Annotated in this window: 46 protein-coding genes and 7 pseudogenes; 27 read left to right on the top strand and 26 right to left on the bottom strand. The window is 66.0% G+C overall.

The features are described 5' to 3' along the window. Together ACFE87_RS16980 and ACFE87_RS16975 are read left to right on the top strand one after the other, a co-directional pair. Window positions 1-817 (top strand): hypothetical protein (locus ACFE87_RS16980; RefSeq protein ID WP_375460828.1); only part of this gene is annotated, 817 nt, incomplete at its 5' end. Between the two features lie 21 nt (window positions 818-838). After that, the gene (locus ACFE87_RS16975; RefSeq protein ID WP_375460827.1) at window positions 839-1,444 is read left to right on the top strand and encodes an RES family NAD+ phosphorylase; all 606 of its coding nucleotides are present in this window, start codon (window positions 839-841) and stop codon (window positions 1,442-1,444) included. Window positions 1,445-1,458: 14 nt separating this feature from the next. Here the strand turns inward: ACFE87_RS16975 and ACFE87_RS16970 are convergent, their stop codons facing one another. Further along, window positions 1,459-1,698 (bottom strand): hypothetical protein, encoded by a 240-nt coding sequence (locus tag ACFE87_RS16970; protein WP_375460826.1) that lies wholly within the window; start codon window positions 1,696-1,698, stop codon window positions 1,459-1,461. A 285-nt stretch (window positions 1,699-1,983) separates the two neighbouring features. Further along, the gene (locus ACFE87_RS16965) at window positions 1,984-2,373 is read right to left on the bottom strand and encodes a site-specific integrase (RefSeq protein ID WP_375460825.1); all 390 of its coding nucleotides are present in this window, start codon (window positions 2,371-2,373) and stop codon (window positions 1,984-1,986) included. Window positions 2,374-3,208: 835 nt separating this feature from the next. On the opposite strand from ACFE87_RS16965, the gene ACFE87_RS16960 reads away from it, so the two are divergent. Both ACFE87_RS16960 and ACFE87_RS16955 read left to right on the top strand, forming a co-directional pair. Further along, on the top strand, window positions 3,209-4,357 hold the full coding sequence (locus ACFE87_RS16960; RefSeq protein WP_375460824.1) for a glycosyltransferase family 4 protein: 1,149 nt from the start codon (window positions 3,209-3,211) through the stop codon (window positions 4,355-4,357). A gap of 43 nt (window positions 4,358-4,400) precedes the next feature. Then, the gene (locus ACFE87_RS16955) at window positions 4,401-5,528 is read left to right on the top strand and encodes a glycosyltransferase family 4 protein (protein ID WP_375460823.1); all 1,128 of its coding nucleotides are present in this window, start codon (window positions 4,401-4,403) and stop codon (window positions 5,526-5,528) included. Window positions 5,529-5,538: 10 nt separating this feature from the next. On the opposite strand, the gene ACFE87_RS16950 is transcribed toward ACFE87_RS16955, so the two are convergent. Next, window positions 5,539-6,732, bottom strand: a complete 1,194-nt coding sequence (locus tag ACFE87_RS16950) for a glycosyltransferase family 4 protein (protein ID WP_375460822.1) — start codon at window positions 6,730-6,732, stop codon at window positions 5,539-5,541. After that, window positions 6,729-7,952: a glycosyltransferase gene (locus ACFE87_RS16945; protein ID WP_375460821.1), complete on the bottom strand. Its 1,224-nt coding sequence runs from the start codon at window positions 7,950-7,952 to the stop codon at window positions 6,729-6,731. The genes ACFE87_RS16950 and ACFE87_RS16945 overlap by 4 nt, the downstream gene beginning before the upstream one ends. A 516-nt stretch (window positions 7,953-8,468) precedes the next feature. Here ACFE87_RS16945 and ACFE87_RS16940 point away from each other — a divergent pair. Then, on the top strand, window positions 8,469-9,089 hold the full coding sequence (locus ACFE87_RS16940; protein WP_375460820.1) for a hypothetical protein: 621 nt from the start codon (window positions 8,469-8,471) through the stop codon (window positions 9,087-9,089). 49 nt (window positions 9,090-9,138) lie between these two features. On the opposite strand, the gene ACFE87_RS16935 is transcribed toward ACFE87_RS16940, so the two are convergent. Both ACFE87_RS16935 and ACFE87_RS16930 read right to left on the bottom strand, forming a co-directional pair. Next, window positions 9,139-9,969 (bottom strand): glycosyltransferase family 92 protein, encoded by an 831-nt coding sequence (locus ACFE87_RS16935; RefSeq protein WP_375460819.1) that lies wholly within the window; start codon window positions 9,967-9,969, stop codon window positions 9,139-9,141. A 205-nt stretch (window positions 9,970-10,174) separates the two neighbouring features. Next, window positions 10,175-10,942, bottom strand: a complete 768-nt coding sequence (locus tag ACFE87_RS16930) for a glycosyltransferase (RefSeq protein ID WP_375460818.1) — start codon at window positions 10,940-10,942, stop codon at window positions 10,175-10,177. Between the two features lie 74 nt (window positions 10,943-11,016). On the opposite strand from ACFE87_RS16930, the gene ACFE87_RS16925 reads away from it, so the two are divergent. Continuing rightward, window positions 11,017-12,009 carry a glycosyltransferase family 2 protein gene (locus ACFE87_RS16925; RefSeq protein ID WP_375460817.1) on the top strand — a complete coding sequence of 331 codons (993 nt, stop codon included), beginning with the start codon at window positions 11,017-11,019 and terminating at the stop codon, window positions 12,007-12,009. A 26-nt stretch (window positions 12,010-12,035) separates the two neighbouring features. On the opposite strand, the gene ACFE87_RS16920 is transcribed toward ACFE87_RS16925, so the two are convergent. After that, window positions 12,036-12,758 carry a glycosyltransferase gene (locus ACFE87_RS16920; protein ID WP_375460816.1) on the bottom strand — a complete coding sequence of 241 codons (723 nt, stop codon included), beginning with the start codon at window positions 12,756-12,758 and terminating at the stop codon, window positions 12,036-12,038. A 655-nt stretch (window positions 12,759-13,413) separates the two neighbouring features. Here ACFE87_RS16920 and ACFE87_RS16915 point away from each other — a divergent pair. Beyond that, the gene (locus ACFE87_RS16915; protein ID WP_375460815.1) at window positions 13,414-15,243 is read left to right on the top strand and encodes an ABC transporter ATP-binding protein; all 1,830 of its coding nucleotides are present in this window, start codon (window positions 13,414-13,416) and stop codon (window positions 15,241-15,243) included. A gap of 218 nt (window positions 15,244-15,461) precedes the next feature. Here ACFE87_RS16915 and ACFE87_RS16910 read toward each other — a convergent pair. Continuing rightward, window positions 15,462-15,800: pseudogene (locus ACFE87_RS16910) on the bottom strand (DUF6118 family protein); the annotation flags it as partial. 275 nt (window positions 15,801-16,075) lie between these two features. Here ACFE87_RS16910 and ACFE87_RS16905 point away from each other — a divergent pair. Beyond that, window positions 16,076-16,159 (top strand): annotated as a pseudogene (locus ACFE87_RS16905) (transposase); the annotation flags it as partial. A 4-nt stretch (window positions 16,160-16,163) separates the two neighbouring features. Further along, complete coding sequence (locus ACFE87_RS16900; RefSeq protein ID WP_375460834.1) at window positions 16,164-16,331, top strand: helix-turn-helix domain-containing protein; 168 nt, start codon at window positions 16,164-16,166, stop codon at window positions 16,329-16,331. A 248-nt stretch (window positions 16,332-16,579) separates the two neighbouring features. On the opposite strand, the gene ACFE87_RS16895 is transcribed toward ACFE87_RS16900, so the two are convergent. The 4 genes and pseudogenes from ACFE87_RS16895 to ACFE87_RS16880 form a co-directional block, all read right to left on the bottom strand. Then, complete coding sequence (locus tag ACFE87_RS16895) at window positions 16,580-17,224, bottom strand: LysR substrate-binding domain-containing protein (protein ID WP_375460814.1); 645 nt, start codon at window positions 17,222-17,224, stop codon at window positions 16,580-16,582. 392 nt (window positions 17,225-17,616) lie between these two features. After that, window positions 17,617-18,000, bottom strand: coding sequence for a rhodanese-like domain-containing protein (locus ACFE87_RS16890; protein WP_375460813.1), 384 nt, complete (start codon window positions 17,998-18,000; stop codon window positions 17,617-17,619). Between the two features lie 16 nt (window positions 18,001-18,016). Then, window positions 18,017-18,916: an MBL fold metallo-hydrolase gene (locus ACFE87_RS16885; RefSeq protein WP_375460812.1), complete on the bottom strand. Its 900-nt coding sequence runs from the start codon at window positions 18,914-18,916 to the stop codon at window positions 18,017-18,019. A gap of 15 nt (window positions 18,917-18,931) precedes the next feature. Next, window positions 18,932-19,602 (bottom strand): annotated as a pseudogene (locus ACFE87_RS16880) (sulfite exporter TauE/SafE family protein); the annotation flags it as partial. 143 nt (window positions 19,603-19,745) lie between these two features. Between ACFE87_RS16880 and ACFE87_RS16875 the strand changes: the two are divergent. Then, window positions 19,746-20,255, top strand: a pseudogene (locus tag ACFE87_RS16875) (tyrosine-type recombinase/integrase); the annotation flags it as partial. Between the two features lie 222 nt (window positions 20,256-20,477). Here ACFE87_RS16875 and ACFE87_RS16870 read toward each other — a convergent pair. The 8 genes from ACFE87_RS16870 to ACFE87_RS16835 all read right to left on the bottom strand — a co-directional run bounded on the left by ACFE87_RS16870 (window position 20,478) and on the right by ACFE87_RS16835 (window position 29,436). After that, entirely contained in the window at window positions 20,478-23,327 is a 2,850-nt protein-coding gene (locus ACFE87_RS16870; protein WP_375460811.1) for an EAL domain-containing protein, read from the bottom strand. 6 nt (window positions 23,328-23,333) lie between these two features. Beyond that, window positions 23,334-24,131, bottom strand: coding sequence for a PstS family phosphate ABC transporter substrate-binding protein (locus ACFE87_RS16865; RefSeq protein ID WP_375460810.1), 798 nt, complete (start codon window positions 24,129-24,131; stop codon window positions 23,334-23,336). 135 nt (window positions 24,132-24,266) lie between these two features. Further along, window positions 24,267-25,247, bottom strand: a complete 981-nt coding sequence (locus ACFE87_RS16860; protein ID WP_375460809.1) for a 2Fe-2S iron-sulfur cluster-binding protein — start codon at window positions 25,245-25,247, stop codon at window positions 24,267-24,269. Window positions 25,248-25,265: 18 nt separating this feature from the next. Next, window positions 25,266-27,026 carry an ethylbenzene dehydrogenase-related protein gene (locus ACFE87_RS16855; RefSeq protein ID WP_375460808.1) on the bottom strand — a complete coding sequence of 587 codons (1,761 nt, stop codon included), beginning with the start codon at window positions 27,024-27,026 and terminating at the stop codon, window positions 25,266-25,268. 280 nt (window positions 27,027-27,306) lie between these two features. After that, on the bottom strand, window positions 27,307-27,978 hold the full coding sequence (locus ACFE87_RS16850) for an RES family NAD+ phosphorylase (protein WP_375460807.1): 672 nt from the start codon (window positions 27,976-27,978) through the stop codon (window positions 27,307-27,309). Then, window positions 27,975-28,496, bottom strand: coding sequence for an antitoxin Xre-like helix-turn-helix domain-containing protein (locus tag ACFE87_RS16845; RefSeq protein WP_375460806.1), 522 nt, complete (start codon window positions 28,494-28,496; stop codon window positions 27,975-27,977). The genes ACFE87_RS16850 and ACFE87_RS16845 overlap by 4 nt, the downstream gene beginning before the upstream one ends. A 125-nt stretch (window positions 28,497-28,621) precedes the next feature. Next, window positions 28,622-28,888, bottom strand: coding sequence for a hypothetical protein (locus ACFE87_RS16840; RefSeq protein WP_375460805.1), 267 nt, complete (start codon window positions 28,886-28,888; stop codon window positions 28,622-28,624). Continuing rightward, window positions 28,858-29,436, bottom strand: a complete 579-nt coding sequence (locus tag ACFE87_RS16835) for a hypothetical protein (RefSeq protein WP_375460804.1) — start codon at window positions 29,434-29,436, stop codon at window positions 28,858-28,860. The genes ACFE87_RS16840 and ACFE87_RS16835 overlap by 31 nt, the downstream gene beginning before the upstream one ends. Window positions 29,437-29,596: 160 nt before the next feature. Here ACFE87_RS16835 and ACFE87_RS16830 point away from each other — a divergent pair, with 160 nt between their 5' ends. The 8 genes and pseudogenes from ACFE87_RS16830 (at window position 29,597) to ACFE87_RS16795 (ending at window position 36,396) form a co-directional block, all read left to right on the top strand. Then, the gene (locus ACFE87_RS16830; protein WP_375460803.1) at window positions 29,597-30,586 is read left to right on the top strand and encodes an ArdC family protein; all 990 of its coding nucleotides are present in this window, start codon (window positions 29,597-29,599) and stop codon (window positions 30,584-30,586) included. Continuing rightward, entirely contained in the window at window positions 30,583-30,996 is a 414-nt protein-coding gene (locus ACFE87_RS16825) for a hypothetical protein (protein ID WP_375460802.1), read from the top strand. The genes ACFE87_RS16830 and ACFE87_RS16825 overlap by 4 nt, the downstream gene beginning before the upstream one ends. An 83-nt stretch (window positions 30,997-31,079) precedes the next feature. Beyond that, on the top strand, window positions 31,080-33,161 hold the full coding sequence (locus ACFE87_RS16820; protein ID WP_375460801.1) for a ParB/RepB/Spo0J family partition protein: 2,082 nt from the start codon (window positions 31,080-31,082) through the stop codon (window positions 33,159-33,161). A gap of 159 nt (window positions 33,162-33,320) precedes the next feature. Continuing rightward, a complete protein-coding gene (locus ACFE87_RS16815; RefSeq protein ID WP_375460800.1) occupies window positions 33,321-33,614 on the top strand; it encodes a hypothetical protein in 294 nt (97 codons plus the stop codon). Next, window positions 33,599-33,892, top strand: coding sequence for a DUF6927 domain-containing protein (locus ACFE87_RS16810; RefSeq protein ID WP_375460833.1), 294 nt, complete (start codon window positions 33,599-33,601; stop codon window positions 33,890-33,892). Before ACFE87_RS16815 ends, ACFE87_RS16810 begins: the two co-directional genes overlap by 16 nt. Before the next feature lie 192 nt (window positions 33,893-34,084). Continuing rightward, window positions 34,085-34,828, top strand: coding sequence for a hypothetical protein (locus ACFE87_RS16805; protein ID WP_375460799.1), 744 nt, complete (start codon window positions 34,085-34,087; stop codon window positions 34,826-34,828). Then, a pseudogene (locus ACFE87_RS16800) lies at window positions 34,779-35,693 on the top strand (FAD-dependent oxidoreductase); the annotation flags it as partial. The gene ACFE87_RS16805 and the pseudogene ACFE87_RS16800, both read left to right, overlap by 50 nt. Window positions 35,694-35,718: 25 nt before the next feature. Continuing rightward, window positions 35,719-36,396, top strand: a complete 678-nt coding sequence (locus tag ACFE87_RS16795; protein ID WP_375460798.1) for a dienelactone hydrolase family protein — start codon at window positions 35,719-35,721, stop codon at window positions 36,394-36,396. A gap of 92 nt (window positions 36,397-36,488) precedes the next feature. On the opposite strand, the gene ACFE87_RS16790 is transcribed toward ACFE87_RS16795, so the two are convergent. Then, window positions 36,489-37,322: a helix-turn-helix domain-containing protein gene (locus ACFE87_RS16790; RefSeq protein ID WP_375460797.1), complete on the bottom strand. Its 834-nt coding sequence runs from the start codon at window positions 37,320-37,322 to the stop codon at window positions 36,489-36,491. Between the two features lie 355 nt (window positions 37,323-37,677). Here ACFE87_RS16790 and ACFE87_RS16785 point away from each other — a divergent pair, with 355 nt between their 5' ends. Together ACFE87_RS16785 and ACFE87_RS16780 are read left to right on the top strand one after the other, a co-directional pair. Beyond that, window positions 37,678-38,067, top strand: a complete 390-nt coding sequence (locus tag ACFE87_RS16785; RefSeq protein ID WP_375460832.1) for a nuclear transport factor 2 family protein — start codon at window positions 37,678-37,680, stop codon at window positions 38,065-38,067. Window positions 38,068-38,541: 474 nt separating this feature from the next. Then, window positions 38,542-40,125, top strand: a complete 1,584-nt coding sequence (locus ACFE87_RS16780) for a Na+/H+ antiporter (RefSeq protein ID WP_375460796.1) — start codon at window positions 38,542-38,544, stop codon at window positions 40,123-40,125. A gap of 65 nt (window positions 40,126-40,190) precedes the next feature. Here ACFE87_RS16780 and ACFE87_RS16775 read toward each other — a convergent pair whose 3' ends face one another. Beyond that, window positions 40,191-40,982, bottom strand: coding sequence for an alginate export family protein (locus tag ACFE87_RS16775; protein WP_375460831.1), 792 nt, complete (start codon window positions 40,980-40,982; stop codon window positions 40,191-40,193). Between the two features lie 212 nt (window positions 40,983-41,194). Between ACFE87_RS16775 and ACFE87_RS16770 the strand changes: the two genes are divergently transcribed. From ACFE87_RS16770 to ACFE87_RS16760, 3 genes and pseudogenes are all read left to right on the top strand, one after another. Continuing rightward, a complete protein-coding gene (locus ACFE87_RS16770; RefSeq protein ID WP_375460795.1) occupies window positions 41,195-41,611 on the top strand; it encodes a DUF1761 domain-containing protein in 417 nt (138 codons plus the stop codon). Between the two features lie 82 nt (window positions 41,612-41,693). Further along, window positions 41,694-42,433, top strand: a pseudogene (locus ACFE87_RS16765) (helix-turn-helix transcriptional regulator). Further along, complete coding sequence (locus tag ACFE87_RS16760) at window positions 42,420-43,055, top strand: YdeI family protein (RefSeq protein ID WP_375460794.1); 636 nt, start codon at window positions 42,420-42,422, stop codon at window positions 43,053-43,055. The pseudogene ACFE87_RS16765 and the gene ACFE87_RS16760 overlap by 14 nt, the downstream one beginning before the upstream one ends. 221 nt (window positions 43,056-43,276) lie before the next feature. On the opposite strand, the pseudogene ACFE87_RS16755 reads toward ACFE87_RS16760, so the two are convergent. Beyond that, window positions 43,277-43,411: pseudogene (locus ACFE87_RS16755) on the bottom strand (integrase); the annotation flags it as partial. A gap of 64 nt (window positions 43,412-43,475) precedes the next feature. Here ACFE87_RS16755 and ACFE87_RS16750 point away from each other — a divergent pair. Both ACFE87_RS16750 and ACFE87_RS16745 read left to right on the top strand, forming a co-directional pair. Continuing rightward, the gene (locus ACFE87_RS16750; RefSeq protein WP_375460793.1) at window positions 43,476-44,201 is read left to right on the top strand and encodes a thiamine pyrophosphate-dependent enzyme; all 726 of its coding nucleotides are present in this window, start codon (window positions 43,476-43,478) and stop codon (window positions 44,199-44,201) included. A 237-nt stretch (window positions 44,202-44,438) separates the two neighbouring features. Next, window positions 44,439-44,840 (top strand): DUF2391 family protein, encoded by a 402-nt coding sequence (locus ACFE87_RS16745; RefSeq protein ID WP_375460792.1) that lies wholly within the window; start codon window positions 44,439-44,441, stop codon window positions 44,838-44,840. A 38-nt stretch (window positions 44,841-44,878) separates the two neighbouring features. Here ACFE87_RS16745 and ACFE87_RS16740 read toward each other — a convergent pair whose 3' ends face one another. Further along, complete coding sequence (locus ACFE87_RS16740) at window positions 44,879-45,100, bottom strand: hypothetical protein (protein ID WP_375460791.1); 222 nt, start codon at window positions 45,098-45,100, stop codon at window positions 44,879-44,881. Between the two features lie 428 nt (window positions 45,101-45,528). Further along, window positions 45,529-48,051, bottom strand: coding sequence for a TIR domain-containing protein (locus ACFE87_RS16735; protein ID WP_375460790.1), 2,523 nt, complete (start codon window positions 48,049-48,051; stop codon window positions 45,529-45,531). Between the two features lie 346 nt (window positions 48,052-48,397). Here ACFE87_RS16735 and ACFE87_RS16730 point away from each other — a divergent pair, with 346 nt between their 5' ends. Together ACFE87_RS16730 and ACFE87_RS16725 are read left to right on the top strand one after the other, a co-directional pair. Beyond that, window positions 48,398-48,712, top strand: a complete 315-nt coding sequence (locus tag ACFE87_RS16730; RefSeq protein ID WP_375460830.1) for a YARHG domain-containing protein — start codon at window positions 48,398-48,400, stop codon at window positions 48,710-48,712. A 14-nt stretch (window positions 48,713-48,726) separates the two neighbouring features. After that, window positions 48,727-49,050: a hypothetical protein gene (locus ACFE87_RS16725; protein ID WP_375460789.1), complete on the top strand. Its 324-nt coding sequence runs from the start codon at window positions 48,727-48,729 to the stop codon at window positions 49,048-49,050. Between the two features lie 45 nt (window positions 49,051-49,095). Here ACFE87_RS16725 and ACFE87_RS16720 read toward each other — a convergent pair whose 3' ends face one another. Beyond that, complete coding sequence (locus ACFE87_RS16720) at window positions 49,096-49,455, bottom strand: substrate-binding domain-containing protein (RefSeq protein WP_375460829.1); 360 nt, start codon at window positions 49,453-49,455, stop codon at window positions 49,096-49,098. Window positions 49,456-50,365: the final 910 nt, after the last annotated feature.

Below are 50,365 nucleotides of genomic sequence, written 5' to 3'. Positions count from 1 at the left end.
TCGAACACCGCCGGAAAGGTCCAAGCGCGGTCACCGGACGAACTTGACGAAACTGCCTAACCTGACGATGTTAGCCGACGTCTGGAGGCGCGAGATGGCAGTCGTCAAGGGTAAGAGCCGGTCCGCGCGCGCCCGCGTCGTCGCGGGTGGGCGACATGTGATGCGCTTAGCCTCGACTGGCCAGTACGTCGGGGCTGGTGCCGGTGGTGCCGAGATAACCCTGGCTCCGAGTGTGTTCGGCGAGATCATTGGCCGGAAGGGGACCGCAAAGGGCCTGCTTACTGGCTTCGGCAAGGCTGTTCATCGTGCCGAGCAGTCGGGGAGGGCGGTTCGCCTGACGGTGCTCGTCGAGCCAGGGAAGCCGGTATCGAAGGTGGCTGTCGAGGACGCCGTCGATCAGCGCCCTCGGGACGAGCTCGATGAAGCTCTGACCGAGGCACGTCAGCGTGGAGCGAAGCGCGCTGCTGAGATCCTGCAGGCCCCGGACATGCTGAGCGCCGACCAGTTCGCGGCCGCGATCGGGGCGACCCGGGAGACGGTGCACCAGAAGCGCCGCCGCGGAGAGGTGCTCGGGATCGAAGGCGCGAAGCGCGGCGTCCGCTTTCCGGAATGGCAGATCGGCGCCGATGGTCGACTCTTGGCCGGGCTTCCGCGGCTCATTGAGGCGCTCGGCAAGCATCCCTGGGCCGTGCACCGCTTCCTGCTTCAGCATCATCCGGAGCTCGACGGCTCGAGCGCGCTCGAAGCGCTTCGTCGTGGCCGCGTCGACGAGGTGCTGGCGACGGCGCAGGGCGTGGGAGAGGGCGCGTTCGCGTGATCGCCGCCACAGGCTGAAGCCGTGCTTCCGCCGGCCGGCTTCGGGTCGCGTCCGCTCGACCTCCATGAGGTCGCGCCCGGCGAGATCTGGCGACGCCTCTACGGGACGCGCCACCCGGATCCGCTCGGGTTCGGTCGTGGCGCGAGCCGGTTCAGCGACGCGCGCACGGGCATCCTGGATGCCGATCGCTTCGGCGTCGTCTATCTCGGGAGCACGCTCAAGGTGTGCTTCCTCGAAGCGATCCTGCGTGACCGCGGCAATGGTAGGCTCGGCGACTGGCTCGTTGAGGCGGCCGAACTGGACGGCTGGAGCTGCGCCGAGATCGTGGTTGATACTCCCTTGAGGCTCGTCGATCTACGCGGCGACGGGCCTGCCCGGATGGGCATCCCGTCCGATGCCCTGAGAGCCTCGTCGCAAGGTCTCGGCCAGGCGTGGTCGGCCGCTGTGTGGGCGCACGATGAGCGGCCGGACGGGCTGATCTACTCGTCCCGCCTGAACGAGGACACGAACGTCGTCGTGTACGATCGTGCGCTCCCGAAGCTCAGGGCGACCGCCACGCCGAGGCTGCTTGAATGCCGCTCTGAACTCGCGGACGTGCTGCGAGACCTCGCGGTCGCGCTGATCTGACCCTGCGGCGTCGGTCAGTTCGATCGCTCTGGGCCCGGGACCGCGGTGGACACCACTTCGTCGATGATCTCGGCGGCGCCCGCTCCCTCGTACCTGGCGAATGCGACCGACCAGAACAGGAGCTCACCGGGGTTGCGCGCGACGAAGGCTTCGATCAGCCGCCAGCCGAGATGCCGCTGGGCCAGCTCGTTCGGCAGGGCCTCGAGCTTGGCCAGCTCGGCTTCGATGTGCAGACGGGGGTCACGGCAGGTCATGGGCTCTTGCCTGGATCGGTTCGGTCTGGGATGGTCGCAGCTGTCGAGTCGGATGGAAGATGAGCGGATCGTCGGCGAAGCAGTCATTGCCGGCGAGCATCAAGTCAGCAGGATTCTTGGGTCGCGGCGAAGCGTGCGAGGCAGCAGCGTTAGGGTTAACGTCTTACGTCACTCCTCGGCTAAGCCGTTGCACTCCTTTACACGGGCTCCGGTCTTAGTTCCATAAGATATATTCTGAGCGGCGGAACCTCCCTCTGGAGAAGCGCTTCAGTTCCATAATTAAGCTTATGCGAATGGGAGCTGTAGACGCCCGATAGAGATGTCGCCGCTCTCCCCGTTCCAGATGTCACTCTCCCGAGACGGGTGGCGCTGATCAAGGTAGCCGGCGACGTGGAACGGTGTGATCTCGGCAAGCGAGCGGACGCCGGCGGCCGCGCACCAAGTGAGGAACGTGCTCACGTCGCGGCCGTAGGCGCGGCGGGTGTTCGGGTTGCGGATGTGGGCGGTGAAAAACTCAAGGAAGCGCCAATGGGCGCGCTCACCGCTCGCGGCAACGAGCGCCGGCGCCACAGGCGCCGACCCCGAGGTGACGACCAAGGCCTCTTGAGCCCGAGCGATCGGCAGCGTGTCGGTTATCCGCCGCGATCCCTGCGCCACGCCGGCGCGATCGTCCATCAAGAGCAGCTCCGCCTTTATCGCAATGGCAAGCGCGATGGCGGCCTGCTCGCCGGCGTCGAGACGCGGGAGGCCTGCATCGCTCTCCGCCGCCGCCCGAGATGGTCAGCCAGGGCGGCGGTGCTCCTGCCCAGGTCTGGACGGCTTGCGGCGCACCCGGATGGAGCATCTCGGCTTGCACGGCAGCGGGGATGACGACGGCCTCGAACAGGCGTGGCAGAAGGTCAATCTCGCCGATCAGCACCAGATACTACAGCGGCCCGGTGTCCGCGACGACGATGCGCACGCGAATCAAAAGCCAAGCCGGTTCAGGGTATCCCGCTCCCGGCCTAGATCGGCCGCTGCGTAGGCGTGGAAGATGCCGTGCACCTTGAGGAAGCCGTCCAGCTCGTGGCGTGTAGAAAAGCCATGCAGCTGGCGCAGCTCGGCCTCGGTCAGTCGTCCGACCTGGTATTCGGCGAGGGCGAATGCCTCCAGAGCGCGCGGCGCGACAGATCGCCGGCTTCGCCCACCCGGGCTGCCAGATGGTCGGGAATGGGCAGCGTCACGTTCTCGACCGGAAACTACGCCGTGTGCGGGTCCGGCGCAATGTCTAACGCATCATAAAGATGTTACCATGGATTGCAAGGTCGGAACCAGCATGCCAGACGTAGATGTCGCATGGGGTTTTAATGGCGCACAGCACGGTGGGTAATCACGCGCGAGGACTCCGGCTTGGCACGGTGCCTCGGTAAACGAGAAAGGATCGAACGACAGACCATCGCCATTTGCCGCTTGCAGCACCACGCGCAAGCCGCCTAAGCTTCAACCCAGATGTGTGCCAGAGCCTCCGCTCGTGACCATTGCCCCTACCATGAAAGAACCGAGGGCGCGTCCTGACATCTCCCCGGTCTGTTTGGTTTACTGGGGAACGAAAGGTGGCGGATCGATTTTCACGCTGCGACTGGTCACGCATCTATTGGGGCAGCAACCTGATACGCCCGTTGTGGTGTCGATCCGTCGGGAGAATTGCGATTTACAGCAATTCCACGAACTGGCGAGTCATGTTGAGATCATTGAGCTAGGCGGGTCCGTTCAGCTCCTCCGAGCTCCCACGACGGCGTTGCGAGCCGTTTCAACGCACGCTCGACGCTTGAGGGCGCTGAGGCCCTCCGCCGTCGTGTTCACGATGAACTCACCATTATGCGTGCCGCTCGCGCTGCTTCTCCGTGCGGCTCGGGTCCGGATTGTTTACGTCGTCCACGACGCCGCGCCTCACCCGGGTGATTATTATCCGGCTCTGCAACGCCTGACACATACTGTATTGATGGCCTGCGCCAACGATGTCGTGGCTTTGTCACATTTCGTGCAGCAGGAGCTCCTTCGAAAACGACCATCCCATTCAGGCGAAATTCGGATGATTGCGATTGAGGCCCTCGAACCGGTACGAGAGGGCTCGCACCCTTCCATGCCGCCATCGCGGCCGCTCGCGCTGCTCTTCCTAGGGCGGCTGCTCGCCTACAAAGGGCTTCCATTCCTGCGCGAGGTCCTCGAGCCCATGCGAGGCCGGTCTGACTGGCACCTCACGATCGCCGGAGAGGGTCCCCTCGCTGGCTGGGTCTTGAACGCCTTTGCGGACTGGCCACAGGTTACGCTCGAACTCGGGTGGGTCGACGAGGCGCGGTTCGATGCCTTGATCGATGCGCATCACCTTCTGCTGTGTCCTTACACGGAGGCGAGCCAATCCGGCGTGGCTGCCCGTTCACTCGCACGTGGTCTGCCGACCATCGCGACGCCGGAGGGAGCACTACCGGAACAGATCCGCCGGCTCGATCCGGGCCTGGTCGCGGACGCGACCACACCGGAAGCCTTCCGCCGAGCGCTGACTCGCATCCTCGATGACCCTAATCGGATCGGGCGACTTTCGACGAAGAGCCTAGCGCTCACCCGCAGCTTGCGCGAGAGGGCGGGATGGATTGACATCGTGACCTCACGACCGCGTTGATGTGGGAGAGCGTCTGGCGCTTGCAGGACGAGACGGCCCGAAGATGAAAATCGCTCTCGTGACCGAGCGGTTCGACGCGAGCTTCGGTGGCCTGGAGCGCTGGACGATCGACTTTGCGTCTTTCCTGGCGAAGCGGGACCACGAGGTCCATGTGGTCGCCTTTGGGGGTGCGGAGAAGCCCGGGATCCGGCTGCATCGTGCCAACGCGGCAACCACGGAATGGGGCAAGGCTCGGGCGCTCGACCGAGCGATCGCGACGCTTGGGGCTGTGGTCGTCCATGACACCGGCCTTAGCTGCTCGGGCGACGTGTTTCAGCCCCAGACTGGATCGAGGCTCGCGAGCCTTGATCGAGAGATCGCCGCGCACAGCCGAGTACGGCGCTTGAAAGCGTCGATATCGCCCCAAACGCAGGGCCGGCGGCTGATGATGTCTGTCCTCGAGCGGAGGCAAATCGCTCACGCCCGCGCGATCATCGCGGTATCTGGACGGGTGCGTGATCTCATCACGGCTCGCTACGAGGTCAATCCAGCTTTGATCAGCATCGTCCGCAACGGGATCGATCCCGGCCGATTTTCCCGCGCACGGCTCGCGCCCTTGCGGGATGCGTCGCGGCGCCGCCTCGGGATCGCCGACGGCGAGACGCTATTCATTTCTGTCGCGCACAATCTGCGGTTGAAGGGTGTCGATATTTCGCTGCGAGCGTTAGCGGCACTTCGGGCGGATAACCGTTCGGCCCGGCTCGTCGTGGCAGGCGGCGTGCCCGAGCCGAGCCTGGCGGCGCTTGCCGCTAATCTCGGCATCGGCGAGCGCGTGACCTTCACCGGTTTCGATCCCGAGATCGAGCGCTTGTATGCGGCCGCCGACGTCTTCGTGCATCCGACCCGCTGGGACGCCTGCAGCGTCTCGACAATCGAGGCGCTGGCCTGCGGCCTGCCCGTGATCACAAGCGAGGCTGATGGCGCCTCGGAGCTCGTCCGGTCCGGCGAGACCGGATTCGTTCTCACGGATCCAGAGGACGACAAGGCTCTGAGCCGAACGATGGACACGCTCACCGATCCGCTTCATCGAGAACGCATCCTCGCGGCCCTGGTCCAAGCGGCCCCGCCTCTCGCCCAGGATTTCAGCGCGATCGAGGCGGTGCTGGCCGAGGTCTCCGCAGACAAGCGCTGATGTGCGCGGATCATCCGTCGAGCGTGCGCCGCCACAGCGTGATCAGATCGGCGACAGAGCGGTCCCACGAGAACGCGGCGGAGCGGAGGAGGCCCGCGGCGCGGCGCTCGCTCCACAGGGTTGGATCGTCTATCAGCCGCCGCAGACCGTCGCGGATCGCCTCGACGTCGAGCGGGTCCACCATCACGCCTGCGGACCCGGCGATTTCGGCCGTGGCGGTTGTTGAGGCGGCGAGCACCGGCGTGCCCGCCGCCATCGCCTCCACGACGGGAAGGCCGTAGCCCTCGTAGAGGCTGACCATCGGCATGAGCCGCGCTCGTGCAACCAGCGCCGCAAGGCTAGCATCGGGCACGAAGCCGAGCAGCCGCAGGTCGCCCGCACGCTGCGCGGCATCCGTCCTGGCGAGCACCGGACCCCAGCCGTCGCCACCCACGACGACAAGCGGATAGCGACGCCGGATGTCGGTCGGGAGGCCCGCATGCGCGGCGGCGAGGCGATCGAGGTTCTTGCGCGGTTCGAGCGTCGTGACCGCCAGAACGTAGCCGCGGTCGGCGAGGCCGTAGCGATCGAGAACGCCTTGCGCATCCTCGGCGCCCATCGGCCGGAACCGGGCCGATGCCGCGCCCGGTACGACCGCCACCGATTTGTCCCCGATCGGAAAATGCCGGCGCAGTTCCGCGGCGGTGAAGGCAGACACGCAGGCGAAGGCCTGCGCTTGCCGTAGCCACCGCGGCACGTTTCGCTCGAGCCAGCGCAGTCGCCCGGGCGGCATCAGGTCCGGTCGCTCGCGCCAGAACAGGTCGTGGACCGTCACGGTGCAAGGCCCGTCGAACGGGACGGGAATGAGGTTTGTTTCGTGGTAGATCACCGGACAGTCCGCAGAGCGTCCGAGCCGGTCGAGCCGCCGCCCAAGCGCGCGCATCCGGACGCGGTTGCGGAGGGCGCGCAAAGGGCCGACCTCGCCCAGGATCCCGCCGAGCGTGTCGCGGATACCCGAGCGCGGCGTCGGCGCTGCTTCGTCACCGGCCTCGGCCTGCGGGATCTCGGCCGTCGTCCGCACGGCGCCGCCTATCAGAAGGGCGAGATCCTCGATCGCGTGATGACCGGCGAGCCGCGTGGCGACCTCCAGGGTGTAGCGCCCGACTCCGCTTCGCGCACCGTGCAAGCCATCCGCGCCCAGGAGGACGCGGATCGGGCGCGTCATGCTCGCACCGGCCGTTCGAGCGCATCGAGAAACCTCGTGGTCGAATAGGCCCGAGCGATGGTTCTGGCGGCCTGCGCGCCCTTTCGCGTCACGCCATCCCGATCCGAGGCCGCCGCGCGCATCGCCGCCACCGCGGCGCCTGGATCCGGTTCGCCCCAGATCGCACCATCCAGGGCATAGCGTCCTGTGTCATCACGAACCGGCACCGGCCGCGCCTCGACCGGCCAGCCGTTCTCCCGCGTCACGAACTCCGCCGTGGCAGACCAATCCGTCGCGATCACCGGAACGCCCCGCTGCATGGCTTCGGCCGGCAGGAGACCAAACCCCTCCGACCGATGCAGCGACACCAGGACGTCGATGCGACGCCACCAGCTTTCAATGCCTTCGGGCCCGAGATTGCCGAGTTCCAGGTCGATCGGGGCTCCTGGCTGCGCGAGGAGTTCCTGCAGTCTGGCGAAGGCCTGCGGGGCGCTGCCGGGATCGCGCAGCTTCAGGAGGAGGCGCGCCGGACCCTCCACCGTGAAAGCTCCCCGGAACGCCGTGACGGTCGCGAAAGGGTTCTTGCGCGCGACCGTCGAACCGAGATCCATCGCAGCCCCGAACACGATGTCTCGGCGCGCCAGTTCCGTCCGCGGCGGCGCCGGGATTGCCCCAAGCGGCCACGGCACGTGCCGCACCGGTTCGTTGAATGTTGTTTCGAAGATCGTCTGGACGAAGCGGCTCGGGGCCGCGACGGCGTGGACGAAGCGCCGTTCGGCCAGCCAGATGGGCGGGAGCCGATCGATCTCCCAGGCCCATAGCCCTAAGCGCAGCTTGTCCCGCAGGAGTCCGCGACCGATCGCTGCGAGACTGTGGGCGATTGTGGGCGGCTGCGACATCAGGAGGACCGTTCCTGGGCCTAAGCGCGGCAGAGGCAGCACAGGCACCGGGATAGTCGCCGGCTGCATCAAAATCGGGCCGAGGTCGACGGCCGACACATCCCGCCCGGCCGCGATCAAGCCGGCGAGGACGAGGCGGGACGCTTGTCCCAATCCGGTCGGCGCGCTTAGGGGGCCGGCCACGATATAGGGTTCGCTTGGCGTCCTCGGCGTTGCAGCCGTCCAGCGGGCCGGCGTCGCGAGATGGCCCGTGATCGTCGCGTAAAGCTGGCGACGCAGTCCCGGGGGCAGCTTGCGCCAGACCGGATGGAGAAGTTTGAGGGCGGTGGCAGGGCTCGTCACGGCTGCGGTCCTAGTCGGCCACGAAGCGTGCGAAAACTGTCTGGCCCGATCAGCACGCCCCGACCCATCGTGTGAGTGAATCGTGGGCATTGGGCGGCCCAGGCCCGCGGGCGAATACAAATCGGGCATTGATGGCTCAACTCGGCGCGGGCGCATCGGCGACGCGAGCTTCTCGCCAGGATCCTCACGCGCTACGGCTGAGCTGATGGAAGCAATTGGATGGGAGGGTCGAAGACATGACCATGCGCGCAATCTCGCTGCCCGAGCCCGGCTAAGCAAGCCGTGAAGCGCATGCTGAAGCGGCTGCTGAGGTGGGATGATCGATCCGACCTGCAGAAATCTATCCTGCTCTACCGGCTTCGACACACCGTCGCTCTGCTGATCAGTCCCTTCCCGCTGCCGCTCCCTTGGCTGATGCGCTGGGCCGGAACCGACAAGCACCGCCCCCATGTTCCGGGTGACCATCGGTACGGTCCCGCCTATGCGGACGCGCTCCGCCGCTTCCGTTACCGTCGCGTGCGCTTCGTTGAGATCGGCATCGGCGGTACTGCCGACGAAATCGGCGGACGCTCGCTCCTGGCCTGGAGGGCCTACTTTCCTTTCGCCACCCTCGTGGCCTGCGACTTGAACGACAGGTCGGCGCTCGCGAGGCGGCGCACCCGCATAGTGCGGCTCGACCAGGGCGATCCGCGCGAACTTGCGGCCTTTGCCAAACAAGGTCCCTTCGACGTCGTTGTGGATGACGGCTCTCATCTTGGATCGCACCAGTGGATGACGTTCACCGCCCTGTTCGACACGTTAACGGAGGACGGCCTTTACGTCGTCGAGGACGTCCAAACCTCCTACTGGGACCGAATGGTGGGCGGTGTGATTTGGGGCGGCGCCAATCCGTCGAGCTCAGCTTTCGCGGGCACCTGCGTGGGACGATTTCTGGATCTCGCGAAGCACCTGAACTATGCCGAGTTTTTAGACGAGGCTGACGCCGATCCCGAACTTCGGCCGCTCGCCCGCCGAATCCGCCATATCACGTTCGAGCACAATCTCGTCATGATCGTGAAGGGCAGCAACGAAGTCCCATCCAACACTGTCGTCCGATCCGGCCCTCCTGGATCGAGCGAGACGGGAGGATCTGGATAGGAACCGCCGTATCGGTCTCCGGGTCGCTCGGGTGAACCTCCCGTGATCCTCAGGTGAGTAATCGGGCGGCTGTCAGCCCGATCGAGGCTGCGATGGGCGCGATGGCTCGATCCTCGACCTCGTTAAGCTTCGCCTCGAAGTCGAGGTGCCAATCGAGATCGCGGACCTTTTCGCTCGACGCGTCGCCGCGTTCGACCTTGATGCGCAAATCTTCAATCGATCGTGACCAATAGTGATTGTATCGAAGAGGCTCGAATATTGGAGATTGACGTCCTTCATTCAGAGTTCTGCAACTCAGATCGAGCGCTTCTCCCGTCCAGTAGCTGAAGGTATGCACGTTCGTTATGGCGCGGATAAACCGTGGATTAGCGACGGTTTTCGCGCTGCAGTACGTTGTCGCTGTAGCGCGTCTCGTGTAGGCTGATACGATTGGCTCGTCTGGTCTCGTCACATGGCCCGAAGAGCCGAAATAAAAACCATAGACCAGCACCGCCGGGGCCTGAGTCCATGCTCTCAAAGAGGGCCTCACGTCCATTGCGTCGGGACTGAACAGGAACTCATCGATATCGATAAACGCGATCCAACGCGCGTCGCGCCTGTGATTGCGAATACAATGACGATAGGCGGGAAGTTGCCCGACGGGGAGAGGCCAATCGTAAAGGGTGACCAAGCCGCGCGCGACCCATGGGCGAAGAACTGTTTCGTAATCATCGGTTGAGAAGTTGTTGTAAAGATAGAAATGAGAGGCGCCGACGTTCTCATGAAAAGTTAGCCACTCTTCAAGAAATGGCGCTTCCTCTCGGAAAATGGCGCAGATGGCGAGCTCGTAATGCGGCATTCGCAAAACTGCCCGGTCAATGCGGCGCGAGCGGGCCACCATGACGCCTCTCGCTAACGACCGCAACGATCTGCCGAGCAGACCAAGTTTAGCTGCCCTCAATCTTCGCAGAACTCGTCGTATCCCCGCCAAACTCTGCATTCCTGCAAGTTTTTTCACCTTCGAAAGCGAGGCGCTGCTGCTCCACTGGCCCAAATTCCTGCGCTCCCTCACGTTGTAATTCGGCGTCGGCCAAGTTTGTCCTATGCTAAAAGGCGAGCTGATAAACCTTACGAAGGCGCCTGACGAGTGGATCGAGGTAGTTGGCACGCGTCACGGCCCCTCCCGTCTCTCGGAGAACTTCCGGCTCGTTGTGCGTCAGCCTGGATATATACCAACAATGGAATACGCCGCCCGAGATCGTCGGCACCCGCGGGTTCCCGACAGAAAATTCTGGGGCGAACGCGATCTCATGACCTACCACGCCGAGCCCGGCCTCGAGAACGCGAATCGTCGCCTCTTCGCCCGTGTCCGTATCTTCCCCGCGCAGCTTGCGCAGCATGACCAGCTTGCCGAGATCCTTCTTAAAGAACGTCATGAAGTGCGGATGGACGTACCATCCGTGCGGATTGCCGCGATGCCTTTCCCGAGAAATCGCTCCTGCGAGACGGTGGTGATCGTCGAGCCGGTCGACGCTATCGACGAGCCAATCCGGGCTGACCGGATGCGCATCCGAGTCGAGGAGGACGATCCTCTCGAATTTTGCTGCGCGAGCTCCAGCTTCGGCGGCGTTCCCGTGGCGATGACCGCGCTGCCACCACCATTGCCGACGAGTCATGAGGCGCACGTCCGATTGCCTTTTCAGCCAATCGCGCGATCCGTCGCGAGAGCCCCGATCGACGACAACGATTTCGTAGCTGCGCGAACCGACGAGCGCACGAACCCGTTCGACGAGGAGCCGGATGAAGAGGTATCCGTCCGCCGAGACGGTGACGATGCTGACTGGGGGCAATTTGTGATCGTCGGGCTCAGCCATGCGTGGGGATCTCTCGCCGGGTCCGCCCAGGATGACCACGGATCGGCCGCGACGCAACGAACGGATCGGGTCGCATGAGTGCTCCGGCCGTGAGCGTGGTTATGCCGGTGCGCGACGGCGAGATGTATCTGGATGAAGCCGTCCGCAGCATCCTGCGGCAGAGCCTCCAGGATTTCGAGTTCCTGATCATTGACGACGGCTCGCGCGATGCGACCGCAAGCATGATCGCCCGCTACGCCGCTGGCGAGGACCGCATCCGGGTTATCACGACACCCCCGCTCGGGGTCGTTCCGGCGCTGAATCGCGGCCTGGCCGAAGCGAAGGGGCGCTACGTCGCGCGCATGGACGCCGACGACGTCGCGGCCTCCGAGCGGTTTGCACGACAATGTGCCGCGCTGGATTGTGACCCAGCGCTAGCGCTGATCGGTTGCGGCTGGCGCGTGATCGACCGGACCGGCTCGGTTCTTCGGCTGGTGCAGCCTCCAACCGAGGTCGTGGCGTTGCGGGCGGCGCTCGCGCAACGGAACTGCCTCGCCCACGCAAGTGTCATGATGCGCCGCGATGCGGCGCGAGCCTGCGGCGGCTATCGGGAGGCGTTTCGCCTGGCCGAGGATTACGATCTCTGGATGCGCCTAAGCGAGCGCCACGGCATCGCGGTGCTTCCCGACCATCTTCTCGATTATCGGCAGCATGCAGCGCAATCAAGCCTGTCCGACCTGGAACAACGGATCATGTCGGAACTCGGCGTGCACGCTGCGGCGGCGCGCCGTCGGGAGAATTCGCCAGACGATCTCGACGGCCCTGCTCCAATCGACCGCGCAGCGCTTGTCGCGCTCGGTCTGACGCCTGGCGAGATCCGCGACGGGATGCTCGCGCGCGCTCTCGGCGCGGCGGAAGACGCCGTCGTGGCCGGTCATCGCGAGGCGGCTCAGACGGCGATCCGCGTCGCGCGACGGCAGGAAGCGCTAGCTCCCCGCACCCGGTTACATTTGGCGTGGCTTACCTTCAGAACCGGCCCGCGTTCACACCAAGACACCAAGATCGATCTGTTCGGAACTGTAAGGTGAACTCTACCGCTGAGGGCTACCTCAAGCTAGACTAATGCGCCCTGACGGTCCGCTCGCCAGCCGGGTAGGCATTCGCGCGTGATGTACTCGCACAGCGCCGCGTGAGTGTGGTGGCGGAGCACGTGGGCACGCGCGCTGAGGCCCATGGCGTCGAGCCGCCTCGGGTCTCTCAGCGCGGACGTCACCGCACGGATCAGTCCGTCATTCTCGACACCGTAGTAGATCCCGTGCTCACCATCCAACAACGGCGCATGGCGGCGGATCGTGGGGAGATTCATCAGCGGTACTGAGCCGCACAAAGCCGCCTCATAGTGCCGAAAGCAATCCCAACCAAGCCCTTCCGGCGACCAAACCAGGCGCGCGCGGGCGCAGCGCTCCAAGAAGGCCGCCCGACACAGCCGCTCGCGCGCTATATCGACCCGGACGCCCGCCGAGGCAAGGCTCTCGAGTTGCGCGACTCCCGCACCCCGCACGGCCGGCGCGTGTTCCAGGCTGCCGGCGAAGAACACGTCTGTCGACTTTTCCGGTACGACGGCCGGTGCCTCTCGGATGACATCCGCGGGCAGTCCGAGCGAGATTGGCTGAAGCTTGGTGAGCTGAGAGGTGAGCCACGACCGCCTGAGGCTCGGGCGAAACGCTGTGACCGGGTTGGGCGGAAGCTCGCGCTTGAAGTAGCGCACGCACCCGCCGAGCAGAGCGAGGTCGCGGGCGTGGATGGCGCGCTCATCGTGCATGTCGAGCACAGCCACGGGGGTGCTCTCCGCGCGTGGCTGAAACTGACGTATCACGTCCCAGGCGAGCGCAGCCCATGCATCGGAGCGTCGCCGAGGCGACAGCAGTCGCACCAGTACACCGGGGCGCCACGGTTCCTCGATAGAGGTATGTGCGACCACAAGGTCGAAATGACCTGGCCGGAGCCAGACTCTGGATCGGAACCGAGCAGGAAGATCCCCTTCCACGGCGAAGCGTTCGGGCCCGGCATAGAAGAAATCGGTCGTTGCCGGCCAAGCCTGCTTGAACAAACAAGACATACCGACCTCGAGCACACGCGGCCGCGCTGCCTCAATCATCTCGGTTGAGCCCGGGCGAATCTTGATTCAACAACGGCGGCGACCTGAGACGAGTTCAACGGCGGAGTCGTGCTATGGCCACGGCGAAGCCCGCGACGTCAAGCTATCTTTCGGCACCCGAGAACTCTGTTCAAGGCTTCGGGCCGCGTCCCACCCCGCATCATCGCGAGAGTTCGCGACAAGCCTGCTCCGGCCCCGGTTGATCACCGGCGCGATGTTGCGCCTCGGAATAGGGCCTCCGTTACTCGGGTCGTCACCCGGCGTGACCTTCCGCGGCAGATCGTGCATTCGTCCCGGCCTCGGGCGGTGCGTCGCAGTCGCTTGGGAGGAGCACATGATGCACGCCGAGCAGCGCCAAGTCGATCCACCCGGAACATATGTAGGAGCGGTCGCCGCGTTCCGTCAGCTCCTCAGCTACACGGGCCTGGGCTGGAGGTTGCTCGCGCTCTTTGGGCTGCTCGGCCTCTTTGCGTCCGGGTTGGAGGGGCTCGGTATCGGCCTGCTTATCCCCCTCTTCAACCTGCTCACCTCGGGCGGAACCGGGGAGCACGAAGGCCGGCTCGCGAGATGGCTGGCGGAGAGCGCGCCCGGGGTCTCGTCAGGGCAGCGCGCCATCGCGATCGGCGGCTCGATCATCGCACTCGTGCTGTTGCGAGCCGGGATCACGTTCGCGAGTTCAGCCTTCGCATCGTGGCTGAGCACGAGGGTCAGCCACGACCTGCGTCGTCGACTCGTCGGCCGCATTCTGCGTGGCGATTTTGCCGACCTTACCGCGATCGGGCCGGCACGGCTCCTCGAGACCGTTTCTGCGGATGTTTGGCGCGCGACGGAACTCATCACCTCGATGCTCGCCATCGTCACGCAGGCTTGTACCGTCTTGATCTTTGCGCTGGTGCTAGCTTTTCTCTCGTGGAAGCTATCGCTCGCGACCCTTCTGGCGGTCGGCATTACTGCGCTGTCGACGAATCTGCTGACGGCACACAGCCGCCGTCTCGGAGATCTTATCACCGAAGGCCACGTGCGGCTCGCCGCGCAATGCCTTGAAATTGCGCACGGCCTGCGCATCGTGCGCGTGTTCGGACGAGAGGAGATCGAGCAGGCTCGATATGAGAGGGGCTCCGATGAAGTCCGGCGACGGACCTTCGCCTCCGAGATGTTGACCTCCGCCACCATCCCGCTTCTCGAAATCGTCTACATCCCGATTTTCGTCGGCGCTCTGCTGCTCGGACGCGCGCTCGACCTCGACGCCGCGGCGACGCTAGCGTTCTTGATCCTGCTCTATCGCATGCAAGGGCCGATCCGCGCGATCGGGGCGCACCGTCTCCGGATGGCGGGCTTCGCTGCGGCGGTTCGCAACGTTACGCACCTGCTTGCCTTGCCCGATGCGCATTCCGGCGTGTCGACGCGACCCTGCCCACCGCTGCGGCGTGGCATCGCGTTTCGGGACGTTTCCTTCCGCCATGGTAGCAGCGCCCGCCCGGCGCTCGACGGTATCGGCTTCGAGATCCGCCGCGGCAGCACAGTAGCCCTCGTCGGTCGTTCGGGGGCGGGCAAGAGCACGCTGGTCAACCTGCTGCTCGGCCTTTATCGGCCACAGCGCGGGGCGATCCTCGTGGACGGACAGGATCTCGTGACGCTCGATATATCCGAATGGCGCTCCCGCGTAGCGCTGGCCGGCCAAGGCGCGGACCTCGTATCCGGGACACTCGCCGAGAACATCGCATATGGGCGGACCGGGGCAGCGGACGAGGCGATCCGGCGGGCTGCGGAGGCCGCGGCTGCGAACGCCTTCATCGACGCCCTATCCGAAGGCTACGGCACGGAGATCGGCTTTCGCGGCGAGCGCCTGTCGGGCGGCCAGCAGCAGCGGCTCGGTCTCGCGCGCGCCCTTGCGAGGGAGCCGGACCTTCTCATCCTCGACGAGGCCACAAACGCGCTCGACGGCATCACCGGACTCACAGTTCGCGCCTCGCTCGCGCGTCTTCCCGGGGAGACGACCGTTTTAATCATCGCCCATCACCTCGCCAGCATCCGAATGGCCGATCGCGTGCTGGTCCTCGAAGAGGGTCGACTCGTGCAGGACGGAACGCCCGACGAATTGCTTGCGAACGAGGGCGCGTTTGCCCGATTGTACGGGCTCGGTCCGGAAGCGGAACCCGTCTGATCGGCGTGATGGCCCGGATCGAGGACTCACCCGTGATCGACCGTCCCCGGACGCTCCGCTCCGCCCGAAGACAGTCGCCTCATCCTTGACGTGTTGTCGTTGGTGCGCTGGCCCAGCCCGACCGTTGGCTTCGCACGGACCGAGGCGGTACTGCCCGCCTCGGCTGTAATTCTTGTCCTCCGCTTCATTGGCACAAGGGAGTCGGAGCGTGGACCCTCTCACCGCGCCGGCGGAACTGCCGGCGCGCGCACCGTGATAGCGCAACGTTGATCTTTGCCTGCCTTCGCGGCCGCCTCGTGGTAGCCCTTGAGATCGTCGCCTCCCGCCCGGGCGACGTTATAGCCCTCGACGAGGCCGTTCCACTTGGCCGGGTTCGCCCGCATCATGAGCCCCATGCCGGCGTTCCAACGGTCCTCGCCGAGCGCCGAGGATGCGAGGCTGTCGGGCAGCGAGCCGAAGGGCAGCGCCCGCGCGATCGGAAACGCGACCAGCGGGAAGGCGACGAGACCGGCCACCACGCCGCCGATCGCCGTCCACAACAGCCGCCGTCCCTGGTCCTGCCGCTCTCGGAGTCGGCAGTCAGGCGAAGAGCGAAAGAGCGGACTTGGCGCTCACGGTGATTTACCCGAGTTGGACATCCCGGCAGACATGCGACTCCCGGGGACGATCATCTCCTCGATCTCACGATGTATCCTCGTCCAACGCGCCCCGGCCCGCCGAGGTAATCATCGTTGGCCGTCGCTCCTGACACCTGTCACAGCGGCCCTAAGGTTCTGAGCTGACCCTTCCACAGCTCTCCGGCCGCTCCGAGCTGGCCGGCGCCTTCCGCTACATGCTGGCGCGATGGCCGGCGCTGACCCGAGTCTTCGACGATGGCCGCATCGCGCTCGATAACAACCCGGCCGCGCGAGCCCTTCGCGGTGTCGCCGTCGAGCGCAAGAACTCCCTGTTCGCCGGCTCGGATCGCGGCGCCGAACCGAAACTACGTCGGGATGATCGAGCGCGAAGAGAACGCGCCCACGGTCGACACGCTCGAGAAGCTGGCGGAGGTGCTGCAGGTCGAGCCGACGTCGTTGCTGCAGCGGTAAGCGAGAGCGGCCACGGCAGGAAGTCGCGGGTGTCCCGTCGGACAGCTCAAGACGTAGACGGTGACCGCGAGAATAAGTGAGTGGCCGACGCGAGAAGCATGTACACGCCGACTTGTCGCGGACAACCGCCCGTGGCTAGGCGCCCTGCCCCGAACCGAAGGGGTCCAGCCGGCCGCGAGACTCCGCCTAAGCCGCTTGGGATGGTTATGTCGCGGCCGATTTGCGCCCATTCGCGTCGTTGGGCGCGTTTAACGTGGTGCCTGTAAGCTGCCGTTCCAGCGACTTCCGTCCTCACGGCGTGATTGGCTTGGGACGTTCTTGCGGTCCAAGCTCGCGGCCAGGTAATCGACGAACGTCCGCAGCTTTAGCGGCACGTGACGGTTGGTCGGGTAGACCGCGTAGACCGCGTAGACCGCAAGGTCCCGCGTCCGGTGTTCCGGCAGCAGCACGACGAGATCGCCGGCCGCGAGATGCGCGTCGAACACGAAGCTCGGGCCGTAGGCGACGCCATTCCCGCGCATCGCCGCGGCGAGCAGCACCTCCATGTTGTTCGCCGTCATGCGAAAAGGTCCGTCGATGACGTGCGGCTTGCCCTCGACGCCGAGTGGCTGCGTCGAGGGGAAGGCGGCCCGCGGCCACCAACCGGCTGGGGCGGGCGGCTGTTCGACCTCACGGGCGTTCCCGGGCGACGGGCCGAGCCGTGCGAGCCCGACCTCGTGATCGAGCGCGACTTCGCGTTGAATTCCTATGGCGTGCCCGGCGGCGTGGTCCTTCACACGCCGGGGCACACCGCCGGCTCGGTTTCGGCGCTGTTGCCGAACGGCGACGTCCTCGCCGGCGACCTCGCAGTCGGCGGCATCTCCTTCCTCGGCGGCATCGCGCGTCTGGGCCACGCGCGGAAGCCTCCGTACGAGGACGATCCAATCGCGGTCTGCCGGAGCTTGGTCCAGCTCCTAGGCCGAGGAGCGAGCCGCTTCTACGTTGGTCACGGAGGTCCGCTAACGGCAGCTGCCGTTCGAAAGACATCGCCCGAGAACCGCGACTGGTCGCCTGGGCAACCGCGACCTGATCTCGGAGTTCTAAGCGGCCGGGCGTTGGAATGGCGTCCGCCGCCACATGCCGCGACTGTTCCGAAAGGGCCACTGCCGCCTTCAGTTCGGTGTACCAATGCCAATCTCGAGGGTGCGGCCCCGGGCCGAAATGACCCGGCTCCGGTAAGCGGCTAGATCCTTGTGCCCCATCGCCAAGTTCAAGAGATGCGGCAGGATGTGATCCGTGTAGAGGCTCACGGCTCGGTAGTGCCGCCGGCTTGCTGAAGTGCCGGAAACCCGCCGGCGACATGGGCCACATTGGTGATGCCCATATCCTTGAGCGTCTGCGCACCAAGAGCCGAGCGGTTGCCGGACCCGCAATAAAGCACCAGCTTCTTGTTGGCCCCCAGCTCGGGCTTGTGCGTCGGGCTGGTCGGGTCGGCTTGGAACTCCAGAAAACCGCGGGGCACGTGAACTGCGCCCTTCAGCTTGCCTGTCTTCTGCAGTTCCTCGCCCTCGCGCACGTCGACGAACACCACGCCTGGCTGCCCAACGAGCTTCACGGCGTCCTCGCCCGAGAGGGTCTCCACCTCCCGGCCCGCTTCCGCCACCAGGTCCTTCGCGCTCTTCTGCTGCATCTGTATCCTCCTGCCTTCAGCCCCAAGGCGCCCCTTCCAGAGCGTCGAGGGGAATCTTGAGATAGCGCTTACCGTTATTCTCCGGCTCAGGCAGCCGGCCACCGCGGATGTTCACCTGTAGCGAATGCAGGATCAGCTTTGGCATGGGCAGGTCTCGGTCGCGTGCTTCGCGGAGCGCAACGAACTCCTCCTCATTCTTTGCCTTTGTGAGATGGCTGTTCTCCGCCCTCTGCTGGGCCACTGTGCTTTCCCAGGCAGGCTTCCGGCCGCCCGGGCAGTAGTCGTGACCTGTGAACAGGCGCGTCTCGTCGGGGAGCGCCATGAGGCGTTGTATGCTCTTCCAGAGCGCGCGAGCGCTGCCGCCGGGGAAATCGGCGCGTGCCGTTCCGCCGTCCGGCATGAAGATTGTGTCGTGGATGAAGGCCGCGTCGCCGACCAAGTAGGTGATGGATGCCAGGGTGTGGCCGGGGGCGAACAGCACCTCCGCGTCAATGTTGCCGATCTTGAACCGTTCGCCATCGGCAAAGAGCCGGTCCCATTGCCATCCGTCCGCTGGGCAGCCGTCCGAAACGTTGTAGATGCCTTGCCAGAGCTTCTGGACCTGGACGACCCTCTCACCGATCGCGGTCGCCACGCCTGTCCTGTCCTTCAGATAGCCGGCTGCCGAGAAGTGGTCCGCGTGCGGATGGGTGTCGAGGATCCACTGAAGCTTCCAACCCTGGTCATCGATACAGCTCAGCAGCTCGTCGGCCGAGTACGTCGCCGTGGCGCCGGAATTCGGGTCGAAGTCCAGCACCGGATCGATGATGGCGCAGCTCTTGGTGTCGGGATCGGCGACGACGTACTGGATGCTCGACGTGCGCTTCTCGAAGAACCCTTCGACGAGGGGGCGCATCGGTGGGTCTCGATCAGCCATGCTCGGTGCTCCTCCTCAGGCGGTAAGCGCGATGACGCCGCGCGATACGATGTAGAGACCGACGACGATCACGAGGACTGCGAAGACGCGGCCCAAGGCCTGCTTCCGCGTCGCCAGCACCTTGCCGAGCGAAACCCCTGCAACTCCGCCCGCGGTGCCGCCCGCCACGAAGAGGGCCGCAAGAGGCCAGTCGATGAGACCCGAGACGGCGTAGCTCGCGGCCGTCGCCGCGCCGAAGGTTGCGACGGCCACCAGCGATGTGCCGATGCGAAGATCAACGGCATGCCCGTCGCGAGGATGAGGCCAGGCACGATGAGGAAGCCGCTGCCGATGCCGAAGAAACCCGAGAAGAGGCCGACGCCGAAACCAATTGCGAGCAGCGGCGGCAACAGCTCTCGTGCCGTCTCGCTGGAAAGGCGGACGTCCGGATCGCCGGCGGCCTCTCGCCGCCGCAGCATGAGCACCCCAACGATGACCATGACGATTCCGAACAGGGCGAGGAGCTTTTCACCGTCGAGCGCTTTTGCCGCCGTCGAGCCGGCCGCAGCGCCAAGCACGCCCGCACCCGCAAATACCGCAGCGCAGCGCGATTTTACGTGTCCGGCCCGCCAGTGAGCACCGACATTGCCGAGCGCACTCACCGATACGGCAAGGGCGCTCGTGCCGATGGCAACATGAGGCGAGGAACCGCGCTAACCGAGCGGACATTCCGCGACAGCGTGCCGGTGGCATGCAGACCATTCCTGAAAAGATCTGCTCTCGGCTGCGCGAGCCGGATCCCCAAGGGGCCTCGAACGCTTGAGGCGAACGCCTCAAGGCTTGCGTCACTCGCGAACGCCGGCTCCGCGACCGAGCAATGTTCGATCTCGCAATGGACAGCAAGCTCCGCGGCTGTGACATCGTCAGAATCAGGATCGGCGACCTCACCAGCGGAGGTCGGGTTCGCTCTCGAGCAATCGTTGTCCAGCGGAAGACCGGCCGCCCCTTTCAGTTCGAGCTTCTGGAGCCCGCTCGGGCCAGCTTCCTCGCTTGGGTTGAACGTCGAGGCGGCACGCTCGACGAATTTGTCTTCCCGAGCCGGATCGACCACGCCGCCCACATTAGCACCCGGCAGTATGCGCGCCTGGTGGACGAGTGGGTAACCGGGATCGGATTGCGCCGGGAGGATTACGGAACCCATTCGCTGCGACGAACCAAGGCGTCGATCATCTACAAGCAAACCGGCAACTTGCGAGCCGTTCAGATCCTTCTCGGCCACACGAAGATCGAGAGCACCGTGCGGTACCTCGGCGTCGACGTCGAGGACGCGCTCGCCCTCGCCGAGGGTACCGAGATCTGATGGGTGGGGCTCTTCGAAGCTGAAGCCGAGGAGCCCCTGACCCAACGAGGTTGGCCGGACAGCGCCCATCTCGGTTTCAGCCCAGGCGGGTCGTGTGCTCCGAAGCAGCCCTTCCGAGTGCAAGGCAGCACGGTGTGCTTCCGACCGAGTTCGCCCGAGTAGGTCAGCATTCCGCTTCGGTCTAAAATGCGAGTTCGGTTGCTTGCTAGCCGCAATCGGGGATCACGCAGCCCGGAGAAGCGCGAATGGGCGGTCGAGCATGCGGACGGCCTGCTCGTTCGGAACGGCTGGGCTGAACAAGTACCCCTGAGCTTCGGCGAAGCCTGCTGCTTTCAGTGCCGTGAGCTGCTGCACCTGCTCGACGCCCTCGGCCGTCGTAGTCATTCGAAGGCTGCGGCCGAGATCGGCCACCACTCGCACGATCGTGGCGCAATCCTCGCGCTCCAGAACGTCACGAACGAACGATTGATCGAGCTTGATCTTGTCGAACGGGAACGAGCGTAAGGAACTCAGTGAGGAATACCCTGTGCCGAAATCGTCCATCGAGAACCGCACGCCAAGCGCGCGTAATCTGTGCAGCTTTCCAAGAACCTGAGGGTCGTCTCCCAGAACGACTGACTCCGTCACCTCAAGCTCCAGTCGGCTGCTCGGCAACCCCGTCCGGGCGAGCACTCCCTCGACTGTGTCGCAAAAGTTCGGGTTGCGGATCTGGACGGCCGAGATGTTAACGGCGACCTTCGCGGGGACAGGCCAGGCAGCCGCCTCGGAGCAAGCGCGGCCTAGGACGTACTCTCCCAGCCTGTCCATGAGCCCGACTTCCTCGGCTACGGGGATGAACTCGCCTGGAGAGATTGGCCCGATTTCGGCATGGGTCCAGCGGGACAGCGCTTCGAAGCCGGAGATACTCTTGGCCTCGATGTCGTAGATAGGCTGGTAGTAGACGTTGATCACACCCAACGAGAGCGCGTCGCGGAGCTCCCGTTCTAGCCATTTTCGATGCTGGGCGCGGGTTTCCATCGCCGGATCGAAAATCCGGAAGCGGCCGCGCCCTTCGGCTTTGGCCGAGTACAGCGCGAGATCTGCATTTCGCAGAAGCTGGTCCGGGTCCTCATGATCGTCCGTGCAGGCGGCCACGCCAATGCTGGCGGCGGAAAGAACGGTTTGGCTCTGTAGGCGGACAGGCTGTTTGAGCAGCCCGACGAGATTCTGCGCCAGGGCGAGCCCACCATCCGCGAAGTCGTGCAGGAGGATGGCGAACTCATCTCCGCCGAGACGGGCGATGGTCGACCCCGGGGGAACATTTGCGAGGAGGCGCTGCGCTACCGACTTCAGGAGGTGGTCGCCGGCCTCATGACCTAGCGTATCGTTGACGCCCTTGAAGTCGTCGAGATCCAGGCAAAGAATGGAGAACGGTCGCCGCGCAGTCCGCCAAGACGCGTGAGCCTGGGCCAAGCGATCTCCGAATAGGGCGCGATTGGGCAGGTCTGTTAGGCTGTCATACATAGCCATATGCGCGATGCGGGCCTGCGCCAGCCGGCTCGCAGTCTGGTCTTCGTGGGTCTCGACCCAGCCGCCATCCGCCACGAGCTGGGTCGTCACATGGATAATCCGGCCGTCCGGTAGGCTTCGTATCTGGGATCCTTGCGGCGCCCCGGAAGGCGCCGGCCCGTCCTGGGCTATGGATCCGAACGTCAGGCAGCGCTGTGTCTGTGCCGAGATACCGACCTGCAGCGCGTCAGCGGCGAGCCCGTAGATTGTCAGGAGCTGCGGATTGAACACCTTGAGCCGTGCTTCGGCGTCGAACATGCACAGGCCCTGGGACATATTGCTGAGCGCAGCGTCGAACCGGGCATTCTGCTCTTGCAACTCGATCTCGTTTGTCTTCAGCCGCTCATTCTGGACCGTGATGTCCTCACGTAGCCGGTCGCGTTCTTCAAGGGATTGCTCGAGAACCAAGACCGCGCGGGCGATGCTACCTACCTCGTCGGGTCGCGACGTTTCGGGAACGACGGTGCGCCAGTTGCCCCGTGCCACCTCGACGACAACCTCGGTGATACGGACAAGCGGTCGGGTGATGTGTCGGGACACCGCGAGCGTGACCAGGCCGAACAGCGTCATCGCCAGAAGTGCCGCAGCCGCAAGCGTGGTGAGAAGCGAGCGGGAGTTCTCCTCGCCAATGCCCACGACTTTCTCGGTCAGGTGCTCCAGTTCGGAGACCGGAGCCGCCACGCAAAGCCGCAAATCGGATCCCAAGGGCACGCAGCGCGCGACCTTCTCGGCGCCGAGGAAGCGCAGCTCCGAGCCCGCCCGCTCCCTCAACTCCGCTCGTCCAAAAATTGCGCCGGCCGACGAGACGAGACGGGCACCCTGAAACACGAGCACGTCCCGGCCGCTCAGACGAGCGAAGGATTGGAGCACTGGCTCCCTTGCCTTCAGCGTCCGATAGCCGAGCATCACCCCTGCCACTTCGCCGAACTCGCCGAATATGGGCTGACCGAATATATCGGCCATTTCGCCGACTTCGGTGGCAGCTAGGGCGGCTGCGAGTTCCGGATCGAGCGGCATCGATCGGAGAAATCCTCGAGGCGCTGTCCGGTCGTTCTCGGCGATGATGTTGCGAGCTGGTTCAAAAAGAAGGCTCGTCCGTATCGCACCGTTGGCGTCCAAGATCTTAGCATCGACCGTGTCGGCACTGACGGCCTTGAGGTCCGCGTCGAATGCGATGGCGCCTTCCAGATCAGCTGAGGCGAGGGCAGGTCGCAGAAGCTCCGCGACCGCAACGGTGTTCCCGGAGAAGATGGCCGTAGACACGTCTGCCCGCTCGACCAGGCTAGCGAAGCGACGGCCGACATCCTCGCGCAGGGAGTCGAGCCTCGCGGCCGCGAGCATCGCGTCACTGTGCAACCGCTCCGAAAGCCTCGCTTCCGACCACTGGGAGACCTCGAAGGCCTGCTCCTTTAGGTTTTGATTCGCTCGCACAACCACGAGACCGACGACCCCGGCAAGGGTGACAAATGCCGTCGCAAGGGTCGCGGAGAGCAGGCGCGTGCCGAGGGAGCGCGTCAGTTTCACGGAAGGCTATTGGGTTAGCGGGATTCCGCCGTGGGTCGCCAGCGCCTTTCGGGCCGCGTCCGACTTGGCGAAACTCAGGAAGCTGCGCGCGCCGTCGTCCAGCTTGTCGCGTTTGAAAATTAGGGAAAGCGTCACAGCGCTTGGGTAGTCGCCCGCATGAGGTCCCTTGCCGTCGATGGCCAAGACGATCGCGCCGTTCTCGATCGCACGGGAATAGGGTCCAAATCCTACGGCCCCGGGGACACGCTTAACCGCCTCGACGGCCTCCTGGGTCGTAGTGGCAACCTTCGATTTATTTGTAAGAGTGAGGTCTTTCCATCCCGACATGGAGCTGCGCAGGACGGTTAACGTGCTGTCTGTTTCCTCACGTCGCACGACCCGGACCTTAAGATCCGCTCCGCCGACATCCTTCCAGTTCTCGACCCGGCCTGAGAATATCCCGGCAAGCTGCTGGCTCGTGATACCTCGGACCCCAACATCTGGATGAGCGAAGATAGCGGACGGAATACGCACGAGCGGCGCTTCCTGGAGGCCCTGGGCTTTTTCCGCGTCGGTCAGCGGACGGGCAACACGCCCGAGCTGGTTCCGCTCGGCGCCGACGGCCGCGACCGCTCCGCCTGATCCGATGCTCGGCGGCACGACGATCTTCGTGTCGGATTGCTGAGCGTTGAAGGCCGATCCGACGGCTTGCAACAGCTCGACTCCGTCCCCTGTCCCGACGACTGCGAGTTCCGCCGCGCTCGCCGATGCGGTCAGCAGCGCCGCACCCACGACGGTTGTCAGAAATCGGAGCCAGAACGTCATTGCTTCTACTCCCGCATGACGAATCTAGGGACTTACCGTCGTCAGGGACTTAACCCGTCATGTTCGGGCTTCGTATTTGAATGGGCGTGTTTAATCGGGAGTTGCTGACACGCAGAAAAACGCGGGGTCAGGGGCTCAACGCCGGAAGAACCCGAGCAGGCGGTCGCGAAGCGAAGCCGGAGCCCTGGCCGGCAGAAACGGGTCAGAGTAGCAGGTTGCCCCGCCGGCTGCCGCCAGAAGCTCTACGCTCGCCACCATGCCCGGGGCACCGCAAGCCACAATCGTATCGGTCGGCGTGAGTCGCGGCAGGTGGAGGGTGGGGCGTCCCGCCAAGACACCGGGCGTGTCGTCCGCTCCACTGCAGGTCAACATGACGGTTGCCCCCTGACTGCTCAGCCAGTCGAGCGCTGGCCGCATGTAGAGGTTGTGCGCGTGACGAGCGCCCGCGATCACGGTCAGCGCTCGCCCTGGTTCGCGCAGGCGCGAGGCCCGTGCGATCGCCCAGATCGGAGCAAAGCCGACGCCTGTGGATACGAGGACGAGCCTTTTCGTTCCAAGACGATGATACGCGGAGCCAAAAGGCCCGCGCACCTTGACCGGGTGACCGGCTGAAATCCCGAGCCCGAGGGCGGTCGACACGACGCCGCGCTCCTCTCGTCGGATTTGGAGCACGATTTCCGTGAGATCGGCCGATCCGTCCAGGCGCAGAGTGGGGCTGTAATCTCGGGCCGGAAAGCCGCGGAATTCCACCTTCACGTACTGGCCTGGAAGGTAGAGAAGCCGGGTCTCCAGCCCCATGACGACCTGGACGATATCCGCAGTCAGGTCCTCGATCGACAGAACGGCGCCGACCCGACGCTCCTCGCCCGGCACCTCGTCGTACTCGATAACGGCCTCACCCAGAATGGTCGACCGGCAGGCAAGCACGCTGTCGCCGAGTTGCGTTCCGCGGTCGTCGACCGTCCCGTCGTACACCCGCACCCGGCAAGTATTACATTGCCCCGTGGCGCAATCGTGCGGGATAACGATCCGCGCCGCGAGCGCCGCTTCGAGGATTGTCTGGCCGGTCCGTGCACGGATGCCGCGGCCATTCACCACGATGGTGGTCGTCGACATCGACGCTGCCGGCGAGCCTTAGCGGAACACCACTTCGACAGGACGCACGTGGCGAGTATGCCGCGTCTGAGTGTGGTCGAAGGCCGAAACCCACAGGTAGTAGCGGCTGCCCGGCGTGAAATCCTTGTCATACTTGCTGCCCGTCTTCAGCCTGCGCTTGGCAACGAGCGTCCAGTGGTTGTCCGCCCAGTCTGCGGAAGACGAGATTCCCCCGCGCCCGCCCGTGTACTCGCCGGTGATCAGCACGCCCGGCATGACCGTCCCGACCGGGACGGTTGCATCCAGCTCCGCCGAGTACGGGACGGTGTCCGCGGCCTCGAACATCCACCATTTCGATCCGGCCGCGACGCCCGCATCGGGATTGGGATCGAAGGCACCCAGACCCGCGACGGTGGCGCGCCAGTCCTTGGGCAGCCGCAACGGCGTCACGACGCCCCGGTAGCCGCCCGGTCCCTCGAAGGAGAAGTTATAGCGGTACATGGTGCCGCCCGGATCGCCCCAGTAGCCGGCCTGATAGCGGCCCTTCACGGCAATCTCGGCCGGCGTCGGTTCGGTGGGCGGCCCGATATGCATGTTCTCGACGAAGCCGAGCATCCCGCCACGGGACGCCTTCCACTGCCACATGTCGATGTAGCTGCCGTCCGTCGTGTAGTGGTAGCCTCGCTCGTTCAGGGGCGCCGGCCTATCGGCCAGGGGGCGCGGCCCCATGTGGGTCGAGCCGCCCGATCCGAAGGCGTCCGAATCCGAGAAGATGACCGCCAGCTTGTCTTCGTAATAGTCGACGACGTCGGCCCGATCGGCCGCTGTGTCGAGAAGATGCCAGCCGTCCGCGCGCTTGATCATCGGCACGCGGCGGAGCGACCGGCTCGGATCCCACCACCGCATCGCGAAATACACGTTTTCGGTATCGTGGAGGGCCCGGATCTCGATAGTCGTCTCCCCCGTTCCCCCGAAGTTCGAACCCTGCATCGTTCGCACGAATACGGGCCTCGCCGTCTTCCAGGCGGGATCCGACAGGCGCAGCGAGAGGTCCGGGGAGGTGGCGACCGGCTCGATGGCTAGGCGGGAGCGGGAGGCGACATCCGCATAGGCGAGGCCGACGATGACCGGGAGTGACACAAGCGTCGCGGCGAGAAGGGGCCGTCGTTGGGCGGCATTCCCGACAAGACGGGACGGCTTGAACAGGCGAAGGATCTGGTTCCAGCCCCCGTACAGGAAGTGTGTCGTGATGTGCACGAAGATATAGGCGAGCGAAATCAGCGCGCACGCGGCGTGGATGGCCGCGATCCAGCCCCCGAAGCCGAGGTAGAGCGCGATGCCGGTCGCCGTCATGACGGCGACAATGCCGTACATGAACCAGTGCAGCGCGATGTTGACCGCTCCCCACCGGGCCTTCCGGGCGGCTGGGCTCGATCCCGGAAGGGTGACGGCCTTGATCCGGCGCGCCGCATTCCGCTCCGCAAGGCCGCTGCGGGCGATGTAGATCACATAGGCGGTGAGGCCGAACATCAGGCTCAAGCCCGCCACGAAATGCACGGTCCAGATCTCGCCTTGCGGCAGGATCGGCGAGAGCGCCTTCGATACGATCGCATTGGGGGCGTCGGCCGAGATGCGCAGTCCTGTCAGGAGGCTCGCGACCATGGCGATGGCCACAAGCCAGTGCAGCAGGATCGTGCCAACGTCAGAGCGCGGCTTTGCCTGGGAGGACGACCATCGTGGCGTAGCGGCCGAGAGCGCAGCCGCCTCGCGGTCGTGCCCTGCTAGCGGAACATCGCTCATGCCGTCTTCCTCGCCATCCGCAAGTGCAGGGCGCCCCACGTTTAGCGCTGATGGTTAACAGACCGTTAATCGAGACGGACCCTCCCGGAATGTCAAGCCGGCATACCGGTTCAGTTCTCGCCGCAGCTAGTGCCCGGCTTTCGCACCGTCAGACAGCCACCCGACGCAAGGTCCGCTGCTTGAGAATCAACGCTCCAAAGCAGACCGGCAGCTTCCGGCCACTTGCTGCCGGGCCTCCCATTAGGGCCCCTGCTGCTCTCGGGCAGCCTGATCGACCATGTCACTGGGTATGTCTGCGCGCCTCAATGCGCTTCGACGAGGCCTCGACCCCAACTTCGAAATGATCAGCCTGGGTCACGTCGAGCACGTTCGTCGGCCGGTAAGCGATGACGTTGACTCCTCCGGCGTGCCGCAGGCTGTCGTAGATGATGCCTCGGCCGCCGGAGGCTCGGACGGCCTCACCGAAGGTCTGAGAGGCAGCATAGCTGTCCGACGCGTAGAGCTCAGGACGAGCAGTCTGCTCGCCGCTGATGTCCAGGTATGAGCCTGCGAGCGCGCAGGTGTAGGCGCGGTAAGTTCGCTCGATCCGTGCGACCGACCCGTCGACCGCCTCGCGACGAAGGTGGTGGGCGACCTCGATGATCGCTGTCTCGACCCGGCCAGCGGCGTACCACGCCCCGAGGTCGGGGCCGTTGAACCGCATGCCCATCGGAGAGACATGTAGAAACGACGCCATGACGATGCTGGCGTTGGAGCGCCCGTATACCCACTCCGGCTCGGGCAGCCGAGCGATCCGATGGGTGACGAGCCGGTCGTTCGTCCACCCCACCAGCTCCATGACCGCGTTCAGGTCCGCCGCTGTCGCGACAGTGTCGAATAACCCTATCGGCGGGAAACGCGACGGGATAAGCTGATAGGCTGGCCGTGGCGCGTCGGCATAGCGGTCCGTCACGAGAGAATGAGGTCGGCGTCCGTGTAGGGCGTCGCGTCCCGGTCGAGGGCGTTCGGCGCCATGTAGAAGCTGCCCCGCGCGCCATCCAGGAACCGGCGTACGGTCAGGAGCGCGTCCTGGCTGCCGTCAGTGACGAGGTCGAGCGGCGGCCGACCCCCAAACACGACGGCATTATGCGGCGTGCGGAGCCAAGCCAGCCCCTCCTGCTCGGTCCGATGCAGGATCCCGAGCGCCTGATGAATGCCGAGGACGGCCGAGATGCGGGTGAGCACATCGAGGTTAAGCAGCACATCTCGATGCTCCCGGACGGCCTTCACCCAGCTCTGAAACGTCGAGCGAGGGGGCATGCCGAGAGCGAGGCGGCGCTGCTCCTCCGTCAAGCCCCATAGGTCGGCAATTGCCAGGAATGTCCTGAGCCCCGGCGCGCTCAGCCGGCGGCGGCCCACGGTCGAGAACGTGGCCGTATCCAGGCGTGCGGGCCCGGGCGGGACCTCTTCTCTTTTCAGCGGCTGAGACATCGACCCTCTCTGACCAGAAGCGATCATAGTCCAGATCTGGACATCCCACAACCGAGACCCGGCGTGCCCCTCATTGCATCGGTTCGGCGGCGGCCTTTACGCACTGCCGCTGCTTGTGGTCCGGCTCAGGCCGTGACGGCTTCGCGACACTCGACCGCTCGCACCGGATCAGGGGTTTCCGAGACCATCATCGGAGCCGGCCGGGTCGAATCCCGCCAGCGGTCGAGGAACACGCCGAGATGCGGCTTGCTCTCGCGGTTGGCTTCGAGGCACCGGACCAGCGTTGCCAGGCTGGCATCATGACCTGCGGCGTCGAGCCGTCCGGTCAGCAAGGCCCAGCGGACGTAGAGCGCGAACAGGTTCAGACAGTCCGTTTCACAATAGGCGCGCACCTGATCGAGCTCGCCTCGCTCGACCATCCGGCGACCCCGGCCCCATGCCTGCCGGGCAACCCCATCGCGAGCGCGACGTCATCCATGGCGAGCTTCGCCGAGGCGCCGTAATCGGCGAGTTGCTCCATGAGGTCGCAATGCCAATCCGGTGCGTAGCGCTGGGTGTAGTTCTCCCACTTGTTGCCACGCGTGAACCAGGCTTCGGCCGGGATGCCGTGCATCATGGCGCGGAGCCGAAGGACGGGCAGGTCGAACCCTTTTCCGTTCCAGGTCACGATCCGGGCGCGCCGCTTCGCGAAGTGCTTCCAGTAGGCCTGAAGGAGGCGGCGCTCATCCCAGCCAGCCTCGCCACCGCTTCGGCAACACTCGACGACGTAGCGTTCGCCGCCGTCCTGCGGCTGCTCGATCCGGGCCTCGACAAAAGAGATCGCGACGACCCGGTGCCAGATCGGCTTCCGGATGAACTCGTCTGTCGGCCAATCGGCCGGCACGAGGTCCCAGTCGGGCACGGTCTCGATGTCGAGGCAGAGGAGGTGTTCGTGAGACATCGGGACTGCCGGAGGCTGGCGAAAGCCTAGCGGCGTCCTCCCGGGCTGGCGAGGCAGGGCCCACGCCGGTCCACAGGCGGGAGAGCGAGAGAGGTGGCGGGACCGCCGCGACGGGTCGGAGGGCGAGAGAGAGCTTGCCCGCCCGTCGCGGAGAACCGCCATGGCGAAGCACCCTGCCCCGAAGCGAAGGACGAGAGTCGAAGACCGTCCAGCCCATGAGATCCCGGCCGGGCCGCGCACGAACCTCTACCGGGAGATCACCGACCGCATCATCGGCGAGCTCGAGGCCGGGCGTGTGCCGTGGGTGCAGCCCTGGGGCAGGCCCGGAGGCGCCGGCATCGGCCTGCCGCGCAACGCGTCGACCGGCCGAGCCTATTCGGGGATCAACATCCTGCTGCTCTGGGGCGCAGTCGCCCAGGCCGGCTACGCGGGGCAATCCTGGCTGACCTTCCGACAAGCGCTCGGGCTAGGCGGCAGCGTCCGCAAGGGCGAGCGCGGGACGACGGTCGTCTACGCAGACCGGTTCACGCCGGAGGACGAGCGGAGAAGGGCGAAGCTCGACGGGGACGCGCCCCGCGGCATTCCGTTCCTGAAGCGCTTCACGGTATTCAACACGGAGCAGTGCGAGGGCTTGCCGGAGGACTCGGCATCGAACGCATCGCCCTCCCCCGAGTGCCTGGTCCTGCCCCGGGTCGAGCAGCTGATCCGGGCGAGCGGCGCCGACCTGCGGATCGGCGGCGATCGCGCCTGCTACGACCTCCGGTCCGACCTTATTCGGGTGCCGCCGCCCCAGGCGTTCCACGAGCCGATCGACTGGCACCGGACCGCCCTCCATGAGCTCGGGCATTGGTCGGGCGCCGCGAGCCGGCTCGGCCGCGACTTGTCGGGCACCTTTGGCTCGAAGCGATATGCGCAGGAGGAGCTCGTGGCCGAGATGACGGCCGCCTTTGCGTGCGCTGCGCTCGCGATCGTGCCGACCGTACGTCACGCCGACTACATGGGCTCCTGGCTCGAGGTCCTGCGCGAAGACGACCGCGCGATCGTGAGGGCAGCGTCTGCTGCCTCGAAGGCCGCGGATCTCCTGCTGTCATTCGCGCCGGAGGCGGAGAGCCCGGCTGGATCCGCGGCCGTCCAGGAGGTCGCGCGATGAACTCGCGAAACGTTCGGGGAAGTCAGGCTGACCTCGGCCACTCTCCTCAGCACGACAGTGACGATCGGATCGCTCGCGCGCTCGCGACGGTCGGCGGTCACCTCGCGATCGGCCGCGGCGGGTTCATGCTCTGGTATGGTTGGGGCTGCCGCTTGTCCGGCTACGACGTCGAGCCGATGAAGGCGGCCTGCATCGCGGCCGGCCTGCCGGTGATCGACAGCCGCGAGGTCCCGTTCGAGGAGGTCTGCCGGCTCGCGGTCGGGGGCCCAATGATCGCGGTCGGCGAGGCGCCGGGCGAGCCGCCCTTCGGCGCCCTTTCCTACGCGCCCCTGGCGGTCGTGGCGGCGGCGTACCGGGAGGCCGGAGCCGAGGTGCACAACCTGGAGCCGGCGAGCGAACCCTCCGGCTGAGAGGGAGAGACAAGTCGAGGCTTCGTGACGGGTCAGGAGGGCGAGAGAGAGCCTCTCGTCCGGCCCGTCGCGGAGACCTCCAAATGTCGAAGATCGTTTTGAACGGGGTGCGGGATGTACCCCTGAACAAGCTCCACCTCAGCCAAGCGAACGTGCGCCGCATCAAGGCCGGCGTTTCCATCGAGGAGCTGGCCGAGGACATCGCCCGCCGCGGCCTGCTCCAGTCCATCTCGGTCCGCCCGGTGCTCGACGCCGACGGCGACGAGACGGGCGCTTTCACGGTGCCGGCCGGCGGGCGCCGCTTCGAGGCGCTGAAGCTTCTCGTCAAGCAGAAGCGGATGAATGCAACCGTCAAGGTGCCCTGCATCGTGCGCACGGACGGGGTCGCCGAAGAGGACTCGCTCGCCGAGAACACGATGCGCGAGGCCCTGCACCCGCTCGACCAGTTCCGGGCTTTCCAGGCACTCCGGAACGAGCATGGGATCGGCGACGAGGAGATCGGGGCCCGCTTCTTTGTTACGCCCGCGGTCGTGCGCCAGCGGCTCAAGCTCGCAGCCGCGTCGCCGAAGCTCCTCGGTCTCTACGCCGGCGGCGCCCTCACGCTTGAACAGCTGATGGCGTTCTGCGTCACGAGCGACCATGCCCGTCAGGAGCAGGTCTGGGACGCCCTGGCCCGCAGCCACAGCCGCGAGCCCTACGCGATCCGCCGGCTCCTGACCGAGCACGCCGTGGAGGCGAGCGACAAGCGGGCGGTTTTCGTCGGGGCGGAGGCGTACGAGGCCGCCGGCGGCGCGCTCGCGCGCGATCTGTTCCAGCAGGATGGTGGCGGCTGGTTCGACGATCCGGCGCTCCTGGACCGCCTCGTGCGCGACAAGCTGGACGCGCAGGCGGAAGCGGTCCGCGGCGAAGGCTGGAAATGGATCGAGGTCGCCCCCGACTTCTCCTACGGGCACACCTTCGGGCTCCGGCGCATCGCGTCAACCGAAGCGGCCCCGAGCGAGGCCGAGCAAGCTGAGCACGACAGGCTTCGCGCCGAATACGATGGTCTCGAGGCCGAGCACGCCGGGTCCAACGAGGATCTGCCGGACGACGTCGACGCGCGCCTGGCCGAACTCGAGACGGCGCTTGCTCGCATCGAGGACCGGCCTCGCACCTTCGATCCGGACGAGGTCGCCCGAGCAGGCGTGTTCGTCAGCCTCGGCTACGGCGGAGCCGTCGTGATCGACCGTGGCTGGATGCGGTCAGATGATGAGTTGTCAGTTGACGCCGCCACTGACCGGTCGGACGACGACGGTGGGACCGGGCCGGGTGCCGAGCCTCCGTCGCCGGACGGTGCTGGCGATCCCCCTCCGGCGGCTTCCGCTCCCGAGGAGGAAGACGGCCTCCGACCCTTGCCGGAGCGGCTGGTGACGGAGCTGACCGCGCATCGCACCCTGGCGCTGCGCGACGCGCTCGCGGGCGATCCTCAGGTCGCGTTTTTGGCCGTCCTTCACGCGCTTGCCCTGAAAGCGTTCTACCGCTTTAGCAGCAGCTCCTGCCTGGAGATCGACGCGAAGAGCACGGGCTTCGCCACGCAGGCGCCGGGGCTGAACGACACTTCGTCTGCGAAGGCCATGACGGCACGTCACCAGGCCTGGGCTGAGCAGATGCCGCAGGCAGCGGACGCGCTCTGGGACACGCTCGTCGGCTTCGATCACGATAGCCGGCAGGCACTGTTCGCCTATTGCGCGGCGCTCACGGTCAACGGGGTGCAGGAGGCATGGAACCGCTCTCCCGGTCGGCTCCCTCAGGCGGATCGGCTGGCCGAAGCGCTCGGCCTCGACATGGTGGAGGCCGGCTGGGCGCCGACGGCCGAGAGCTATCTCGGCCGAGTCACCAAGGCCCGCATTCTCGAGGCAGTGCGCGAGGCCAAGGGTCCTGCAGCCGTCCAGCTCATCGATCACCTCAAGAAGAACGATATGGCGAGCGAGGCGGAGCGCCTCCTCGCCGGCACCGGATGGCTGCCGGAGGTGCTGCGCACGCCGGGGCTGGATGCCCCCAGCTTGCCGCTCGCCGCTGTCCCGGACGGCACGGACGCGGTCGCCGACGACGAGGGTCTCCCCGCCTTCCTAACCGCGGTCGATGGCGAGGTCGGTGCGCCCGAGCACCTCATCGCCGCCGAGTGATCTCCCTGCCCGGAGCGCTCCGGCGCTCCGGGCCTTCGGCTAGCTGATCGTCGGCCCCCTCCCCTCCTCCGTTTCACGAAGGACGCCGCCATGGGCGGAGGACCCCAGGGACCCGGGCCAGCGTCGTGGGTCTGGGTGGGGTCCGGAGGGTGGCTCTACATGCGCTCGCTCGGTTTCCACGCCGGGCCGCGACAATACCTCGACGCGCAATTCACCTTCGATCGGCCAGGGGCGCGCTGCCGCGTGCTCCGCTCGGCGCTGCTGCGCCTGCGCACCTACTACGCCGCCATCGAGCGGGTCCTCGAGGATGGCGACCGCAGCGTCTCCGCGATCGTCTGCCTCGTCCGCTACAACCCGAATGACCGCGAGGGCAAGGTGTTCGGCTACAAGGACATGGACGAGGTCATGGGGCCGGTCAGTCCGAGTGCCCCGAGGCCATCCTCGACCTACTGACCCCGACGAACGGGGAATATGCCCTGGCCTGGCGGGCGCTTTGTCGCGCGAATGCCGCTTGCCGGAGAGAGCGATCCGCGAAGCCGCGCCCTCGGCCGGGGCAGACGGTCGTCTTCGACCAGCCGCTCGTCGGGATGGACGGCCGACGCTACGACCGGCTCGTGGCTGTCGCGAACCCGCGGAGCCCACGGACGCTGCTGTTCCGTGACCCAGAGGGTGGCGGTCCGTACAGGATCCCGAGCCTGAGACGTCGGGAATATAGGCTGCAGGACGGCTGAGCAGACCGATGCAGGTATCCGTCCGCAGAAGGGTCCGGCGCGTTGCGCCGGGCCCTTATTCTTTGTGGTCAGCTGAGTGCCCGGTCGGGGCCGTCGGGCTCGAGAGGGAGAGGGAGGCCGGGAAGGGGGTGAGCCGAGGCGAGATCGAGAGAGCGCCCGCAGGCTCGCCCACCGCACATCCCGAGGTCCTCCATGTCCGCCGCCATCGTCATTGCCGATCTGCCCTCCCCTCCCACCGGCATTCCGTCCGACGCCGAGACCAGCCGTGCCGACAAGATCGTCTCCGTCGCTCAGGCGCTCCTGCCGACGCTAGCGCGAGGCGGCGCGATCGACGCGCGGACGCTGCGGGCCGCCATGGAGACTTCCTTCGGTGGCTCGGACGCAGAGGGCCTCTGGACGTGGAAGGATGCCTACGAGGCCTGCGAGGCCGCTCAGGTCCTGTTCCTGCGCAGGTTCGGCCGAACTATGCGGGCCCAGGCCCGCGACCCGGCCGCGCTCGGCGCCATGCTGGCCAGGGTCGCAGCCCTCCTGCCGACGCAGACGCGGCGCTCGGAGGATAGCCAAGCCCTCCAGCAGTTTTCGACGCCGATCGGGCTCGCGCACGTCGCGGCCGCGGCGGCCGCGGTCACGCCTGGCGACCTCGTGCTCGAGCCTTCAGCCGGAACCGGGCTCCTCGCGATCTTCGCCGAGCTGGCTGGCGCTCACGTCGTTCTGAACGAGCTCGCGGACACCCGCGCCGACCTGCTCGGACGCTTGTTCCCCGGCGTCGGCGTGACGCGTCATGACGCGGCGCAGATCAACGACCACCTCGACGCGGCCGTCCGGCCGAGCATCGTCCTCATGAATCCGCCCTTCTCGGCGCTGGCAGGGGTCGACGGTACGTTTCCTGCACATCTACGCCGACAGGCCGTCGTTCGAGCAGGCGAAGGCGGGTAACCGCCTGCTACGGGAGGGAGGGCTGGACCGCGTCCCGGTCACGCCCGACGAGATCGCTACGATCGAACCCGCGCTCGGGAAGGTGCCCTATGGCGGCTACTTCACGCCGTCTGACGCGACCGGAGACATCCACAAGTTCACGCGTGGGCTGGCCGAGGCCTGCGCCCGTCGGGGCGTAGTCTTCCGCTACGACACGGCCGTTACCGACGCGAAGGCGGGCGACCGATCCGTCTCGCTGACCTGCCGGTCCGGTTCGAACGCCGTTGACACCAACATAGTGACGTCCGACGCCGTCGTACTCTGCGCGGGAACGGCGAGCCGCCGTCTCGGGGCCCGCCTCGGCGACCGGCTGAACGTCTATCCGGTAAAAGGCTACTCCATCACCGTCCACCTCGAGCACCCCGCCGCGCGCGACGCCGCACCCGAGGTGAGCCTGCTCGACGATGCCGCGAAGATCGTGACGAGCCGGCTCGGCGACGACCGATTCCGGGTCGCCGGCACGGCGGAGTTCAGCGGCTTCAACCGCGACATCCGCGTCGACCGAATCGCGCCGCTGATCGCTTGGACGCGTTTATGGTTCCCGGCCGTGCCGACCGACCAGGTCGTCGCGTGGGCGGGCCTACGCCCGATGATGCCCGACATGATGCCGCGCGTCGGGCCCGGCAAGCGTCCGGGCGTCTTCTACAACACCGGACACGGCCATCTCGGTTGGACCCTCTCGGCGGCGACCGCCGAGATCGTGGCTGACAGCGTCGCACGGCAGCTGGACGTGAGATGGACCGCTGGGTTCCGGAGCGAGCCGGTGCCGCCCCCTTCCCACGAGCCGGCGCGGCTGCCCGGCTCGGCGGCCACGCACGTGAACTGAACGATCCTCGAACGGAGATTTTCAAATGGGCACCTCGATCACCTTCAAGCGGCCAGACGGCGGCGATGCGACAGGCTACCTGGCCCTGTCGGGCCGCGGCGACGGGCCGGGCCTCGTCGTTATCCAGGAATGGTGGGGCCTGTCGGACCAGATCAAAGCGACGTGCGACCGGTTCGCGCTGGCCGGCTTCACGGCGCTCGCTCCCGACCTCTACCAGGGCACGATCGTCCCCTACCATGACGCGGAAGCCGCCGCGCAGGAGATGCAATCCCTCGACTTCCAGGCAGCCACCTCACAGGACGTCGGCGGTGCGGCTCAATTTCTCGAGCGGAACGGAGCCCCGGTCGGCCTGACCGGGTTCTGCATGGGTGGCGCGATCACCGTGATCGGGGCCGCGACCATCCCGGGGCTCTCGGCCTGCGTGGCGTTCTATGGCCTCCCGCCCGACGGCGTCATCCGACCCGAGCAAATCGATGTCCCGCTCCAGGGTCATTTCGCTAATCGTGACGATTGGTGCACGCCCGAGACGGTCGATGCCTTCGAGGCCAAGTTGAAGGAGGCAGGCAGGGGTTACGAGTTCTTCCGCTACGACGCCGACCATGCCTTCGCCAACGAGCAACGCGTGTCCGTTCACGACCGTGCGGCCGCGGAACTCGCCTGGGACCGTGCCGTCGCGTTCCTGGGCCAGCACCTGATGGCCTGACGCCCTCGTCGGCGCGCCAAGCGACGCGCCGACTGGTCCCACGAGCGGCTCCGAAAGCTGGCGCTCAGGCCACCCTTGCTCCACCGCCGCCATCAGGCAAGAGCGCCGGAGGTGGGCGCGGCGGCGGCCATGATGGCGGCGTGACGGGCTTCGGTCGCGTGGTCGGCCGGGAACATGCACTCGATCCGCAGTTCCTGCGCCGTGATCGTCTGCGGCGTGCCGACCGTGGATACGATCGAGAAGTAGTTCAGCACGAGCCCGTCCTTGACGAAGCCGAGCGGGATGACCGGTGTCGGGCCCACCGGACCGGATCGGTCCCAATCCGCCCTCACGTTCGGATAGCTCATCAAGGACGCAAGCAATTCCTTCGTCGGTTCGTCGATCACGCGCCCCACCGCCTCGCGACGGACGCGTTCGACGAGGGCTCGCGCGACCGAGTCCCAATCGTGAACGAAGGGGCGCATTCCCTCCGGATCGAAGATTAGGAGCAACATGTTGCGCGGCCCCTTGCGCGCCGACATATCGATGAATGAGCCGAAGAAGCGCGGCGCGGCGTCGTTGGCCATGACGACGTTCCAGTACCGGTCCATGACGATGGCCGGGTAGGGATCGTGCTGGCGGAGCATGCGCTGCAGCGCAGCGTTGAGGCTCCCCATCTCGGGGGCGTCCCAGGCGCTCTCGGCGTAGACCGGCGCGTACCCGGCCGCGAGGAGCAGCGCGTTGCGCTCGCGAAAGGGCACGTCCAGCGCCTGTGCGAGCTCCATCAGCGTTCGCCGGCCGGGAATGCTGCGGCCAGTCTCGACGAAGCTGATGTGCCGTTGCGAGATGCCGGACTCGAACGAGAGCTCGAGCTGGGTGCGTCCCCGCACTCCGCGCCAGCCGCGCAGAAGCACTCCCAACTCCTCGACGCGTTCTCGCTTCGACATTCCCGCGTCCGCCATGCTCGGCTCGGTCGATCAATCCGGGCGCCTGCCCTTCCAAAGTGCAGCGCCGCAACGGTCAGACAATCATGCCAGCCGGCCCTGTCAATGACCTCAGACGTAATTGCAGCAATGACCGTCTGCGACCAACAATGGCGGCGCTCCGGACAGAGGAGCCGAGGCGAGGTCGGCACCCAGTGCGGGCGCGACGGACGCTCGCGGACCGGTAAACTGCATGAGCATGTCGAGATTGGACCGGCGGAGCCTCCTGATGGGGGTCACGGCCACGGTGGCGCTTCCCTCCACCTTCGCCGCATCGGCCAAGCCCAAAACCACCACTCTTCACATCGAGGAAAACAACATGACGACCATGACATTCGTGAAAGTTGATCCGCCAGAATGGCTTCTGACCTTCTGGAAGGAGATCGACGACAAGACCTGGGGCAAGGGCTTCGATTGCTTCGCCGAGGACGCCACCTGCCGGCTCGGCGTTGCCGAGTGGAACGGTCGCGAAGCTATCCGGGACAACCTGCGCAAATTCATCGATACGGGCTTCACGGCGCACCACGACGTGACCGAATATTGGGATGGCGGCGATCTGAAAGTGTTTCGGGGAATTGTCACCATGACGCCTGACGATCCAAGCAAGCCGGTCGTCAGGCCTGTGATGACCCACTTCTTCTACATGGATCGTGTCGATCGGTTGAAGGTCCGTAGCTGGGTTGGGTCAGTAGGTCCCGTCGCTTTCTGAGCGGGGGCCCGGGCAAGTCGTCCCTGGCACGAAGCGGGGGAGCACACGCGTGCTCAGCACCTTGACCGAGATCGCCGGCTTCGCACGGCGCAGCTGAAGCAGCGACGCAGCTCTCTCTGTTGAGGGCTGCGGTAAGTCCCATATTCGTGTCGGGCATCACCAGTTCGGCGCATGTCCGCTCGGAGGAGCACGGAGCCGGCCCTCAACGACCGACAGGGGCGCGAAGCCGTCGGGGCGTGTCCTGGCCGACAGCGGAATGACCACTTCGGGGCTCCGCGGCGGTGAAGCAGACGTAGCAATCGGGTCCGTTTCGACCCGCAAAGGCCCTCTTGTTGTGCCCGCCGCGCTGTCCGGTCCTTACAACCCGACGAAGTGCGATAACGCTCTCGGATTCAAGGACTCTGAGCTCTCGCATTGACGCCGCCCTGACCCTGAGAGACAGCTCGGCGGCTCCTTTCAGAAGCTTGGCACGGTATGCATCCGGTTGAGACCTTCGAACTGATCATCGGCATGTTCGTGGCGGTGCTGGTGCTTCAGTATGCGGCCGCCCGCCTCAGGCTCCCGCCCGCGGTCGCTCTTCTCGTCGGGGGCGGCGCACTGGCCTTCGTTCCCGGCCTGCCGCCGGTCAAGCTCGACCCCGAACTGGTTCTGGTGATTTTTCTTCCGCCGCTCCTCATGGACGGCGCCTGGTTCACCGCCCTGGCGCCGTTTCGTCGTCATCTCCTCGGAATCACGTCCCTCGCGGTCGGCGCGGTGCTGTTCACCGCCTTCGTCGTGGCGTTCGTCGCAAAGCAAGTCATGCTGGATCTGCCCTGGGCAGCATGCGTCGTACTCGGAGCCATCGTGTCGCCCCCCGATGCTGTTTCGGCCCGTGCCATCCTGCAACGGGTCAAGCTGCCTCGCCGGCTGAGTACGCTGCTCGAAGGCGAAAGCCTCCTGAACGATGCCACCGGGCTCGTGCTCTTTCGCTTCGCGGTGGCGGCCGTTCTCACCGGAACCTTCAGCATCGGCGAAGCGGTCGGAACGTTCGCGGTCCTGGTCGGCGGCGGCCTGCTGGTCGGCGGTGCAATCGGAGCCGTTTGGGCTCTGCTCCTGCGCCGGCTTCGTGACGACTACCTGATGATCGCCGCTTCCGTGCTGGTCTGCTGGGTCAGCTATCTCGCAGCCGAGGCTGTGCACGTGTCCGGTGTGGTTGCCACTGTGACGGCGGGCCTCGTCTGTGGCTGGTACCAGCACGTCATTCTCACGGCGAGTGTCCGGCTCCGCAGCGTTGCGTTCTGGCAGGTGTTGATCTTCCTTCTCGAAGCCGCCGTGTTCATCCTGATCGGCTTGTCGTTGCGCGATCTGATCGACCGGGTCGGAGGTATTGGCGTGGTCATCGGTGACTTCGCCTGGCCGGTGGCCGCCGTTGTCGCCACGATGACGATCGCCCGCTTCGCGTGGATATTCGGGGCGGACGCGCTTCTCGCCATCTTGGGCCGGAGAGGCTGGCGCGGCGTCCAGCCGCTGGGAGCACCGGCCGCGAGCGTGATGAGCTGGGCGGGCATGCGCGGCGTCGTGACTCTCGCTGCGGCGCTCAGCGTTCCGGAGAAGATGCCGGGACGGGACTTGATGCTGGTCACAGCCTTTGCGGCCATCCTGGTGACCGTTCTCGTTCAAGGCACCACTCTCGGACAAGTGATCCGCTGGGCAGGCCTGCGCGAAGACGAGCGCGCCAGGCCGCCGCTCGACCTCTTCGCGGCAGAGGCCGCCATGCTCCAGGCGCAGTACGCCGCGGTCGAGCGCGAAGCCATCGGACCGGATGGCTCGCTCCTGCATCCGCGCCTGCTCGACAGCTACCGGCGCCGCGCGACGATCTCGGCGGAGTTCCCCGGAACCGACGAAGAGCGGGACGAAAGCATCGCCGCCCATTTCGACGTGGTCCTGTCCGCCGTAGCTGCCGGGCGCGCCGAACTCGTCCGCCTTCACCGCGCCCGGCAGATCGACGACGAAACGCTGCACGACCTCGAGCGCCATCTCGACCTTGAAGAACTGGCGGCCATCGCTGCCAAGGGCTGACCGGGGGTCGTCCCGTCCGGTGTGACAGCGTCAGGGACGATGCGGCGCGTGGGCGACGGCGTCGCTCAGCTCCGGTTCCGGTCACTCGGACGAGCATGGCACGCCGCGATCGCGCGTGCTTTTGCGAAGGTGAACGGCGCGAGCGGCGCGTCCCGGAACGTGTAGCGCGTGTCCGTCGCGACCGACCAGGCCAGTATATCGCCCCCGCGGAAGCGGCCGAACTGCAGCATCGCCTCGTGGTTCCAGCTCCAGTTTCCGGAGCGTCCGAACAGGCGTGTCCCGAGCGTGTGCCGGTCCTCGGTCCCGGTTCCGGCGTCGAAGCGCGCCGCCGCGCGGTGGTAGCCGATCCAGTACAGATCGAGCCTCGATCCTGGGCCGATCTCGGGAAGCTGGCGCGTCGCGTAGAGGCCGTAGGCTCGCCGCCCACCATCGGTGCGGTCATCGAAGCCGTGCAGGTTGTTCTCGACCGGCCGAATTAAGAAGGCGTCTGCTTTCCAATCGCTGGCGTCCAGGCGGGCAAGGCCGCCGTCGAAGGCGAGCGGCACGTTGGGTCCGAGGCGGAGCCCGATCAGCCGCTCGGACCCATAGGCCATGAGCTGGCGTCCGCCCTGGAACGTGACTGTGGTTCCGCCATCGTTCGGCAGCCGCCAAGCCGCGAAGCCCTGGAGGAGGTCGGCGCCGGTCTCGTCAACCGGGCCCTTCGTCAGGCGGCTTCGGTCCGCCCAGGCCCCGACGAACTGGCCGAACAGGCGGAGGTCGGGCCCGAGGTGGAGACTCGCATATCCGGGCAGAGCTCGCAGAGCGAACTCCCGACGCAAGCTCTCCCGCGATCGCCAAGTGCATTGGCGCTCACGAATGTATGTCTGCCTCGGGGGGCTTGCCGGCTAACGCATGAGCTTCCGGAATGGGCGCGAGGCTGACGTCACCGATGTAATCGAAAATATGCCAGCACCGGGCAAGGCTGCTGACACCACGGTGGCAGCAGACCTCGCGTAAATCATCTCCACACCGCTCGACGAGCCGCGTCCAGAAGCCCGCCGTCGACTACCCCTAAGGTGGAGTGAAAGCTATGATTGAAGCATTCTCGCAGGTGAACTGGCCAGCCGTGATAGTCGCCAGCATCGCTCATTTCGCGCTCGGCGGGGTCTGGTTTATGGCGCTGTTTGGTAAACAGTACGCCCTGGCACTCGGTATCGCCGACCGGGCGCCGCAGAAGCCGGGGCTGCTGTTCATCGTCGGCCCGTTTGTCTGCAGTGCTCTGAACATCGCCACGACCGCCTTGCTGCTTCGGGCGCTTGGCATCGCGAACTATGGCGACGCTCTTCTGCTGGGTCTCGTGGTAGGAGTCGGCTATCTGGTTGCCATGACCGTCAACATCGCGATCAATCCGCTCTTCCCGCGACCCTTCCAATACGCCCTCATAAACGCGCCGATGTTCGTTATCGGTAGCCTGATGTCGTGCGTCATCCTTGTCGCGATGTCGTAACGCCTACCGCGGGCCACGTTGTGGCGGACGGCGCAGAGATAGACAGCTGTCCGCCCTCCCCATGCTCCGAGGAACTGAGCCGATGCGCAGGGCCGACCGCCTCTTTGAGATCATCCAGGTCCTGCGCCGGGCATCGCGTCCGCTGACCGCTGACGTGATCGCCAACGAGCTCGAGACTAGCAAGCGCACCATTTACCGCGACATCGGCGCCTTGATGGCCCAGCGGGTGCCGATCAGGGCGAGGCTGGGATCGGCTACGTTCTGGAGAAGGGCTTCGATCTTCCGCCGCTGATGCTGACGGTCGACGAGGTCGAGGCGGTCGCGCTGGGCTGTCAGTGGGTCGTCGCGCATGCCGATGTTGATCTGGCCCGAGCCGCCCTCGACGTCCTCGCTAAGGTTGCCGCGATCGTGCCGGAGGACCTTCGCCCGATCATCGACGATCCGGTTGTCGGAACGCCGCCGCGAGACCGGTCCGACGATGAGCGGATCGACATGGCGAAGCTGCGCGAGTGGTGCCGGACCGGGCGGAAGCTCGCGGTCCGCTACGTCGACGAGACGGGCACCGCGACAGACCGAACCGTGCGACCCTTCCTGATCGGATATGTCGCGACGGTGCGGGCCGTCATTGCCTGGTGCGAGCTGCGGCAGGATTTCCGCATCTTTCGAACCGATCGGATCGAGACTGTGGACTTTATCGCCGAGCGCTATCGCGAGCACCCGGTGCTGCTGCGCCGGCGGTGGTTGGCGAAGATGCGTGACATGGGCGTCACGAACGAGCTGCACATGTCGCAGATTGTGGAGGTAAGGAATGATCGGCCCTGAACTGCGCCTAGGCCTGCCAATCCTGAGCTTCCTGATGGCAGCCGACCTCGAAGCATGGCTGGCGGCGCAGCCCCGTACCTCGCCCGGCATGTGGATCAAGCTTGCGAAAAAGGGATCGGGACTCGTCAGCGTAACGAAAAGCGAGGCAGTCGACGCGGCGCTCTGCCATGGCTGGATCGATGGGCAGCAGCATCCGTACGACGAATCGCGGTGGTTGACACGGCTCACACCGAGGCGCTCCGCCAGCATCTGGTCGCAGGTAAATCGCAGCCGGGCTCTCGAACTTGTCGCGGGGGGTCGAATGACGCTCGCGGGACTGGCGGAAATCGAAGCCGCGCGGGCGGACGGACGATGGGGCCGGGCCTACGCGCCAGCACGCACCGCCGAGCCGCCGATCGACCTCAACGTAGCCCTCAATGCCTCGCCCGCGGCGTCCGCCGCCTTCAGTACCCTACTTGCCGCAGAGCGCTACGCTATCCTGCACCGCCTCGCCAATCTGAAAACGACGGCCGGGCGAGCGCGTCGCATCGCAGCGGAAATCGTCCTGCTAAAGAACGCGAAACCTGGATCGCTCGGCGACAAGCCGGCAGTGAGGACGAGAAGGCGAGCAGCCTCAGCCTGAGGGCCATTTCAGGACCTTAAGCACCAATTACAAGGATCGCGAGCCTCATGCACGGCTTGACCTGCATCCACGAACCCGAGACTGCCACAGCAGCGTTGGCGTCTCTGAGCGGGAGTGTCCGCTTCGAGGAAGCGGCAAACCGGCGCTGAACTACCGCCATGGGCGCAGCCCTGCCCATGTATCTGGTGGGCTCGTCGGATGCAGCGTCGACGAGCCCTGCTTCAGATCTCCGTGCCTTCCGCCAGCGCGAGCGCGTCCTCAACGTCACCGCCAAGGTAGCGCACTGTGCTCTCGATCTTCGTGTGCCCCAGCAGGATCTGAACAGCGCGCAAGTTGCCGGTTTGCTTGTAGATGATCAATCGGAGCTGGCGCGAGACGGTGGAAGAGAACGCCGCCGCCTCTTGGGAGGGGGCGCGCGGCATGGCGATGGCTGAAGCCGACCCGATCAACCCGCAACGCGTCGCCTACGAGCTCTCCGAACGCCTGCCGGACAACAGCATCGTCACCGCCGACAGCGGCACGACCTCGGTCTGGTACGCGCGCGATCTCAAGTTCCGGCGGGGGATGATGGGGTCGGTGTCGGGCACGCTCGCCACCATGGGCTGCTCGATCCCTTACGCGATCGCGGCGAAGTTCGCCCACCCGGGGAGGCCGGTGATTGCGCTCGTGGGCGACGGAGCCATGCAGATGAACGGCATGGCCGAGCTGATCACGGCCGCCAAGTACTGGAAGCGATGGACCGATCCCCGCCTTGTCGTGATGGTCCTCAACAACCGCGACCTCGCCTACGTGACCTGGGAGGAGCGGGTGCAACTGGGCGATCCGAAGTGGGAGGCGAGTCAGGCCTTGCCCGATGTTCCCTACGCCGAGTTCGCGAAGCTGATCGGCCTCGGCGGCCGCCGGGTCGAGACCCCGGAGGAGGTCGGGGCGGCCTGGGACGAGGCACTCTCGGCCGACCGCCCCTTCGTGCTCGACATGGTGACGGACCCGAACGTGCCGCCACTGCCGCCGCACATCACGCTGAAGCAGGCCCGCCACTTCATGGGCGCCATGCTGGCCGGGGAGCCGGAGCTCGGCAGCGTCCTGGCCAGCACCGCTCGCGAGATGATCGGGGCGGTCCTGCCGGGTTCGGGCAAGAGCAAGTGACGGGAAGCGGCGGGACCGCCGGCCATGAGACGAGGACACAGACGAGCGCGGACTACGCCCGTGGTCTCTGCCGCGCCTTCCGTGGGGCCGTCATTTTCGGCGTCCCCCTCCTGATGACACAGGAGATGTGGTCGCTTGGTTCCACGATCGACCGCGGCCGCCTGCTGCTGTTCATGGCCGTCGACCTCGCCGTGCTCGGGCCTGTCCTACTTCGCCGGGTTCGAGAAGACCTTCCGGTTGCGCGACGACCTCATGGATGCCCTGGCAGCTTTCGCCGTGGGTGTGATCACCTCGACCGTGACGATGCTGCTCTTCGCTGTTCTAGCGCCGGAGATGTCGTGGAACGAGATCATCGGCAAGATCGCACTCCAGAGCGTGCCAGCCTCCATCGGCGCCATGCTGGGCAGCAAGCAGCTCGGCGGCGACGAGGTTTCCGGGTCCGACGAGGCGGAGAAGCGGGAGGCGAGCTACGCGGGTGAGCTCTTCCTCATGCTGGTCGGGGCCCTGCGTCTGCCTTCTTCAGCGCCCCCTGCGCATCGAGCCAGGCGAGGACGGCGTAGAGGTGTGCCTGCCTTGTCCCGAACCAACGGGCGAACTCGGTCCAACGCACCGCGACGAACTCGTCAGGTCCCTCGGTGAACCGAATGCGTACGTGCTCCCCCTGTCGCGCCTCCTGTTTAGGGGAAAGGTCGCCCTTCCGCAGCCGGCTCGTGCAGAATCGCCTTGGACTCCTCCAGCGTGGCGTCCCGCAGGCGGCTGATCTTCAGGCCGTCGCGGAAGCAGTTCGCAACGGCGCGGCGGACGTTAAGGTCACGCCAGGGACGCCGCAGAAGCTCGAAAATTATCGCGAGCCGCAAGCCCGCGTAGATGACCCCGTAGTTCCGAGCTGCGTGATCCACGGCCCCGTCGGCGTCCTTGACGGTTGCTACGCACCTCCTTGAAGGCGACGGGGTGATCAAAGCCAGGCGGGGTCGTATCACCGTGCTCGACCGCGCCAAGCTCGAACAGCTCGCGGGTAGAGACTATGGCAGGCCGGAGGCCGAGTACGAGAAGCTGATCCAGACGGATGGGAGAAGCAGTAGCCGACTCAACGGCGAGGTACCGACCGTCGGTCCGACTGCGCTGCGCATTTCATAGGCCCAACGCCCTGGAGGAGTTCGAGACCAGGGCAGCCCGATTGCAGCGGATCGAACATGTAACAGTATGCAGTTAAGAAACCGTGTTGCGGAACGCGGCCAAAGCGCGAACAGCGCAGCGAGGAATAGGTAAATGGTTAAAACATGCGGTTGACCTATCAAGCCTCTGCACGCGTTCTTGAACGATCTGCTCATAGCTTTTGCAATTCGGCTCGAATAAGATCCGGCCAGGTTCTTTGATCTTCGGACATCTGGCCCTTGCTCTCCAATCTGGTCAAGATCACTAGTGCTTCGCTGAGGAATTTGCGTTTGCGGTCGGGATCGGTGACGGCGGACGCGATCTTGAAAAGGCTCACAATCAGGTCCGTTTGCCACAAGGTGTTGTCGGAATCGCGCCGGGTCAGCGCGCGACGAACATCAAGGCCCTCCTGATAGGCCGCGAGGGCGCCAGGCACGTCGCCGGCCCTGAGCTTGAGGTCGCCGATCCTGTCGAGGCTGATGGCGAGGTCGCGCTGCCACTGGGTGTTGTCGGGATCGCGCCGGGCCAAGGCGCGGCGGATGTCGAAGGCCTCCTGGTAGGCCGCGAGGGCGCGGGGCGCGTCATCGGCCCTGAGCTTGAGGCCGCCGATCTTGAGGAGGCGAACGGAGAGGTCGCGCTGCCATTCGATGTTGTCGGGATCGCGCCGGGCCAGGGCGCGGGCGATGTTGAGGCCCTCCTGGTAGGCCGCGAGGGCGCCGGGCGCGTCGCCGGCCCCGAGTTTCGCGTCGCCGATCCTTTCGAGGCTGAAGGCGAGGTCGCGCTGCCACTGGGTGTTGTCGGGATCGCGCCGGGCCAGGGCGCGGCGGATGTCGAGGGCCTCCTGATGCGCCGCGAGGGCGCCGGGCGCGTCGCCGGCTCTAAGCCTGAGGTCGCCAGCTCTGTCGAGGCTGGCGGAGACGTCGCTCTGCCGCTGAGTGTTGTCGGGATCGCGCCGGGCCAAGGCGCGGCGGATGTCGAGGGCCTCCTGGTAGGCCGCGAGGGCGCCGGAGGTGTCGCCGGCATTGAGCTTGAGGTCGCCGATCTTGTTCAGGCTCATGGTAAGGTCGCGCTGCCACAGGGCGCTGTCGGAATCGCGCCGGGTCAGGGCGCGGGAGATATCGAGGCTCTCCTGATAGGCGGCGAGGGCGCCGGGCGCGTCGCCGGTCCTGAGCTTCAGGTCGCCGATCCTGTTGAGGCTGATAGAGAGGTCGCTCTGCCACTGGATGTTGTCGGGATTGCGCCGGACCAGCTCGCGGCGGATGTAGAGGCCCAATTGATCGAACGCGAGGGCGCCAGCCGCGTCGCCGGCTCTGAGCTTCAGGCCGCCGATCTTGTCGAGGCTGATGGCGAGGTCGCGCAGCCCTTGGGTGTTGTCGGGATCGCGCCGGATCAGGGAGCGGCGGAGTTCGACGCCCTCCTGATAGGCCGCGAGGGCGCCAGCCGCGTCGCCGGCTCTGAGCTTGAGGTCGCCGATCCTGTCGAGGCTGAAGGCAAGGTCGCGCTGCCACAGGGTGTTGTCAGGATCGCGCCGGGCCAGGGCGCGGATGATGTCGAGAGCCTCTTGGTAGGCCGCGACGGCGCCGGGCGCGTCGCCAGCCGCGAGGTACGTGTCTCCGAACTCGTTCAGCATCACGGAGCGGCTGCGTTGAAGATCGGCATCGCCTGGTGCGGCTCGGGTGAGGCGGCCCATGGCGGCCTCTACCCGTGTCAGCACCGTCCGCAGAACTGAAATGCGGATGCCGTCGACGCTCCGGAGTCCCTGCGCCAGGTCGAAGATGACGTTATCGATCGTATCCTTGGCGATGGCGAAGTTGCGCCGTGCGACGTCGCGCTGCTCTTGCGCCTCCCGTTCGCGTTGCAGGGCGAGCGCGGTTTGTCGTTCAGCGATGACCCGCTGCGCGATCGCCTCCGTTCGCTGCGCGATCGCCTCTTGGCGCTGCACGTAGGCGAGGGCCGCGAGCCCGAGGGCGAGGATCAAACCGAAGACGAGTGCACCGAGAAGGCCGTTGCGCCACTTACGAGCGGCGCTGCGGCTCCTGGCGATGAGATCGCGCGTGTCCTGCGTCGGCAGCGGCGCGTTGGCTGGGCGGTGCGCGATCCAGTGCTCGGCCACTCGAAGTCGCGTCGCCCCCAGGAGGAGGCCACGTGGCCGGCTCGCCTGGTTCCATTCCTCGGCGGTCCGGCCGAGATCCGCGTGGGTCCGCATCCAGGCGAGGTCGGTGCGGATCGCTCCGACCAGCCTGTCGATCTGCGCGTCGTAGGTGTCCTCGTCGCAGAGAAAGACATAGTTCAACTCGCTCAGCGCCTTCGGGACGCTCCGGTCGTCGATCTGGCGGGCGACGACCGGAATGAAGCGCTTGCCGAGACGCTGCCCGAACTCCACCTCCGAGGCGCAGATCTTGGAGCTGATCGAGTCGGGCGAGAGCACGAAGACGATGCTCTCGGCCCGCGTAATCAGGTCCTCAAGCCGCTTGTGCCAGGGCTCGCCTATCTCGATCGCGGCGCGGTCGACAAGCGTCTTGACGCCCCGCGCCCGAAGGTCGGCATCGAGCCGATCGAGGAAGGCTATGTCCCGGCGGCTGTAGGAGATGAAGACAGTCGCTTCACCATCCTCCGCTCCAGCGGGTTCGATCACCCCTGCGGGCTTCTCCAGTGCTTTGGCGCCGCTGGGCTGGCTCAGGGTCGTCTGAAACATGCACACACCTGGCCAGCCCCATTGGCGTTTTCCGGGTTGAACGGTAGTGGATTGTCGCCCTGAGCGCGACGGCTGGAATGGGCGGCGGAGCTGACTCGCATGACTCAGCTCAGCCGTGAATCCCGCCTCGAATCGAAAACAGGTGAAGGTGCTCTAGCGGCACGAACGCAATACCGGTTAAGGCTTCATGGCTGGTTCGCGGAGGATGCCGAGCGCTTGGCTGGCTTCTACAGGCGCCTGGAGATCGAGGGGTTCGCCGCACCTGTGCCAGACGTTGCCGCCCCGACCACGCGAACCTGACGGTCACAGGACAGGAGGCGAGATGAGGTTTCGATTGTGCTTGAGTGTGTTGGTGCTGACCTGGTGGGCCGTCTTCGGCCCAGCATCTGCTGGGTGCTACGACGTGTTCGGCTGCAGCAACCAGTCATACTTCCGTCCCGCCGATCTCCGGAGAGGCCCGAACTGCGAGTTCCTCTGGACGATGCGCAACGAGATCTACAAGGAAAACGGCTACTGTTTTCGGACGCAAAGGGCGATCAGCGCCTTCGGCAACGAAGGCTGCCGGTTTTCCGATATCGGCGCCGTCCCGCTGAACCGGATCGAGCGCGCCAACGTCGCGACGATCGCCGGGGTCGAGCGGGAGAAGGGATGCCCGCGATGAGAGGACGGATGCCGATGAGATCAGCCGCCCTAGTCGCTTTCGCCGCCCTGCTGCTTGGAGCGGGCACGGCCGAAGCGAAACCGGCGCAATGCGAGACGACGGACGAAGGCCGCTACCCGTGCGACTTCCAGGCGACGGACCGCAAGGGCAGCTTCCGGACCACGGCGCGGGGCAAGCCCACCTACACGCTGTTGGTCGACGAGCCGGGCGACGCCTTCGCGTCCGCCTCCTTCTCGGGGGGACGAAACGTGCCGCTGCCCGGCCGCTACCTGCAGGACCGCAACGACCGCGCCTGCTGGGTCAGCAACGCCACCGGCACCCGGATCTGCGCCCGGTGAAACCTCGTCGGGCTTGAGTGTGTGATGAGGGAAGCCACTAAGGCCTCAGCAGGGTATGTAGTCGCCGGACGGGTCGGCTTTCGGCGTCGAAGTTCCGAGCTTCACGCCCGGATCGAGCATCCGGCCGAGCAGGGTGGCTGTCGTGACGTCCAGACCGGGGCGAGCCAGAGCGCACAGGCGATTACGCGCGAACAGGACAGTCGGGCCAGCCTTGCCCGACGCGGCGAGCGAGCCCGGATGCTGCATGTTGGCCGAGGCGAAAACCTCCGCCTTTGCGCCGCCAGCGATTTCCTCACGCAAAAGGCCGGACGGGCCGAACTTCGCCGCGACGGTCCCGCCCTCGCGCGCCTCGAATGCCCGAACGACCTCGGTCAAGGCAGCCCGGAGACTGCCGGCCGCGTGCAGATGGACAGGCTCGGACGCCTGCCCCTCGTGAGGTCGCGAGGGCCAAACCGATCGCGGTCGCGATCCAGGTCGCCCGGCTCATGACCGTCCCGCCCCTTGGGCGTTCGGGAAGAAGAGCTGCTGGCCTTCGATCTTGTAGTCGCCGATTCAGCCGCTTCACCAGATTGCCCTTCAGGCCGCCGTACTCCGGCAGGTTGCCGCCGCCGGGGACCCCATCGCGTTCGGACCTCGTCGTTCAGCGGCGACGTCGAGACGAGATCGGCCGAAAGCGGGTCCGCGAAGCTTTTCGTCTCCGGGCTCGAGATCGTTCAGACAACCGCGAACGAGCATCGGAGCCGGTGATAGGGGCAGGCGCGGGATCGTGAGCCGTACAGGGCGGGTGGCCCGTGGGCTGTCGCGGTTGCCTGAACCCGAGCCGTTAAAAAGCGGCCCGCCCGCTTCCGCAAGCTCCCACGCACGGCAACGGGTCGACACGTTGCAGCCGAAACGAAATGAGCGCCGCCTGAAATGGCGGAGTGACATAGCTGCCTGAAAAGAAGTCCTCTCTAAAGGAGGACATCGTGCTTTCCAGCTTTCTCAATGCCTTTGAACGTGCACGCCTACCCATCTGAATAGAGCCGAACTGTTCAGTTTGTCCGCACAACGCTGAAGGACATCGGTCTCACTCGCTTCGATCTTCACCACGCGATGGTTCGCGCTCCGACCCCGGCGACCATGCCCGCGACCGGCATGCGTCGGGGACAGCGTGCGTTCGCCTTCCTGGCGCTGACGGGTTCGCTTGCACGAGCAGGCCCACATCGAGTTCGCAGGAGGCGCAAGCGTCGATGTGACGGGTCTGGAGGATCTTGGGCGTTTCGCTAGAGCGGTTTCAGCTTACTCCGGTTCGTATCCAGCGGCTCTGAAGTAGTTG

Origin of the sequence: uncultured Enterovirga sp., from assembly GCF_964242715.1 — a bacterium.
In the GTDB taxonomy this organism is placed as follows: domain Bacteria; phylum Pseudomonadota; class Alphaproteobacteria; order Rhizobiales; family Beijerinckiaceae; genus Enterovirga.
Note: the sequence above shows the minus strand (reverse complement) of the source record. Positions and strands in the feature narration are given on the sequence as shown.

Bases quoted from the DNA above. Each gene is read 5' to 3' on its own strand.
- ACFE87_RS16725 (WP_375460789.1), top strand. From the start codon at position 48,727: ATGAGATCAGCCGCCCTAGTCGCTTTCGCCGCCCTGCTGCTTGGAGCG.
- ACFE87_RS16795 (WP_375460798.1), top strand. From the start codon at position 35,719: ATGGGCACCTCGATCACCTTCAAGCGGCCAGACGGCGGCGATGCGACA.
- ACFE87_RS16780 (WP_375460796.1), top strand. From the start codon at position 38,542: ATGCATCCGGTTGAGACCTTCGAACTGATCATCGGCATGTTCGTGGCG.
- ACFE87_RS16890 (WP_375460813.1), bottom strand. From the start codon at position 18,000: ATGCAGCAGAAGAGCGCGAAGGACCTGGTGGCGGAAGCGGGCCGGGAG.
- ACFE87_RS16915 (WP_375460815.1), top strand. From the start codon at position 13,414: ATGATGCACGCCGAGCAGCGCCAAGTCGATCCACCCGGAACATATGTA.
- ACFE87_RS16785 (WP_375460832.1), top strand. From the start codon at position 37,678: ATGACGACCATGACATTCGTGAAAGTTGATCCGCCAGAATGGCTTCTG.
- ACFE87_RS16950 (WP_375460822.1), bottom strand. From the start codon at position 6,732: ATGACGCGCCCGATCCGCGTCCTCCTGGGCGCGGATGGCTTGCACGGT.
- ACFE87_RS16965 (WP_375460825.1), bottom strand. From the start codon at position 2,373: ATGGACGATCGCGCCGGCGTGGCGCAGGGATCGCGGCGGATAACCGAC.
- ACFE87_RS16970 (WP_375460826.1), bottom strand. From the start codon at position 1,698: ATGACCTGCCGTGACCCCCGTCTGCACATCGAAGCCGAGCTGGCCAAG.
- ACFE87_RS16805 (WP_375460799.1), top strand. From the start codon at position 34,085: ATGTCCGCCGCCATCGTCATTGCCGATCTGCCCTCCCCTCCCACCGGC.
- ACFE87_RS16845 (WP_375460806.1), bottom strand. From the start codon at position 28,496: ATGTCTCAGCCGCTGAAAAGAGAAGAGGTCCCGCCCGGGCCCGCACGC.
- ACFE87_RS16770 (WP_375460795.1), top strand. From the start codon at position 41,195: ATGATTGAAGCATTCTCGCAGGTGAACTGGCCAGCCGTGATAGTCGCC.
- ACFE87_RS16930 (WP_375460818.1), bottom strand. From the start codon at position 10,942: ATGGCTGAGCCCGACGATCACAAATTGCCCCCAGTCAGCATCGTCACC.
- ACFE87_RS16815 (WP_375460800.1), top strand. From the start codon at position 33,321: ATGCGCTCGCTCGGTTTCCACGCCGGGCCGCGACAATACCTCGACGCG.
- ACFE87_RS16790 (WP_375460797.1), bottom strand. From the start codon at position 37,322: ATGTCGAAGCGAGAACGCGTCGAGGAGTTGGGAGTGCTTCTGCGCGGC.
- ACFE87_RS16835 (WP_375460804.1), bottom strand. From the start codon at position 29,436: ATGTCTCACGAACACCTCCTCTGCCTCGACATCGAGACCGTGCCCGAC.
- ACFE87_RS16825 (WP_375460802.1), top strand. From the start codon at position 30,583: ATGAACTCGCGAAACGTTCGGGGAAGTCAGGCTGACCTCGGCCACTCT.
- ACFE87_RS16955 (WP_375460823.1), top strand. From the start codon at position 4,401: ATGAAAATCGCTCTCGTGACCGAGCGGTTCGACGCGAGCTTCGGTGGC.
- ACFE87_RS16760 (WP_375460794.1), top strand. From the start codon at position 42,420: ATGATCGGCCCTGAACTGCGCCTAGGCCTGCCAATCCTGAGCTTCCTG.
- ACFE87_RS16855 (WP_375460808.1), bottom strand. From the start codon at position 27,026: ATGAGCGATGTTCCGCTAGCAGGGCACGACCGCGAGGCGGCTGCGCTC.
- ACFE87_RS16885 (WP_375460812.1), bottom strand. From the start codon at position 18,916: ATGGCTGATCGAGACCCACCGATGCGCCCCCTCGTCGAAGGGTTCTTC.
- ACFE87_RS16820 (WP_375460801.1), top strand. From the start codon at position 31,080: ATGTCGAAGATCGTTTTGAACGGGGTGCGGGATGTACCCCTGAACAAG.
- ACFE87_RS16735 (WP_375460790.1), bottom strand. From the start codon at position 48,051: ATGTTTCAGACGACCCTGAGCCAGCCCAGCGGCGCCAAAGCACTGGAG.
- ACFE87_RS16925 (WP_375460817.1), top strand. From the start codon at position 11,017: ATGAGTGCTCCGGCCGTGAGCGTGGTTATGCCGGTGCGCGACGGCGAG.
- ACFE87_RS16865 (WP_375460810.1), bottom strand. From the start codon at position 24,131: ATGACGTTCTGGCTCCGATTTCTGACAACCGTCGTGGGTGCGGCGCTG.
- ACFE87_RS16860 (WP_375460809.1), bottom strand. From the start codon at position 25,247: ATGTCGACGACCACCATCGTGGTGAATGGCCGCGGCATCCGTGCACGG.
- ACFE87_RS16750 (WP_375460793.1), top strand. From the start codon at position 43,476: ATGGCGATGGCTGAAGCCGACCCGATCAACCCGCAACGCGTCGCCTAC.
- ACFE87_RS16935 (WP_375460819.1), bottom strand. From the start codon at position 9,969: ATGGTGGCCCGCTCGCGCCGCATTGACCGGGCAGTTTTGCGAATGCCG.
- ACFE87_RS16830 (WP_375460803.1), top strand. From the start codon at position 29,597: ATGGCGAAGCACCCTGCCCCGAAGCGAAGGACGAGAGTCGAAGACCGT.